The 42491-nt window shown below is 64.4% G+C and carries 40 protein-coding genes and 1 pseudogene (1 of these 41 cut by a window edge); 22 read left to right on the forward strand and 19 right to left on the reverse strand.

Features of this window, described 5'->3' with window-relative positions:
• A protein-coding gene (locus X730_RS144495; RefSeq protein ID WP_023670493.1) for a response regulator transcription factor crosses the window boundary here: on the reverse strand, positions 1-469 show its 5' portion. Its footprint begins 215 nt before the window's first position; only the first 469 of its 684 coding nucleotides appear in the window; the start codon lies at positions 467-469; its stop codon lies beyond the left edge, outside the window.
• 145 nt (positions 470-614) lie between these two features.
• Between X730_RS144495 and X730_RS144490 the strand changes: the two genes are divergently transcribed.
• Entirely contained in the window at positions 615-1151 is a 537-nt protein-coding gene (locus tag X730_RS144490) for a L,D-transpeptidase (RefSeq protein ID WP_196813612.1), read from the forward strand.
• A 71-nt stretch (positions 1152-1222) separates the two neighbouring features.
• Here X730_RS144490 and X730_RS144485 read toward each other — a convergent pair whose 3' ends face one another.
• Positions 1223-1462, reverse strand: coding sequence for a hypothetical protein (locus X730_RS144485; RefSeq protein ID WP_023670491.1), 240 nt, complete (start codon positions 1460-1462; stop codon positions 1223-1225).
• A 135-nt stretch (positions 1463-1597) separates the two neighbouring features.
• On the opposite strand from X730_RS144485, the gene gcvA reads away from it, so the two are divergent.
• Positions 1598-2518, forward strand: coding sequence for a transcriptional regulator GcvA (gene gcvA, locus X730_RS144480; RefSeq protein WP_023670490.1), 921 nt, complete (start codon positions 1598-1600; stop codon positions 2516-2518).
• 15 nt (positions 2519-2533) lie between these two features.
• On the opposite strand, the gene X730_RS144475 is transcribed toward gcvA, so the two are convergent.
• The 6 genes from X730_RS144475 to tsaD form a co-directional block, all read right to left on the reverse strand.
• A complete protein-coding gene (locus X730_RS144475; RefSeq protein ID WP_023698384.1) occupies positions 2534-2953 on the reverse strand; it encodes a DUF1761 domain-containing protein in 420 nt (139 codons plus the stop codon).
• Positions 2954-3058: 105 nt separating this feature from the next.
• On the reverse strand, positions 3059-3757 hold the full coding sequence (locus tag X730_RS144470; protein WP_023826896.1) for a methyltransferase: 699 nt from the start codon (positions 3755-3757) through the stop codon (positions 3059-3061).
• Positions 3712-4137 (reverse strand): EVE domain-containing protein, encoded by a 426-nt coding sequence (locus tag X730_RS144465; RefSeq protein WP_023826897.1) that lies wholly within the window; start codon positions 4135-4137, stop codon positions 3712-3714. The genes X730_RS144470 and X730_RS144465 overlap by 46 nt, the downstream gene beginning before the upstream one ends.
• An 87-nt stretch (positions 4138-4224) precedes the next feature.
• Positions 4225-4521, reverse strand: a complete 297-nt coding sequence (locus X730_RS144460; RefSeq protein ID WP_023687732.1) for a YciI-like protein — start codon at positions 4519-4521, stop codon at positions 4225-4227.
• 24 nt (positions 4522-4545) lie between these two features.
• Complete coding sequence (locus X730_RS144455) at positions 4546-5562, reverse strand: NAD(P)H-dependent glycerol-3-phosphate dehydrogenase (RefSeq protein ID WP_023826898.1); 1017 nt, start codon at positions 5560-5562, stop codon at positions 4546-4548.
• Positions 5559-6644, reverse strand: coding sequence for a tRNA (adenosine(37)-N6)-threonylcarbamoyltransferase complex transferase subunit TsaD (tsaD, locus tag X730_RS144450; RefSeq protein ID WP_196814835.1), 1086 nt, complete (start codon positions 6642-6644; stop codon positions 5559-5561). The genes X730_RS144455 and tsaD overlap by 4 nt, the downstream gene beginning before the upstream one ends.
• A gap of 120 nt (positions 6645-6764) precedes the next feature.
• On the opposite strand from tsaD, the gene hemC reads away from it, so the two are divergent.
• The 8 genes and pseudogenes from hemC (at position 6765) to X730_RS144425 (ending at position 14045) form a co-directional block, all read left to right on the forward strand.
• Positions 6765-7688, forward strand: a complete 924-nt coding sequence (gene hemC / locus X730_RS144445; protein ID WP_023747363.1) for a hydroxymethylbilane synthase — start codon at positions 6765-6767, stop codon at positions 7686-7688.
• A gap of 1 nt (position 7689) precedes the next feature.
• Positions 7690-8403, forward strand: coding sequence for a uroporphyrinogen-III synthase (locus X730_RS144440; protein WP_023826899.1), 714 nt, complete (start codon positions 7690-7692; stop codon positions 8401-8403).
• A 112-nt stretch (positions 8404-8515) separates the two neighbouring features.
• Positions 8516-9997, forward strand: a complete 1482-nt coding sequence (locus X730_RS09250) for a COG4223 family protein (RefSeq protein ID WP_023826900.1) — start codon at positions 8516-8518, stop codon at positions 9995-9997.
• A gap of 18 nt (positions 9998-10015) precedes the next feature.
• Entirely contained in the window at positions 10016-11617 is a 1602-nt protein-coding gene (locus X730_RS144435; protein ID WP_023826901.1) for a heme biosynthesis protein HemY, read from the forward strand.
• A 76-nt stretch (positions 11618-11693) separates the two neighbouring features.
• Complete coding sequence (locus X730_RS144430; protein WP_023687738.1) at positions 11694-12173, forward strand: TerB family tellurite resistance protein; 480 nt, start codon at positions 11694-11696, stop codon at positions 12171-12173.
• Positions 12174-12187: 14 nt separating this feature from the next.
• Positions 12188-12902: pseudogene (locus X730_RS01000000164645) on the forward strand (glutamine amidotransferase).
• 187 nt (positions 12903-13089) lie between these two features.
• On the forward strand, positions 13090-13353 hold the full coding sequence (locus X730_RS1000000166460; protein ID WP_023670477.1) for a YMGG-like glycine zipper-containing protein: 264 nt from the start codon (positions 13090-13092) through the stop codon (positions 13351-13353).
• 56 nt (positions 13354-13409) lie between these two features.
• The gene (locus X730_RS144425; protein ID WP_023698393.1) at positions 13410-14045 is read left to right on the forward strand and encodes an outer membrane lipoprotein carrier protein LolA; all 636 of its coding nucleotides are present in this window, start codon (positions 13410-13412) and stop codon (positions 14043-14045) included.
• A gap of 30 nt (positions 14046-14075) precedes the next feature.
• Here X730_RS144425 and X730_RS144420 read toward each other — a convergent pair whose 3' ends face one another.
• The 9 genes from X730_RS144420 to X730_RS144380 all read right to left on the reverse strand — a co-directional run bounded on the left by X730_RS144420 (position 14076) and on the right by X730_RS144380 (position 27751).
• The gene (locus X730_RS144420; RefSeq protein ID WP_023806418.1) at positions 14076-17279 is read right to left on the reverse strand and encodes a multidrug efflux RND transporter permease subunit; all 3204 of its coding nucleotides are present in this window, start codon (positions 17277-17279) and stop codon (positions 14076-14078) included.
• The gene (locus X730_RS144415) at positions 17276-18382 is read right to left on the reverse strand and encodes an efflux RND transporter periplasmic adaptor subunit (RefSeq protein WP_050588141.1); all 1107 of its coding nucleotides are present in this window, start codon (positions 18380-18382) and stop codon (positions 17276-17278) included. The genes X730_RS144420 and X730_RS144415 overlap by 4 nt, the downstream gene beginning before the upstream one ends.
• 361 nt (positions 18383-18743) lie before the next feature.
• A complete protein-coding gene (locus X730_RS144410) occupies positions 18744-19985 on the reverse strand; it encodes an MFS transporter (protein ID WP_023730214.1) in 1242 nt (413 codons plus the stop codon).
• A gap of 158 nt (positions 19986-20143) precedes the next feature.
• Positions 20144-21244, reverse strand: a complete 1101-nt coding sequence (locus tag X730_RS144405; protein ID WP_023828721.1) for a pyridoxal phosphate-dependent aminotransferase — start codon at positions 21242-21244, stop codon at positions 20144-20146.
• Positions 21245-21377: 133 nt separating this feature from the next.
• A complete protein-coding gene (locus tag X730_RS144400; RefSeq protein WP_023687743.1) occupies positions 21378-21842 on the reverse strand; it encodes a MucR family transcriptional regulator in 465 nt (154 codons plus the stop codon).
• A gap of 214 nt (positions 21843-22056) precedes the next feature.
• Positions 22057-22761, reverse strand: coding sequence for an ROK family protein (locus tag X730_RS144395; protein ID WP_023715876.1), 705 nt, complete (start codon positions 22759-22761; stop codon positions 22057-22059).
• Between the two features lie 117 nt (positions 22762-22878).
• A complete protein-coding gene (gene zwf, locus X730_RS144390) occupies positions 22879-24252 on the reverse strand; it encodes a glucose-6-phosphate dehydrogenase (protein WP_023687745.1) in 1374 nt (457 codons plus the stop codon).
• Between the two features lie 23 nt (positions 24253-24275).
• Positions 24276-25289: a phosphogluconate dehydrogenase (NAD(+)-dependent, decarboxylating) gene (gnd, locus tag X730_RS144385; RefSeq protein ID WP_023683928.1), complete on the reverse strand. Its 1014-nt coding sequence runs from the start codon at positions 25287-25289 to the stop codon at positions 24276-24278.
• Positions 25290-25330: 41 nt separating this feature from the next.
• Positions 25331-27751, reverse strand: a complete 2421-nt coding sequence (locus X730_RS144380; protein WP_031197137.1) for a glucan 1,4-alpha-glucosidase — start codon at positions 27749-27751, stop codon at positions 25331-25333.
• A gap of 204 nt (positions 27752-27955) precedes the next feature.
• On the opposite strand from X730_RS144380, the gene X730_RS144375 reads away from it, so the two are divergent.
• From X730_RS144375 to X730_RS144340, 8 genes are all read left to right on the forward strand, one after another.
• Positions 27956-28969 (forward strand): ABC transporter substrate-binding protein, encoded by a 1014-nt coding sequence (locus X730_RS144375; protein WP_023826907.1) that lies wholly within the window; start codon positions 27956-27958, stop codon positions 28967-28969.
• A 48-nt stretch (positions 28970-29017) separates the two neighbouring features.
• On the forward strand, positions 29018-30535 hold the full coding sequence (locus X730_RS144370; RefSeq protein WP_023732918.1) for a sugar ABC transporter ATP-binding protein: 1518 nt from the start codon (positions 29018-29020) through the stop codon (positions 30533-30535).
• 1 nt (position 30536) lies between these two features.
• Positions 30537-31508: an ABC transporter permease gene (locus X730_RS144365; protein ID WP_023826908.1), complete on the forward strand. Its 972-nt coding sequence runs from the start codon at positions 30537-30539 to the stop codon at positions 31506-31508.
• 2 nt (positions 31509-31510) lie between these two features.
• Positions 31511-32458: an ABC transporter permease gene (locus X730_RS144360; protein WP_023698400.1), complete on the forward strand. Its 948-nt coding sequence runs from the start codon at positions 31511-31513 to the stop codon at positions 32456-32458.
• Between the two features lie 126 nt (positions 32459-32584).
• A complete protein-coding gene (locus X730_RS144355) occupies positions 32585-33610 on the forward strand; it encodes a BMP family protein (protein ID WP_023670460.1) in 1026 nt (341 codons plus the stop codon).
• 175 nt (positions 33611-33785) lie between these two features.
• Positions 33786-35297, forward strand: a complete 1512-nt coding sequence (locus tag X730_RS144350) for an ABC transporter ATP-binding protein (RefSeq protein WP_032910180.1) — start codon at positions 33786-33788, stop codon at positions 35295-35297.
• Positions 35298-35578: 281 nt separating this feature from the next.
• Positions 35579-36634: an ABC transporter permease gene (locus tag X730_RS144345; protein ID WP_023683937.1), complete on the forward strand. Its 1056-nt coding sequence runs from the start codon at positions 35579-35581 to the stop codon at positions 36632-36634.
• Complete coding sequence (locus X730_RS144340) at positions 36631-37575, forward strand: ABC transporter permease (RefSeq protein ID WP_023826910.1); 945 nt, start codon at positions 36631-36633, stop codon at positions 37573-37575. Before X730_RS144345 ends, X730_RS144340 begins: the two co-directional genes overlap by 4 nt.
• A 72-nt stretch (positions 37576-37647) precedes the next feature.
• Here the strand turns inward: X730_RS144340 and X730_RS144335 are convergent, their stop codons facing one another.
• The gene (locus X730_RS144335; RefSeq protein WP_023686096.1) at positions 37648-38415 is read right to left on the reverse strand and encodes an SDR family oxidoreductase; all 768 of its coding nucleotides are present in this window, start codon (positions 38413-38415) and stop codon (positions 37648-37650) included.
• 233 nt (positions 38416-38648) lie between these two features.
• Here X730_RS144335 and X730_RS1000000166470 point away from each other — a divergent pair, with 233 nt between their 5' ends.
• Positions 38649-38804 (forward strand): hypothetical protein, encoded by a 156-nt coding sequence (locus X730_RS1000000166470; protein ID WP_023670454.1) that lies wholly within the window; start codon positions 38649-38651, stop codon positions 38802-38804.
• Positions 38805-38962: 158 nt separating this feature from the next.
• Complete coding sequence (locus X730_RS144330) at positions 38963-39919, forward strand: LLM class flavin-dependent oxidoreductase (protein WP_023726079.1); 957 nt, start codon at positions 38963-38965, stop codon at positions 39917-39919.
• 88 nt (positions 39920-40007) lie between these two features.
• Here X730_RS144330 and X730_RS144325 read toward each other — a convergent pair whose 3' ends face one another.
• Positions 40008-40676, reverse strand: coding sequence for an isochorismatase family cysteine hydrolase (locus X730_RS144325; RefSeq protein ID WP_023726080.1), 669 nt, complete (start codon positions 40674-40676; stop codon positions 40008-40010).
• Between the two features lie 343 nt (positions 40677-41019).
• Between X730_RS144325 and exbB the strand changes: the two genes are divergently transcribed.
• Together exbB and exbD are read left to right on the forward strand one after the other, a co-directional pair.
• Positions 41020-41997, forward strand: a complete 978-nt coding sequence (exbB, locus tag X730_RS0134135; RefSeq protein ID WP_032910181.1) for a tonB-system energizer ExbB — start codon at positions 41020-41022, stop codon at positions 41995-41997.
• Positions 41998-42003: 6 nt separating this feature from the next.
• A complete protein-coding gene (exbD, locus tag X730_RS144320) occupies positions 42004-42462 on the forward strand; it encodes a TonB system transport protein ExbD (protein ID WP_023752670.1) in 459 nt (152 codons plus the stop codon).
• The last annotated feature ends 29 nt before the right edge of the window (positions 42463-42491 follow it).

A 42491-nucleotide genomic window follows, 5' to 3' on the forward strand; every position in this document is an offset into this window, starting at 1 on the left:
CGGTCAGCCGCACCTTGCCGCCGCGCTGGTCGATCAGAAGCTTCTGGCTGGGCTTGAACGTGTAGGGCCCGACCGAAAAGGTGGCGTCTTCGCTCTGCTCGTGCTGGCGCAGTTGTGCGCGTATGCGGGCGAGCAGCACGGCGAAGCGGAACGGCTTGGTGACATAGTCGTTGGCGCCGGCCTCGAGGCCCAGAATTGTGTCGGAATCGGTATCGTGGCCGGTCAGCATGATGATCGGCGCCTTGTAGCCGCCCTTGCGCAGGATCTTCACCGCCTCGCGGCCATCCATGTCGGGCAGCCCGACGTCCATGATGAGCAGGTCGATGAGCCCGCCGCGCGCCGCGGCGACGCCTTTGGCGGCGGTCGCTTCCTGCAAGACGTCGAATTCTTCGTAAAGGGCCAGTTGCTCGACGAGGGTTCCGCGCAGGTCGTCATCGTCGTCAACGATCAGAATGGTACGTGATGTCATGGATCAATCCATTGTTTTGAAAAGAATTTTCAGTTGACCGCCCCCCATTTATGCGGAAGCTGACCGGCGCAACAGTCCGATCACAGTGATTTGTTCCGTGACACGATCATACAAGAAAAAACGCGATCGCAATGCAGCCGGCGCAATTTTGCCGAAAGGGCTGCGTGTGCTGGTGGTTCGGGCGAGGCCGGGCAACCCCAGCCAGGGGATATTGCAGGCCGGCAGCAAGGTGTTTGCCTGCGCGCTCGGACGCGGCGGCATCTCAGCCAACAAGCGCGAAGGCGACGGTGCGACGCCGCTTGGCGAGATGCGGATTTTGTCAGGATATTTTCGGGGCGATCATTTCGCGGCCGGCCGCAAAACCCGGCTGGCGATGGCGCCGATCGGCGCCGATCTCGGCTGGTGCGAGGTGCCGGACGACCGCAACTACAACCGGCCGGTGAAAATCCCCTATGGCGCCAGCCATGAGCGAATGCGGCGCGACGACCGCCTCTATGACGCCTGCCTGGTGCTCGACTGGAACATGGCGCCGCGCCGGCGCGGCCGCGGCAGCGCCATCTTCTTCCATCTGGCGCGCCCAGGCTTCACACCGACGCAAGGCTGCGTGGCGGTGACAGCGCGGACAATGGCGCGGCTGTTGCCGCTGGTGTCGGACCGGACGGTGGTGAGGGTGGTGAGGTAGGGAGTAGGGAGTAGGGAGTAGGCTGGTGTCGGCGCCGTTTCAATCCTTCACTACTCACTACTCACCATTGCCTAACGCCTTCTCGGCTTCTGCCACCCAGTGTCCAGCAATCCAAGCCGGCCGAGTTCCCGGTCCACGGCCCGCGTCACGTCCTTGCGCTGCGCGCCGACGTCGCGCAACTGGCGATCCGACAGATCCTCCACGTCCTGGCGCGGCAGGTTGATGGCGACTTTCGCCTGGCGAAGCCAGTCCGTTACGGCATGCAACCAGTTCGAGCGAGCTGCTGGCGAGTTCAAAACGAAGATGGACATGATGCGCTCCCGTGTTCCGCCGGATATCAAATCCGGCTTGATGGTGTTTCGATGGATGCATCATGCCGCATTGAAATCCATGAGAGAAACGAGTAGTTCTTTTCGGATCGTGAAGTTTTATTTGAGGATACGTTGATGTCCCGTCTGTTGCCCGGAACGCGCGCGCTGAGGACTCTGGAAGCCGCCGCCCGCCACCTCAATTTCACCCGCGCTGCCGACGAGCTCGGGCTGACGCCGGCGGCGGTCAGCCACCAGATCAAGGAAATCGAGGATCAGCTCGGGCTGGTGCTGTTCACGCGAACCAGTCGTACCATCCGGTTGACCGAGGCAGGTACGGTGCTGTTCGAGGCCTCGATCGATGCGCTCGACCTGCTCAACCGGGCGGTGTCGCGGGCGCGCAAGCTGACGCGCGGCACGGCATTGCTGAAGGTAACGCTCGACGCGCAGTTCGCGTCAAAATGGCTGATGCGGCGCGTCGATGATTTTCGCAAACTTCAGCCCAATATCGAACTGAGGTTCGACATCGGCTACGAAGTGCGCGATTTCGAACTCGACGATGTCGATGTCGGCATCCGGTTCGGGGTTGGCAAGTATCCGGGGCTTCGCGCCCATCGCCTGTTCGACAACATCCTCATTCCGGTGTGCAGCCCGAGCCTGCTGACCTCCGGCCCGCCGCTGCGCGAACCGCGCGACCTCTTCAACCACACGCTTGCCCATATCGAATGGTCGCGCCAAGGCGTGACATGGCCGAACTGGCGCATGTGGATGGCCGCGGCCGGCATCAACGATTTCGACGACAGCCGGACTATCGTGTTTGGAACCTCTACCGATGCCGTGCAGGCGGCGCTCGACGGCAATGCCGTGGCGCTCGCCGAGTTCGCCATGGTGGCAAACGACCTTTCCCAGGGAAGGCTGGTGCAGCCCTTTGAACTCGGTCTGCGCGTGGGGCCGGAGTTCGGCTACTTCCTGGTCTATCCCGAGAGCACTGCCAACGATCCGCGCATCATCGCTTTCCGTGAATGGATCCTCGACGAAGTCGCCAGGACGCAGACCTGACGACTTCTGCAGGCCTCAGCCGGCGACCGGCGTCCCGAACCAGCCGATCACCGCGCCGATGATCAACAGCACGCCGAGCCAGTGGCCGCCGTCGATCAGGGTCAGGTCCCAGCCGAAATTCTCATAGCGATGGTTGGCCGTCAGCGTCGTGGCGACGAAACCCAGCCAGAGGACGAAGCCGAAGACCAGCCCTGCGACAAGGACCGGCTCGCCGCCGGTCATCGCGCCGACGACCAAGGCTAAGACCAGCGCCATGATCAGCTCGGCGATGAAGGAGATGATGAAGGGCAATATCGATTTCTTTGACGTTGACGGATCGATCCTGGCCGCCCTCATCCAAGGCTTGCTGAGGGCCGTGTACCAGACGGCGCCAAACAGCCACGCCGCGACGGCCGCGACAACCACCGCCAGCCAGTTCACCACTGAAAAATCCATAAAGTCCTCCCCTCAAGCATGCAGCCCAAAGCCTGACGGTTCTGGGATAACGACATCCGTATTCTTCAAATCAATGCGCGATGGAACGCCTGTTCGGCAATGCCGTCAAGCGAAGCGCCACACCGTGGTGCGCTTGACCAGGGCGTCCTCCAGCGCCCGCGTCACCGCCACTTCGTAGACTGCGAGCGGCTCCAGTCCCGCCTTCGGCATGTAGGAGCGGCCCGGATCGCCGACGAGGATGTCAGCGCCGCGCGCCTTCAGTGTCGAAAACCACGGCATCAGCGTGTCGGCGAAGGATTTGTCGTAGAAGACGTCGCCGGCCAGCACCACGTCCCAGCCGGCGTCGGTGCCGATGCAGTCCGTGCCGCAAAAGTCGATGGCAACGCCATTGGCCTTTGCGTTGAGGCGGATCGCCGTTTCGCAGAACGGGTCGATGTCGGCGGCGATCACGTGCGCCGCACCCGCCTTGGCGGCGGCGACGGCGACAAGGCCGGAGCCGGAGGCGAAGTCGAGCACGCGTTTGCCCCGCACATCCGACGAATTGTCCAGCACGTAACGGGCAAGGCCCTGACCGCCGGCCCAGGCAAAGGCCCAGAACGGCGGCGGCAGGCCGATTTCGATCAGCTCGTTCTCCGTGCGCTGCCAGAGGTCATGCGCTTCGTCGGCAAGATTGAGGACAATCTCCGGCACATGCGGCGGCGACATAAGCGCCGTGTTGTCGAGAATGAACTTTTTCGCGCTGTTCGGCGTGAGGGCCGTCACGGAGCCGGCGTCAGGCCGCCCATGCGGCAGACTTCCTTCCATTCGGCCGGCGTCACCGGCTGTACGGAAAGCCGTCCAAGCCGCACCAGAGCCATCTCGGCGAGTTTCGGATTGGCCTTGACCTGTTCCAGCGTCGGCGGGTTCGGCACATCCTTGAAGGCTCGGATGTCGACGCATTCCCAGCGCGGATCGTCGGTGCTGGTATCCTGATGGGCAAGCGCGCAGACCTCGGCAATGCCGACGACGTTCAGCCCCTCATTGGAGTGATAGAAGAAGCCGAGATCGCCGATCTGCATCGCCTTCATGTTGTTGCGCGCTGCATAGTTGCGCACGCCGTCCCACTGCGTGCCGGCCTTGCCCTTGGCCTTCAGCGCCTCGAAGGAGAAGACCGAAGGTTCGGATTTGAACAGCCAGTAGTTCATGTCTTTGCTCCAACTACTATTTTTGCGCAATTCCGGACGGAAAACCGTTACACACTTTTCCTGGGATCGCTCTAGGCGCCGCCGGAACTAACTAGCCGCCGGCTTGTTGAAGGTCCAGTTCCACTGGCGGATTTCGACACTTTCGAACAGCCCGGCCTTGGCGTAGGGGTCGGCAGCCGACAGCGCCTGCGCACCGGCGAGGTCGGGCGCTTCCACGACGACGAGGCTGCCATTGGGCTTGCCCTCGGCGTCGAGGAACGGGCCGGCAAAGGCCAGTTTGTTGTCGGCGTTCAGGCGTTCGAGAAAGGCGACGTGGACCGGCCGCGTATCGACCCGCACCTGCAGGCTGCCCGGCTTGTCCTTGCAAATCAACGCAAACAGCATGTTAAACTCCGGTTTGTTTGGGGATCAGAGGTCGGTTTCGGTTTTCAGGGGTCGCGTCATCAGCGCGGACACAGCCTGCCGAATGGTGATCGTGCCGTCCAGTATCGCCGACACCGCAGCGATGATCGGCGCGTCGATGTCGCGCTCGGTGGCGATGCGGGCGGCGATCGCCGCCGTCGGCACGCCTTCGGCGAGTGGCAGTCCCGACAAGGGCTTACCTTGCCCCAGCGCCAGCCCATAGGCGAAATTGCGCGACTGGGCGGAAGAGCAGGTGAGCAAAAGGTCGCCGAGGCCGGAAAGCCCCATCAGCGTCTCCGGCTTGGCGCCGAAGGACGCGCCGATGCGGCGCAGTTCGACGAAGCCGCGCGTCACCATGGCGGCCTGCGCGCTGGCGCCGAGCCCGGCGCCGGTGACGGCGCCAGCGGCAATGGCGAAGACATTCTTCAAAGCGCCGCCGATCTCGACGCCGATCAAATCGTCGCTGGAATAGCAGCGCAGATTCTGCGCCGAAAAGCGCGCGGCAAGCTCGGCCGCCAAGGCGTCGTCGCGTGCAGCAACCACGACAGCGGTCGGCAGACCCCTGGCGACGTCGGCGGCAAAGCTCGGACCGGACAAGGCCGAAACCGGAGTTTCGGGCAGAATGTCACCAACGATCGCCGACAGCAGCGCGCCGGTGTCGCGCTCGATGCCCTTGGCGCAGAGAACGAGCGGGATGCCTTTCGGCATATGGGGCTTCGCCGTCGTCAGCATGGCGCGCAGCGCCTGCGCCGGCGCCACGGCCAGCGCGCAATCGGCATCGGTCAGGGCCGTGCCGATATCGCTCGTCGCCGCAATGCCTGTTTCAATGGCGATGCCGGGGAGATAACGCGGGTTCTCGCCGCGGCGGATCGCGGAAACCGTCTCTTCGTCGCGGGCGTAGAGCCGGACATCGTGACCGGCGCGCAGCATCGCCAGCGCCAGCGCCGTGCCCCAGGCGCCGCCGCCAAGCACGGCGACGCGCCAGCCGGTTCTGTCCCTGCCGCTTGTCTTGCTGGCGCTCATGCTTTCGCTCCGCGCCGGCCAGAGCCGACCATCGGGGCCGAAATGCTGTCCAGCGGCCAGCGCGAACGCGGCACGAAATCGAAGCCGTTCTCTTGCGACAGGCCTGCCCGCAACCGCTCGATGCCGGCCCAGGCGATCATCGCCGCATTGTCGGTGCACAGTTTGAGCGGCGGCGCGACAAAGGCGAAGCCGGCCTCGGCGCACTGCTTCTGCAGCGTCGCCTTGATCGCTCTGTTGGCGGCGACTCCACCGGCAACGACCAGCGCCGGCTCGGCCTTGTCCGGAAATTCGTCGCGGAAGCGGGCCAGCGCGCGGGCCACGCGGTCGCCAAGTGAGTCGGCTACCGCCGCCTGGAACGAGGCGCAGATGTCGGCGACATCCTGCTCGCTTAGCGGCTGGATGGCGGTCGCCGCCTGGCGCACCGCGGTCTTGAGGCCGGAGAAGGAGAAATCGGGCTGCGCAGATCCTTTCATCGGCCGTGGAAAGGCAAATCGCGTCGCATCGCCCGAGATTGCCGCCTTTTCGACATTCGGGCCGCCGGGATAGGGCAGGCCGAGCATTTTGGCCGTCTTGTCGAAAGCTTCGCCGAGCGCGTCGTCGATGGTCGTCGCCCAGCGTTGGTAGTCGCCGACGTCGCGCACGGCGACGATCTGGGTGTGGCCACCGGAGACCAGCAGCAGCAGATAGGGAAAATCGAGCCCGTCGGTCAGCCTTGCGGTCAGTGCGTGGCCTTCGAGATGGTTGATGGCGATCAGCGGCTTGCCGGCGGCCGCTGCAATCGCCTTGGCTGTCATCAGGCCGACGATCAGCCCGCCGACTAGGCCGGGGCCGGCAGTGGCGGCAATGGCGTCGATGTCGGCCAGGGCTACGCCCGAATCCGCAAGAGCGGCCTCGACAATGCCGTCCAGCGCCTCGACATGGGCACGCGCGGCGATCTCCGGCACGACGCCGCCGAAGGCGGCGTGCTCCTCGATCTGGCTGAGCACGATGTTGGACGCAATCACCGGCACGGAATCGCCGTCCAGCGTCACCACGCTGGCGGCGGTCTCGTCGCAACTCGTCTCAATGCCCAGAACGCGGATCAATTCGTCGCTGTCTCCAGAGATTGTGTCGCCGGACTTTCCTAGTTAGTAGAGGCGGGCCTCGCTAGGGAGAGCGCCGGAAACGCAAAGCCAGCCGGGGGTTATCACGGACCGCGCGCCATGCAAACTTTGAAAATAGGAACACGCGGCAGCCCGCTGGCGCTCGCCCAGGCGCATGAGACGCAGGCGCGGCTGATGGAAGCGCATGGCATGCCGGCAGAAGCCTTCGAGGTCGTCGTCATTTCGACCAGCGGCGACCGCATCCAGGACCGGCCGCTGTCGGAAGCCGGCGGCAAGGGGCTGTTCACCAAGGAAATCGAAGACGCGCTGCTGGCCGGCACGATCGATATCGCCGTGCATTCCTCCAAGGACATGCCGACAGTGCTGCCGGTCGGGCTGGAGCTGTCCGCCTTCCTGCCGCGCGAGGATGCGCGGGACGCCTTCATCGGCAAGGCGGTGAAGCGCATTGTTGATTTGCCGCAAGGCGCCAAGGTCGGGTCGTCTTCGCTCAGGCGCCAGGCGCTGATCCGGCGCATGCGGCCGGACCTAGACGTGGTCATGTTCCGCGGCAATGTGCAGACCAGGCTGCGCAAGCTGGAGGAAGGCGTCGCCGAAGGCACGATCCTCGCCTATGCCGGGCTGAAGCGGCTCGGGCTCGGCCATGTCGTCACCGATCTGATGCCGCTCGATGCCTTTCCGCCGGCGCCGGGACAAGGCGCAATCGGCATCGAAACCCGCATCGGCGACAGCGAGGTCGAAAAGATGCTGGTGGCCATCCATGATGTGCCGACAGGCCAGGCGCTGGCCTGTGAGCGCGCCTTCCTGGCGGCGCTCGACGGCTCCTGCCGCACGCCGATCGCCGGCTATGCGACGATCTCGGGCGGCAGGCTGGTTTTCGCCGGGCTGATCATTTCGCCCGATGGCACGCAATCGCATGAGGTCAAAGCCGAAGGCTTGGCGCTGGATGCCGCTGACATCGGCACGGACGCAGCTAGGATGGTGCGGGTCAAAGCGGGCGAAACCTTCTTCGACGGCTGGGTCTGATATGCGTGTCCTGGTGACGCGGCCGCAACCCGGGGCGTCGCGAACCATGCGGCGGCTGCAGGAATTGGGATTTGAGCCGCTCCTTCTGCCGCTGACCGAAACGGTGACACTGCCGGTTGGCGCCGATGCTGCGAGCGACGATGCCGTGGCCGTCGCTGTGACTAGCGCCAATGCCGTGCGGCATGCGCCGAAAGAACTCATTCGTGCGCTCGCCGCCTTGCCTTGCCATGCCGTCGGACGCAGGACGGCTGAAGCGGCACGTTCGGCAGGGTTCTTGTCGGTCAGCGAAGGGGCGGGCGACGCCGAGCGGCTGGCCGAGGCGATTGCTGCCGGCCTTTCCGGCAAGGCGGTCGTCTATCTCACAGGGCGCGTGCGGTTTCCGGCATTCGAGGCGCGGCTGCGAAATGCCGGCGTCGAGGTCCGCACCGTCGAAACCTACGACACGATTTCGCTCGATTATTCCGATGCTGAAATCCGTACACGCCTGTCCGATCAGGCGGTCGACGCGGTGCTGCTCTATTCAGCCAAGGCGGCGGCAGCGTTGCAGGCCTTGGCCAGCCGGGCGGAACTGCGCGATCTCTTTGAAAACATGCAGGCTTTTGCGCTCTCCGAGCGCGTGGCAGCGGCGTTTGACAATGCCGCCGGCAAAAAAATACGCATTGCGCGGGAACCGCAGGAGGAGGCGCTGCTTGAGCTGTTGCACCGCGGCGACTGAGCGCCGTGTCATCACGCCGCCCCTTTTCACCTGATGATGATGTGCTAGACCATTTTTCAAACCATCACGCGCCGTCGGGCGCCCAGACGAAGCAGGATTGCGGAGCCCAGGCATGGTCAAGACGCCGAAGATGCGACATTCGAAAAGCCACCGCGAGCCGGTGACCATCGAACTCGAACCCGGCGCTGTCTCGCGCATTGCCGATGCGGATGCCGCCAAGACGGATGTCGCCAACTCGGACGACGTCGAGGCCCCGGCAGGGTCGGTTGCGGCCGAGGATGCCGCTGCCATGGCCAATGCGCAGCCGGAGACGCCTGACGAGCCCGTTCATGCCGATCAAGCCGATCTCGAGCCGTGGGAGCACTCCGACGCCGCGGCGCAGGCCGCTCCCGAAAGCGCCGATGCCAAGGCGTCCACCCAGGCGGAGCAGCCTTACCCCACCGCTTCGGATGCGCCACCGCGCGCCAGAACCTCCGACTACAGTTTCGAGGATGCCTCGCCCAAGCCGGGTGCACCCAAGGAAACCCCAAGGACAGCCGGGAACCAGCCCATGGCCGCGCAACCGAAGCGCACGAGCGGCATTGCCGCCGGCATCATCGGCGGTGTCATCGCGCTGGCTGCCGCCAGCGGGCTGCAGTTTGCCGGCGTGCTTGGCGCTCCGGGCTCAGGGGCGGGCACGGTCTCGCTCGACGGCGTCAATGGCGAGATCGCTTCGCTGAAGCGCGAAATCGCCGACCTCAGGGAAGCCAGCGGCAATGGCGCCGCAACGGCCAAGGTCGACGGGCTGTCTTCGGCGCTGGATCAGGTCAAGGCCGATGTCGCATCGCTGAAATCGGCGGTCGAAAGGGGCGGCGCCGGCGACAATGCCGGGCTTGCCTCGCTTGGCGACAAGGTCAAGCAGATCGAGACCGCGGTCGCCGCCCTTGGCCAGGCCGGTGGTGCAGCGCCCGTCGATCTCGCGCCGCTCAATGAAAGACTGGCGGGCCTCGACGCACTGGTGAAATCGGCCGGTGAGGCAGCCAAGACGCAGGAAGGCAAGATCGCCGCGCTGGAGCAGTCGGTGACGCAGCTCGCCGGCAAGGTCGATGCGCAGGCCTCGCAGCCAAAGATCGCGATGGCCATCGCCGCTTCGGCCTTGAAGGCGGCGCTTGACCGCGGCGCGCCGTTCGCCGCCGAGTTGGAGACCTTCGCGGCGATCTCGCCCGATGCACCGCAGATTGCAGCGCTGCGCCCCTACGCTGAAAAGGGCGTCCCGACCCGCACCGAGATCGCCGGCGAGGCCGACGCCGCGGCCAATGCGATGGTCGCGGCGGCGACGCCGGTCGATGAAAATGCCGGCTTCTTCCAGAACCTTTTGTCGAGCGCCGAATCGCTGGTCAAGGTCCGGCCGATCGGCGGCGTCGAAGGCGCCGGCGCGCCGGAAACCGTGGCGCGCATCGAAGTGGCGGTCAATCAGGGCGACTACGCCAAGGCGCTCAGCGAATACGCGACGCTGCCGGATGCGGTCAAGGCTGCTGGCGCCGACTTTGCCGGCAAACTGAAGGCGCGCATCGACGTCGAGACGCAGGTCGACGCGCTGATGCAGGTGCGATGAAGGCATGAGGACGACACGATGATCCGCATTCTCATCTTTCTCGCCGCCGTCTTCGCGCTCGGCCTCGGCTTTGCCTGGCTGGCCGATCGTCCCGGCGAGATGGTCGTCACCTTCAACGGTTACCAATACCAGGTCAGCCTGATGGTGGCGGCGGTGGCGATCGTTGCCGTCGTCGCAGCGGTGATGATCGTCTGGTGGCTGATCAAGTCGCTGTGGAACAGCCCGTACACGATCTCGCGCTATTTCCGCGTGCGCCGCCGCGACCGTGGCTATCAGGCGCTGTCGACCGGCATGATCGCAGCCGGCGCCGGCGACGGCGCGCTGGCCCGCAAGATGTCCAAGGAAGCCGCCAAACTGATCCGCTCCGACCAGGAGCCGCTGATCCAGCTGCTCGAAGCGCAAGCCTCGCTGCTCGAAGGCGACCATGAGGGCGCGCGCGAAAAATTCGAGGCCATGCTCGACGACCCCGAAATGCGGCTGCTTGGCCTGCGCGGGCTCTATCTCGAAGCCGAACGGCTCGGCGACCGCAACGCGGCGCGTCACTATGCCGGCCGCGCCGCTTCCGTCGCACCGCAACTGGCTTGGGCCGCCGAATCGACGCTGGAAGATCTGACCGGGCGCGGCGACTGGGACGGCGCGCTGAAGCTGGTGGAGGCGCAGAAGTCGACCAGGCAGATCGAACGCGACGCCGCCAATCGCCGCCGCGCTGTGCTGTTGACCGCCAAGGCGCAGGCGCTGACCGACAGCGACCCCAATGCAGCCAAGGCAGCGGCACTCGAGGCAAACAAGCTCGCGCCCGATTTCGCGCCGGCCGCGGTTGCAGCCGCCAATCTTCTGTTCAAACAGAACGATGTGCGCAAAGGCTCGAAGATCCTTGAGGCAGCCTGGAAGGCGGAGCCGCATCCCGAGATCGCCGAGCTCTACACCCATGCAAGGCCGGGAGATGCCGTGGTCGATCGTCTCAACCGGGCGAAGAAGCTGCAGGAGCTGAAGCGCAACAATGCCGAATCGTCGATGACGGTGGCGCGCGCCGCGCTCGATGCGCAGGATTTTTCCACCGCCCGCCGCGAGGCGGAAGCCGCGATCCGCATGGATCGCCGGGAAGGCGCTTACCTGCTGCTGGCCGATATCGAGGAGGCAGAGACCGGCGACCAGGGCAAGATCAGGCAATTGCTGTCCAAGGCGGTCAGGGCGCCGCGCGATCCGGCCTGGGTCGCCGACGGCGTCGTCTCCGAACGCTGGGCGCCGGTATCGCCGGTCAGCGGCAAGCTCGATGCTTTCGCCTGGCGCGCGCCGATGGAGCGGCTGGGCCAGCTCATCGACAGCCATGAAGACGAAGCCGATGTGCCGGTGCTTGCGGCACCTGCCAAACCGGCAAAGGAAGCCGAAGTGATCGATCATCCGGCCATCGCCAGGACGAGCAGCGAGGCGCCGATCGAGCCGAAGCCCGCTGTGGGCGATGACCAGGTCACGCCGGTCACCGCCGCCGCTTTCGCCGCAATACCAAACGACGCCGAACCCGTCGAACCTGCCGAGGAACTGGCGCGGCTGCCCGACGACCCCGGCGTCGACCCCGATGACGAAGCGGAGAAGTCACCGCGCCGCTTCCGCCTGTTTTGATCCCTGAAGCATGATCCCAAAAAGTGGATACCGGTTTTTGGAAAAGATCATGCTCCAATAATGTGAAGTGAGCACCATGTTCGAACGCGTCCTGGCCTTTCTGAAAGACCTGCCCTCCGGGGCTGGGGCTCGCGCCAATGCGGACGATCCGCGCGTTGCGGCGTCGGCTTTGCTCTATCATGTGATGAATGCCGACGGCGTGCGCCAGGATGTCGAGTGGGAGCGGTTCAAGCAGGTGCTGGCGCAGAGCTATTCGATCAGCGGCGACGAGCTCGATGCACTGGCTGCCGCCGGCGAGCGCGCCGACAATGAGGCGATCGACCTCTATGCCTTCACCAGCGTCTTGAAGCGCCATCTCGACGCCGAGGCGCGCAAGGCTTTCATCGGCCTGATGTGGGAAATCGTCTATGCCGACGGCGAACTGCATGAACTGGAGGACAACACCGTCTGGCGCGTTGCCGAACTGATCGGCGTCGAGCGCCAGGATCGCGTCGAGGCGCGCCGCAAGGCGGCGGCCGCCGCGCCCGACGCCAGCGGAACGTCGAGCGACGAATAGGATTCCGCCTTTCCATGCCGCCCAGACCGAGCTCGAAACCAAAAGTCCTGATCGTGCTGCATCAGGAGACTTCGAGCCCCGGCCGGGTTGGCCACATGCTGCTCGAGGAAGGTTTCGACCTCGACATCCGCCGGCCGCCTCTCGGCGACAGCCTGCCGGAGACGCTGGAGGGACACGCCGGCGCCGTGGTGTTCGGCGGGCCGATGAGCGCCAATGACGAAGATGAGTTCGTCCGCCGCGAGACCAACTGGCTCAATGTTCCGCTAAAGGAGAACCGGCCCTTCCTCGGCATCTGCCTTGGCGCGCAGATGCTGGCCAATCATCTCGGCGGCAAGGTCGAGGGGCATGGCGAGGGGCTGGNAGATCGGCTGGTATCCGCTGAAGCCGACCGAAGCCGGCAAGAAGCTGCTGCCTTGGCCCGACATGGTCTACCAGTTTCACCGCGAAGGCTTTTCGCTGCCCAGGGATGCGACGCTGCTGGCGACGGCGGAAACCTACCCCAACCAGGCTTTTCGCTATGGCGACAATGCCTGGGGCATCCAGTTCCATGGCGAACTGACCCGGTTGATGATGCAGCGCTGGGTGGTGCGCGGCGCGCACCGTTTCGAATTGCCCGGCGCGCAGCCCGGCCGCGACCATCTCGGCGGCCGGCTGATCTGGGATATGCACCTCAAGCGCTGGCTGAGCGAATTTTTGAGCCTGATCTTCGGCAAGCCTACTGAGGGATAGAGCAAATCCAACTACTCTGAACGGCCGAGCTTGCCCAAAGACGACTTACCTATGGGAGGCGTGTACGATGGATCCGGGACCTTAGCCCGTTCCCGCAGATTTGGATTGCGCCCCAAACACTCCGATGGATCGAAAAACTCCGTGGCGCATTTAAGCTTCGGCTAATAACGGCCCCAGGAGAGAACCAATGAAGAAGACGCTGCTCATTTTAAGCCTACTCATTCCGCTCGCGGCATGCTCCCGCACCGAACAAGGCGCTGCCGTCGGTGGTTTGGGTGGTGCAGCTGTAGGCGCAGCAGTGGCCGGCGACCCGGTAAAAGGGGCGGTTGTTGGCGGTGCGGTCGGAGCGCTGGCCGGGGCGGTCATCGGGCACGCCAGCGAAGCCGGCCAGTGCAGATATCGCGGTCGGAACGGTCGAGTTTACGTTGCTCAGTGCCCGGACGGCTACTGATCTCAAAGGCGCGTGATCTCTTTCGATCACGCGCCTGCTCGGGGTAGGATAACTGAATGGCATATAACAGCAAAAGACTGCTGGCTTTCTGGTTAGCCGTTGTCAGCGCTGTCGCGATAAACGCCGAACTTTCGACCGCGGCCTTGGCCGCACCTGTAGAAGCGAAGACGATTGCCGATCACTTCTCATCGGTAAAGTCCATGTCCGGGGACTTTGTCCAGTCGGGCCCAAGAGCGGAAAGGACCAAAGGGAAATTTTTCCTCCAGCGGCCGGGCAAGATCCGGTTCAACTATGCAGGCCAATCAGGGGTCAGCGTAATTGCAGATGGAAAATCCTTGGTGGTCTATAACAAGAAGCTCAAGACATCGCGGCTTTATGCTCTCTCGAAGACGCCGCTCAAGCTGCTCCTCGACAATCAGGTCAACTTTTCCGGCAATCGCCTCAAAAGTATCAGGGACGATGGCGCCCAGGTGATCATCAGGCTGGCCGACAAGTCGGCCTTCGGCAATTCGAATATCACTATGGTGTTTGACAGGGAATCGCTCGATCTACGCAGATGGACCCTGACTGACGAGAGGGGCCTTACCTCGACAGTCACCATATCCAACGTGAAGCAGGGCGTTCGCGCTCCTGCGGGCACCTTCACTATCGACTATGCCGCAAACCGTGAATTCAACACCAAAACGAAATAGTCGGCAGCGCCACGAACTGCCCGTGTAACACTACTCGGCGGCCGTCTCCGACGGCACCTCTGCCGGTGCCGAAGGCTCGGCCTCGGCATGCGGCTTGCGCCGTGAAAACAGCGACCTTAGCGTGACGTAGAACACCGGCGTCAGGAACAGGCCGACGAAGGTGACGCCGAGCATGCCGGAGAACACCGCGGTGCCGAGCGACTGGCGCATTTCCGCGCCCGGGCCTGTCGCGATCATCAGCGGCACGACGCCGAGGATGAACGAGAAGGCGGTCATCAGGATCGGCCGCAGCCTGAGCCGGCAGGCTTCGACGGCAGCCTCGGCGGCCGACAGGCCGCGTTCCTGCGCCTGCCGCGCGAATTCGACGATGAGGATCGCGTTCTTGGCGGCAAGTCCGATCAGCACGATGAGGCCGATTTGCACGAGGATGTTGTTGTCCAGCCCTCGGAACGACACGCCGAGCAACGCCGCGAGCACGCCGAGCGGCACCACCAGCACGATGGCGAACGGCAGCACCCAGCTTTCATATTGCGCCGCCAGCGCCAGGAACACGAACAGCACCGACAGTCCGAAGATATAGACAGCGGCATTGCCGGTGTTGCGCTCCTGATAGGCGAGTTCGGTCCATTCGTAGGAGGTACCGGCCGGCAACGTCTGTGCCGTGATCGCTTCCATCTTGGCAAGCGCATCGCCGGTGGAAACACCGGGCGCGGCGTTGCCCTGCAGCGGCACGGAGACGTACATGTTGTAGCGCTGGACCAGCGCCGGGCCGGTGACGTCGCGGATCTCGATCAACGTGCCCAGCGGAACCAGCGCGCCGGTCGCCGAGCGCACCTTCAGTTTCAAGATGTCGGCGCGATCGAGGCGGAACGCCTGGTCGGCCTGCGCGCGCACCTGGTAGACGCGCCCGAAAGCGTTGAAGTCGTTGACGTAGGCGGTGCCCAGATTGATCGACAGCGTCTCGAAGATGTTGGGGATCGGCACGTTCAGGATGCGCGCCTTGTCTCGATCGATCGCCAGGAAGAATTGCGGGCTGGACGCGGAGAAGGTGGTGAACACGCCGGTCAGCCCCGCCGTCTTGTTGGCCTTGCCGGCAATTTCATAGGCAAGCGCCAGGATCTGCCGCATGTCGGCGCTGTTGCGCTCCTGGATCTGCAGCTTGAAGCCGCCGGCATTGCCGACGCCGCGGATCGGCGGCGGCGGCAGTGCGATAATGAAGGCTTCCTTGATGCTTTGCAGGCTGCCGAACAAATTGCCGATGACCTGGGTCGCGGACTGGCCGGCTTCCAGTCGCTCGTCAAACGGCTTGAACCTGGCGAAGATCACGCCCGCGTTGCTGGCATTGGTAAAGGTGGCACCGGAGAAGCCGGCGAAGGCGACCGCGTAGTCGACGCCCGGCGTTTTCTGGATGATCTGCGACGCCTGCTGGATGACGGCATCGGTCCGCGATAGCGAGGCGCCGTCCGGCAACTGGACGACGACGATCGCATAGCCCTGGTCGAGCGACGGAATGAAACCGCGCGGCACCGTCTGAACCATACAGACCGTGGCGTAGATGAGGGCCGCGAAAACGGCCAGCGTGGCGGCGATCGCTATTCGCGAGCCGACCAGCACGCGCACGATGCTCGAATACCAATGGGCGACCTTGTCGAAGCCGCGATTGAAGCCGTCGGCGAGCGCCCGTCCGAACCGCGCCAGGAAAAAGCGCGGCGGCGCCGCAGCAGTGTGGTGCGGCTTGAACAGCAGCGCGGCCAAGGCCGGCGAGAGCGTCAGCGAATTGAATGCCGAGATCGCCGTCGACACCGCGATGGTGATCGCAAACTGCAGGTAGAACTGCCCGGAAATGCCGGGAATGAAGGCTGTCGGCACGAACACCGCTATCAGCACCAGCGAGATCGCGATGACCGCCGTTCCGACTTCGTCCATGGTCAGGTGCGACGCCGGATTGGGCGCCAGCCCGCTGGCGATATTGCGCTCGACGTTCTCGACCACGACGATCGCATCGTCGACGACGATGCCGATGGCCAGCACGAGGCCGAACAGCGTCAGCATGTTGAGGGAGAAGCCGGCGGCGTAAAGCACCGCCAGCGTGCCGATCAGCGACACCGGGATCGCCACGATCGGCACGATCGCCATGCGCCACGATTGCAGGAAGACGATGATGACGATGATGACCAGCACCATCGCCTCGAGGATCGTCTTGTAGACCTCCTGGATCGACTCGGCGACGAACTCGGTCGGATTGTAGACGATGTCGTAGCTCAACCCCTTCGGGAAGTCCTGGGAAAGCTCCTTCATCTTGTCCTGGATCTCCGCGGCTGCGGCGAGCGCATTGGTGCCTGGCCGCTGGAAGATGGCGAGCGCCACCGCCGGTTTGCCGTTGAGATAAGAGTTGGTGACGTAATCCTTGGCGCCGAGCTCGATGCGCGCCACGTCCTGCAGCTGGATCAGGCGGCCGTCTTCGGCCGATTTGACGATCACGTATCGGAAGTCGCGTGCGTCGTTGAAGCGGCCTTGCGTGGTGACCGTGTACTGGAACGCCGTGCCGGTATTGGTCGGCGGCGCGCCGATGGAGCCGCCCGACACCTGGACGTTCTGGTCGCGCAGCGCCTGCACCACATCGCCCGAGGTCATCCCCAGGGCGGACAGTTTTTCCGGATCGAGCCAGATGCGCAGCGAATATTCGCGTTCGCCAAAGATGATGAGGTCGCCGACGCCGTCCAACCTGAGCAGTATGTCGCGCACCCGCGAGCGGGCGTAGTTCGAGACGTAGAGCTGGTCGTAGGTATTGTCGGGCGACAGCATGTGCACGACCATCATCAGGTCGGGCGAGCTCTTGATGGTGGTGATGCCGAGGCGGCGGACTTCTTCGGGCAGGCGCGGCTCGGCGACCGAGACGCGGTTCTGTACCAGCACCTGCGCCTGGTCGAGATCGGTGCCTAGCTTGAAGGTGATGGTCAGCGCCATCGCTCCGTCGCCGGACGAATAGGACGACATGTAAAGCATGCCCTCGACGCCGTTGATCTCCTGCTCGATCGGCGTTGCCACCGTCGCTGCGACCGTCTCGGCGTCGGCGCCCGGGTACTGGGCGCGAACGACGATGGTCGGCGGCGCGATCTCGGGATATTGCGCGATCGGCAGCTGGGTATAAGCAATCCCGCCGAGGATCAGGAGGACGATCGAAACCACCGATGCGAAGATCGGACGGTCGACGAAGAAATGGGCGAACCTCATTGCTGCAACCCGGCGGTCTCGACCTTGGGCGGCAACGTCACCATCTCGACCTTCACCTTGGTGCCGGGCCTGGCGTGCATCAGCCCGTTGACGATGATCGTCTCGTCGCCGGTCAGGCCCGCGCGGATCACCCGGTAGCCGTCGAGAAGCGGGCCGGTGCGCACGGGCTTCGCCGACACCATCCCAGCCTCATCCACCAGGTACACGATGCGGCGATCCTGATCGGCGCCGACCGCCTCGTCGGGCACCAGGACGCCGCTATGCGGCAGCGACCCCGGCACGTTGATGCGCCCGAACATGCCTGGCTGGAGAACGCCGTCGGCGTTGGCAAACCTTGCACGCACCCGCATGGTGCCGGTCGCGTTGTCGATCCGGTTCTCGGCAAAATCGAGCTTGCCCTTGAATACCGCCTCCGCGCGGTCGGCGACGCGAACCACCACCTCGAGCCCGCCGGCGCCTTCCTGCATGCTGCCGCCGCGCTCCTTCGCGTCGCGGGCGTAGCTGAAATACAGGCGCTCATCGACGTCGAAATAGAAGTCGATCGGATCGCGCGTGACGATGGTCGTCAGCAAGGTGGAATCCGGCTGCACGAGGTTGCCGACCGACACCAGCCGGCGGTCGATGCGGCCGGACAAGGGCGCCTTGATCTCGGTGAACTCCAGGTTCAGGTTGGCCGTCGTCAGCGCCGCCGTCGCGCCCTGCATCTGCGCCTGCGCCGAAAGGTATTCCCGCCGGCGGTCGTCGACCGTCGCGGCCGAGATATTGCCGGTCTTGGCGAGCTCATCGGCGCGATCCAGCTGCATCTTGGAGAATTCGAGCAGAGACTTGGCGACGTCCACTTGCGATTTGGCGGCATCGTAGGCCGCCTGGTACGGACGCTGGTCGATGGTGAAGAGCAGGTCGCCCTTGTTGACCAGTGCGCCGTCCTGGAAGCTGATCTTGTCCAGATAGCCGCTGACGCGCGAACGGATGGCGACCTCGTCGACGGCTTCGAAGCGCCCGACGAACTCGTCGTCTTCGACGATTTCACGCACCACCGGCTTGGCCGCCGTCACCACCGGCAGTTGCTGGTCCTGCGAAAACGCGTTGCTGCTGAAAGCCATGCCGAGCAGGAATGCCACTGGGACGGCGGAGCGGGCCAGCCAGCCGACCGATCGGCTGGGTCGCCCGCTTGCGTCGCGATGCGATTGCCGATTCCCTGAAGTGTCCATTTGCGTCCCCGCTAGCTGGACCCGGAGGTCGGGTGGTTCTCTTCTATATTTAAGGTTTCTCGTCGAGACCAGAGCACTGCAGTATTGTGCATGGCAACATGATCATTTTCCATACGGACTGAAATGTCCACCCTGTGGCTGCCCCGCCATCTGGCTAGTTCGCCCAGAACCGGCCCATCCGCTTCCGGCCCATCTCAGCCGTCATCGGCGCAAGCTGATGTGGACCGAGCGCCGGATCCTGCGGCTTACTCGATCAGTTGCGGCTGTTGAGATGCCGCACCCTTCGCAGTTGCGGAAACAGCACCGCCCACAGTCCGGCGACGGCAATCGCACCGACGCCGCCGATCACCACCGCCGGCACGGTGCCGATCAGCGCCGCCATGGTGCCGGCGCGGAACTCGCCGACTTCGTTGGAGGCGCCGACGAAGACCTGGTTGACGGCGTTGACGCGGCCGCGAACCTCGTCGGGTGTCCACAGCTGGATCAGCGTCTCCCGGATATAGACGCTGAACATGTCGGTGGCGCCGAGGCCGGCAAGGGCCAGGATCGACAGCCAGGTGATGGTCGAGACGCCGAACAGCACGGTGAAGGCGCCGAACCCGGCGACGAAGCCGAGCATGATCTTGCCGGCATTGTCGCGCAGCGGATGCCCGGCAAGCCAGACCGCGACACAGATGGCGCCGATGCCGGGCGCCGAGCGCAGCAGGCCGAGGCCCCACGGGCCGAGTTCCAGAATATCGCGGGCATAGACCGGCAGCAGCGCCGAGGCACCGGACAGAAGCACGGCGAAGAGGTCGAGCGAGATGGCGCCCAGGACGATCTTCTCGCTCCAGATGTATCGGAAGCCGGCAAACAGCGTCTCCATCGTCGGCTTGTCGGTGGCGCTCTGCTGGGCCGGTTTCGGAATGGTGAAGATCAGCAGACCGGCCACCAGCATCAGCACGGACGCAACGGCGTAAGCGGCTTCGGCCGAGACGCCATAGAGCAGGCCGCCGGCGACCGGGCCGACAATGGTCGCCGTTTGCCAGGCGGACGAGTTCCAGGCGATCGCATTGCCGAAATCTTCCGGCGGAACAAGGTTGGCGAACAGCGACGACGAGGCCGGCCCATAAAAAGCGCGCGCCAGGCCGAACATAGCCAGCACGATGAAGATCGGCAGCGGGCTGACGAGACCGCGCAGCGTGAAGTACAACAGGACAAGCGCACAACCTGCCTCGACTACCGTCGCCAGCGCCATGATCAGGCGGCGGCCGAAACGGTCGGCGACAACGCCGGTGACCAGCACCAGCAGCAGCGACGGCAGGAACTGGACGATGCCGACAATGCCGAGATCGAAGGGATCGCGCGTCAGATCATAGATCTGCCAGCCGACGGCGACGGACACGATCATGGTGGCGAAGGTGGTCAGGAAACGCGCCGCCCAATAGCTCAGGAAGGAGCGATGGCGGAAGGCGGCGTAACGCCGGTCAGGCGGTGTATGGGAATGGGATGTCATGGATACAGGCCCCGTTGCTTGCATTGGCCGGCGGGGCACTTCCCGGAAATGGGCGCTGTTCCGGCCAATGAAACTTATCAAAGTTCGGGGCGCGTATGCGTGAAAATCGGGCCCGGATCAAGCGGTTTTCAAGCCGCTCGCCCGATTGCACGCGGACGTTACTGCCTCAGCGCGGCGGAAATGGCGTCGAGGCCGCCCTGTAATTCCGCCTCTTTCGGCCAGCCGAAACCGACGCGGAAGAAGCGCTTGGGCATATCAAACCAGTGGCCGGGACCGACATAGGTGCCGTGGTTTTCCAAGAGATTGACGTAGAAACGGTCGAGGTCGAAGTCTGGACTGACAACGAGCCTTGGAAATCCGACGACGCCGCCTTGTGGCCGCACCCAGTCGACCAGCGGCTCGCGGTCGATCCAGGCTTGCACGATGTCGCGGCGTTTCGCCATCTCGGGCAGCAGCGCGGCCAGGAAAGCGTCGCGGCGCTCCAGCATGCCGCGCGCAATGCCTTCGTCGATGACGCTGCCGCAAATGCCGATCTGCTCCTTGGCGGCGAGGAAGCGCTCCTGCAGTTCGGCATCGCTGGTGATCAGCCAGCCAATGCGGATGCCGGGAATGCCGAAGGCTTTCGACAGCGACGAGACGCTGATCGCCTTGGGGCTGAGAGAAGCCGCCGCCGGCAGGCGCTGTCCATAGGAGAGGTCGCGATAGGTCTCGTCGACCAGCAGATGGCAGCCGCTCGCTTCGGCCAGCGCAATCAGCGCGTCGAGATCGGCCCGGCCCATCATCGTGCCGGTCGGGTTGTGCGGGCAGGTGACGCTGATCAGCTTGGTGTTCGGTTGCATGCTGGCGGCGACGCGGCCGAAATCGATGGCAAAGCCTGCGTCGAAATCGAGATCGACATAGGAGATGGCGCAGCCGATCGCCTTGGGGGTCTCGATGTTGGTGGCGTAGTTCGGCCGGACCACGACAAGGTGGTCGCGCTCCGACAGAAGCGAGGTCGAAATGATGAAGAGCGCGCCCGCCGCACCGGCGGTCACAAGAACATCGTCAGGCGAAATGCCGGAATCCTGCGCCGCGATCAGCGCCCGCAACTCCTTGTCGCCGCGATGCTCGCCGTAGAACAGCGTGAGATCCGGCAGCGACAGGCCGACGTCGGAGAGTTTCTGATCGGCGATCGAGCTTTCGGAGAGATTGAACCGAATGCGATCGTAGCCGTATTCCTCCGGCGCCTCTTTCTCGATCACCATTCTGGCGTAGTTCATGGCTGCTCCCCCAAAGTCCTGACACTCAGAGGTACAAGCCATAAAAGCACGAAGCCTGCCAAGGCTCATTCGCCGGCAGGCTTCTGTTCCAGTCGTCCAAACGATTGGCTCAGGGCCGAGGCGCTGATCCCACTCAGGCCGGAACTTTGGCCTTCCGACCCTTGGCTTTCGCCGGCGCGGCCACTGCAGCCTTGCGGCCGAGGCCGATCGACTTGGCCAGCTCGGAGCGCGACGCCGCGTAGTTGGGGGCAACCATCGGATAGTCGGCCGGCAGGCCCCATTTGGTACGATAGGCTTCCGGCGTCAGGTTGAAATGGACGCCGAGATGGCGCTTCAGCGATTTGAATTTTTTGCCGTCCTCGAGGCAGATGATGTAATCCGGCGTCACCGACCGCTTGGGATTGACGGCCGGGATCTGCGGCGCCGCCACTGGGGCCGGCGGCTGGCTGAGCCCGCCGATCGACGCCGCAACGCTGGCGATGAGATCGCTCAGGCCGGCAACGGGCAAGCGGTTCTTCTCGACGTAAGCGGACACGATATGGGCGGTAAGCTCGAGCAGGTCGATGTCCTTGTCAGAGTCGTTGCTGTCGTCGGCCAATTTATCTCTCCGTCGCTAGGGGGGTGGCGGAAACTCCCAGAGCGGTCCCAGCGGAGCCGGAAATCCGCTCTAGTCATTTGTCTTGCCGCATATGTGCGGTTGCGCCAGATGATTCCATCCGGTGCCACCGATCTAATCGCCAAATCTGCGTAACGCAATGACTTCGTATCGCGCCGCACGTCATTTTGAACAACTATACTGAATTTTAATACTATCAGACGATCAGCGCCTTGTCGCGCCATAGTCGAAAACCGCCCTCGAAGGCGCGCGTATTGTCGCCACGCCTGGATGTGGCGGGCAATTCATCCAGTCTGTCGACATTGCCGCCGCCGATGACGACATAATCCGGCTGCAGCGCCGCACGCAGCCGCCCGACGACGTCGAAAACGTATTTGCGCCATTTCTTCTTGCCGTATTTCTCCAGGCCGCGCTCGCCGACATAATCTTCGAAACTGCCGCCCTTGCGGTACGGCAGATGCGCCAGCTCCATCGGCTGGCCGACATTGTTGAGGATCATCGCCGCGCCCAGGCCGGTGCCGAGGCCGAGGAACAGCATGCGCCCGCCATCGTAGCTGCCGATCGCCTGCAGCAGCGCGTCGTTGACGACCTTGACCGGCTTGCCGAAGGCGGCGGCAAAATCGTAGCCGTCCCAGCCCTTGCCGAGATTGGCGGGATCGAGCGAAGGCCTGTTGTGCCTGACCGGGCCGGGATAGCCCATCGAGATCACGTCATAGGGCAGCCCTTCGGCCAGCGTCTTCACCGTGGCGACCATCTGCTGCGGCGTCAGATCCGGTCCGGAATCGGCCCGGCGCATCTCGCCGCCTGCGCTGGTGAGGATTTTTACGTGCGAGCCGCCGACATCGATCGTCAGCACGATCGGTTCCGCCTTGGCCTTCGCGGGCCTGGCTGCCTTGGCCATGTCGTTTCCTCCGCTCACTTGGCGCGTTCCCCGTTTCAGGGAAACGGGGGAATGCTCCAAGTCTTTGTTTTTACGCAATTCCGGACGGAAAAACCGCTCGCACTTTCCTGGAATTGCTCAACTCGGATTGATCCAGCCGTTGGGCGGCCCGAAGCTGGCCATGGCGTCGGCCGGCCCCCAGGTCTTCGGCTCATACATATGCGGCGGCGTGGTGTCGCCGAGCACCGGGCCGACAATGCGCCAGGCAAGCTCGCTGGCATCCTGGCGGGTGAACAATTGGCCATTGCCGTTCATGGCATCGCCGATCAGCCGCTCATAGGGCGGCATGTCGCCCTTCGAATCGTCGAGCGCGGTGAGCTCGACCTGCTCGCCGACCATGTCGTCGCCGGGCGCCTTGCGCTGCGCGCCGATCGAGATCGCCACCTGCGGGTCGATGCGGAAGCGCACGTAATTGGCGTCGCTGGGCTTGATCGGATCGAAGACGTCGAGCGGCGGCCGCTTCAGCCGCACGATCACTTCGGTCACATGCACCGGCATGTTCTTGCCGGTGCGGATGAAGAAGGGCACGTCCTGCCAGCGCCAGGTGTCGACCATGAAGCGCACCGCGGCAAAGGTTTCGACCGGCGAGTTCGGCTTCACGCCGGGTTCAGCGAGGTAGCCGGTGAACTGGCCGCGCACGACGTCGTCCTTGGTCAGCGTGCGGATGGCGCGCAGCACCTGCACCTTCTCGTCGATCAGATCGTCGGCCGAGCGGCCGACCGGCGGTTCCATGGCGAGCAGCAAAAGGATGTTGAGCAGATGGTTCTCGATCACGTCGCGGATAGCGCCGACATCGTCATAGAATTTGCCACGGCCTTCAACGCCGAAGTCCTCGGCCATGGTGATCTGTACGCTTTCGACGAAGTTGCGGTTCCAGATCGGCTCGAGAAAGGAATTGGCAAAGCGGAAATAGAGCAGGTTCTGGATCGCCTCCTTGCCGAGATAGTGGTCGATGCGGAAGATCGACTGCTCTTCGAACACCAGATGCAGCACGCGGTTCAGCCAGCGCGCCGATTGGAGATCGTGGCCGAACGGCTTTTCCACCATCAGCCGCGCGCCATGCGCGGTACCGGATTGCTCCAGCCCCTGGACGACGGTCTCGAACATGGTCGGCGGCACCGCCATATAGTGAAGCGGCCGCTGCGCCGAGCCGAGCGCCGTCTTCAGCTTCTCGAAGGTCGCGCCGTCGCGGTAGTCGCCGCTGACATAGCGCAGCAGACTGGCGAATTTGGCGAAGATCTTTTCGTCGATCTTGCCGAGAGCGTTGACGATGCCGTCGCGGGCCCTCGCCTGCAATTGGTTGATGTCCCAGGCATCGAAGGCGACGCCGATCACCGGCTCGGTCAGCGTCCCCTTGGCTACCATCTGGTAGAGGGCCGGAAATATCTTCTTGTGGGCAAGGTCGCCGGTTGCTCCGAAGAGCACCAGCGTGTCGGACCGTTCCGGGCTCATCTTGCGAGTCTCCCCTGCGGCCTTCACTTGCCGGCCTTCGGCTTTTCGACATGGCCGCCAAAGGCATAGCGCATGGCCGACAGCAGCTTGTCGGCGAATTCGGATTCGCCCTGCGAGGAGAAGCGGTCGAACAAAGCCGAGGACAGAACCGGCGCCGGCACGCCGGTGTCGATCGCCGCCTTCAGCGTCCAGCGGCCTTCACCGGAATCGGAGACGCGGCCGCCGAACTGGGCCAATGCCGGGTCGCTCTTCAGAGCGCCGGCGGTGAGGTCGAGCAGCCAGGAGCCGATCACACTGCCATGGCGCCAGACCTCGGCCACCTGCGGCAGGTCGATGTCGAACTGATAGTATTGCGGGTTTTCCAAAGGGCTGGTCTCGGCGTCGGCAGTGCGCTGTCTTTTGCCGGCATTGGCCGATTTCAGGATGTTCATGCCTTCGGCGTAGGCGGCCATGACGCCATATTCGATGCCGTTGTGGATCATCTTGACGAAATGGCCGGCGCCGCTCGGTCCGCAATGCAGGTAGCCAAAGGGTGCGGTCCCGCCCGCCTTGTCGGGCGTGGCGCCGGCATCGGCGCCGGGCGCCAGCGTGGCGAAGATCGGATCGAGGTGTTTGACCGCCGTATCGGGGCCGCCGATCATCAGGCAGTAGCCGCGCTCCAAGCCCCAAACGCCGCCGCTGGTGCCGACATCGACATAGTGCAGGCCCTTGGCCGCAAGCTCGGCCGCCTGGTCGACAGCGTCGTGATAATAGGAATTGCCGCCGTCGATAATGATGTCGCCGGGCTCCATCAATGCTGCCACCTGGTCGGCGATCTTGCCGGTGATCGCCGCCGGCAGCATCAGCCAGGCGCTGCGCGGCTTGGAAAGCTTGCCGACGAACTCCTCCATCGATGCGGCGCCGATGGCGCCATCGGCAACCAGGGCGGCAACGCTTGCCGGGTTGATGTCGTAGACGACGCATTGATGGCCGTCGCGCATCAGGCGGCGCACCATGTTGGCGCCCATCCTGCCCAGTCCCATCATTCCGATCTGCATGGTGTTGTCCTAGTCGCTTGAGGAAAGAAATTGCTGGCGAGTTAGTTCTCAATGCCGACGGTGAAGTCGACATTCTCCCAACGGTCGCCGTCGGGCCAGAAAAAAGTGAAGACGATCGTATTACCTCGCGGAATATCGGTCACCGGCAGATCCGCCATATGGACGCCAAAGACATTCACGGACGTGTTGATTTCATGGCTGGTCTGCCACTGGTCGCCGCTCCAGCGGATCAGTGCCGGCTGCAGCAGTTCAACCCGCAGCGTCTTGCCGGCTTCCATGGTGCGCAGCCTGTTGTTGAAGCGCCATATCCTCAGCGGCGAGCCGGTCTTGTCCCTGACATAGCGCTTGACGCCTTGCGGCGGCATGTCGAAGACGGCGCCGTCGCGGAGCGAGCGCAACAGCTTGATGTGTTCCGAATGCGCCCAGACCAGCGGCATGGCGCTGCCCGACGGCTTGCCCAGCCACAATTCGCGCTCCGGTATGTCGGCGCCGTCCCAGACCTGTTCCGGCAGCAGACCGCCCACACCAGCCGAAGCCTCGAATGTCCTGAGCAGGCTTGCCGCCTTGTCCTTGTTACCGGCGGCCAGCTCGTAGTGGGCGCGTTCGCCGGCCAGCAACGGCCAGGGCCGGCCCTGGCCGTTGCCGTCGAAGGGCGCGCCGTCGGCGTGTTCGCCATAACCGTCGCTGGTGTAGCGATACCAGAGAGGCCCTTGCGGCAGGTCGCAGCGCAGTTGCGCGTCTATGATCTTGACCGTGCCGACGATGCGCGGATCGTCCGCGGCCCTGAGGCCGAAGCGGACCAGCGCCAGCGCGTCCGGGCTGACAATCGCTTCGGCCGGCTTGTCGGTATCGCCCGGCGGACGGTTCTTGATCGGTACGAAGCCGTCCTTCGGCGATGCGGCGCCTGAAGCGTCGGCCGGCGCGATGCGGATGTAGTAGCCGTCGACGCCAGCCTCGTGGCACTCCGGTGTGCCGCTGACATAGGTCCAGCGCTCGATCTGGTCGTTCCAGCAATCCGCGACCTCGCGCAAATAGTTAGCCGGCTCGGGTTTGCCGTTGACGTCGAACAGATCGGCGGCGCCAAGCAGTGCCGATATTTCGACGGCGAGCGTGAATGGGCTGTAGCCGGCATCCTCTTCCCAGCGGTCCTGCCCGGTGACGGGACCATTGCGCACGACATAGGACATGGCCTTCTCGATCATCGGCATGAAGGCGGCGAGCTTGGCGCGCGGCAGATGGCCGGCGCGGTGCAGCGCATCGGCAAGCAGCAGCGGGAAGGCGCATTCGTCCATCTGGATGCCCGGCCAATAGAGCGAGCCGTCGAGCCACACATTTTGTGGCCAGTGGCCGTCCGGCTGCTGGATGGAACGGAGATAGGCGAGGATCTCAAGCGCCTGCGCCGGATCGCCGGCGGCGACGAAGCCGCCCGCGGTTTCGACGAGGTCGCGCGGCCAGACCAGATGATATCCGCCAAGGTCGTCGTCGCCCTTGCTGAACCCCCAGGGGATCGACAGGCTGGCAACGGCCGCACCGGGCCTCGCCAGCGACAGGTGTGTCGCCAGCACCGCTGTGCTGACGCGGTAGGTGTTGAGGCCGGATGCATCATGGTGGTCGAGCGCCGTCAGGCCTGCCTGCCATTTCCGCCATTTCGCGACATAGGCCTTTGCCGCCGGCTCAAAACCGCGTTTCAGGCTGGCGGCGGCGTTTTCGGCCGCTTCATCCGGCGTTGCCCCAAACCCAAGCGCAAGCAAGGCTTTGCTGTTGCGTAAGGAAAAGCCGATCTCGCCGGTCAGCGCGACATTGCCGTCCTCCGCCCTTTGGCAGGCCGGATCGAGCCGGCCGGCGCGGCTGAGTTGCTGCCAGCCGTCGGAAAAGCCTGCATAGCCGGCCGAGCAGTCGCCCCAGGGCAGCGAGGAGGCAAGCGCCAGGCAGGTGCCGCGCCCGGACGCAAACAGCATCGGCTTGCCCTTGTGCTCGCCGATCCAGGCGGTGTTGCCCATGCCGGCATTGACCAGATGCGGCGCCAGCAGGGCGTAGACGCGGTAGTCCGTGGCCACGCCCTCGAGTGCCGTGAAGCTGGTTTCCTGCAGCAAGGCCGGGCGCGCCGGATCCGCCAGGATGCGCTTTTCGACCCGGTAACAGGCCGTCGCGTTGACCAGCCGGTAGGCGGGCACGCCGTCCTCGAACGGCTCGATGGCATGTGTGGCGTCACGCTTCTCCTCGGAAAACCAGCCGCCGGGACCGGTGACCAGCAGTCCCATGTCGCGCGTGCAGGCGCTGTCGAGGCCGGGATAGTAGATTTCATCGACGATGCCATGGCCGAGCGTGAACCAGACGCGACTCGCCGTTGAAAGCGCGGCACCTACGCCGCTCTTGGCGCTTGACGTCCAGCGCGCCGGAATTCCGGGCGCGCCCATTCTTTTGGGTGCACTGGGGGGAAGGGTCGGCGGCGTCGCTGCCATGCATGGTCTCCTGGGCCCTTCCCTAGACCAGCAGGCGAAGGCTTTTCAATCATCGCACCTGAAGTTGATCGCCAAAGCGTAACCGATCGCAGTTGACAAGCGGGCGTATCTGAATTTGTCTGACAATAGATAAAAAACAGGCAGACAACGCCAAAACCATCTGCAACAGTCGGCGGGGCCGACAATCTATGGGAGGATTATGACATGAAGACACTGCTCGTCCTGAGCGCTCTGACGGCGATGCTCGCCTCGGGCACGGCGCTTGCCGACACCAGCGGCAAGAAGATCGCCTTCTCCAACAATTACGCCGGCAACTCGTGGCGTCAGGCGATGCTCGACAGCTACGGCATCGTCACCAAGAAGGCGGTTGAGGATAAGATCGTCGGCGCCGCCGACATCTTCACCACCGCCGACAAGGAAGTGCCGACCCAGGCTGCCCAGGTGCAGAACCTGATCCTACAGGGTTATGACGCCATCGTCATCAATGCCGCATCGCCGGATGCGCTGAACGGCGCCATCAAGCAGGCCTGCGATGCCGGCATCGTCGTCGTCTCCTTCGACGGGACCGTCACCGAACCTTGCGCCTACCGCGTCGTCGTCGACTTCAAGGACATGGGCAAGCAGGAAGTCGAGCAGATGGCCAAATTCCAGCCCACGGGCGGCAATTTGCTGGAAATCCGCGGCCTTGCCGGCACCTCGATCGACGATGCCATCCATGCCGGCATCCTCGAAGGCGTCGCCGCCCATCCCGAGTTCAAGATCGTCGGTTCGGTGACCGGCGACTGGGACCAGACGACGGCGCAGAAGGCGGTCGCGACGATCCTGCCTTCGTTGCCCGACATCGTCGGCATCGTCGACCAGGGCGGTGACGGTTATGGCGCGGCACAAGCCTTTGCCGCCGCAGGCAAGCCGCGTCCGACCATCATCATGGGCAACCGCCAGGACGAGCTGAAATGGTGGAAGGAGCAGAAGGACAAGGATGGCTACCAGACCTGGTCGGCCTCGATCGCGCCCGGCGTGTCGTCGCTGGCCTTCTGGGTGGCGCAGCAGGTGCTCGACGGCCGCACCGACATTCCGCATGACCTTTTGGTGCCGTATCTCGCCTTTACCCAGGACAATTTCGAGACCGAGCTGCCGAAAATCAAGGAGGGCGGCGTCGCCACCCACGAATACAGCCAGGAAGACGCAATCGCGGCGATCAAAGCCAATATCAAGTGATGCATTGCATTCATTGCCAGCGGCATGACCGACCGGATATCGTTGAGCATGCCTGAGGCCAATACGGACATCATCAGACTGGGCGGCGCCGAAAAACATTTCGGCGCCGCCCATTTGGACATCATCAGGCTGAACGGCGCCGAAAAACATTTCGGCGCCGTTCGGGCGCTTAACGGCGTCGACTTCCATGTTGTATCAGGCGAATGCGTCGGGCTGGTCGGCCACAACGGAGCCGGCAAATCGACGCTGATGCATATGGTGGCCGGTACGCTGCAGCCCGATGGCGGTGAGATCGCGGTGCGTGGCAATGCCGAAACCGACTACTCGGTGGCGCGCGCGCTGAAACTCGGCATACGCTGCGTGTTCCAGGAACTGTCGCTCTGCCCTAACCTCAGTATCGCGGAGAATACGCGCATCAACCATCCGGCGCTCACCGGCTTCGGCTGGCGACGCAAGGCGGCTGCTCTCATTGCCGCCAAGCTGGACGAAATCTTTCCGGATCACGGCATCTCGGCAGACGACATTGCCGGCGATCTCTCCATCGGCCGGCGGCAGATGGTCGAGGTGGCGCGCGCCTTCACGGTGACGCGCGATCCGCTCGACTTGGTCATTCTCGACGAGCCGACCTCTTCGCTGGACGCGCATACTGCGGGCCAGCTGCTTGCCTTCGTGCGCCGTTTCGTAGCCACCGGGGGCAGCTGCATCCTGATCTCGCATGTGCTGGGCGAGGTGCTGCAGAATGCCGACCGCATCGTGGTCATGCGCGACGGCAAGGTGGTCGCCACGGACGTTGCAAAAGCGTTCGACCGCGACCGGCTGGTGGCCACCATGGGCGGCGCGGAAGCGCGCGAGAAGATCGCGGCGGAGATCGCCGCCAGGCCGGCGGCGGGCCCGCTCAGGGTGCGGGCGCGGCCCGAGCGGCAGCAGGACGGCAAGGAGCTTGTCGCTCGCGCCGGCGAGATCATCGGGCTTGCCGGGCTTGCCGGCCATGGCCAGACCGACCTGTTGCTGGCGATCTTTGCCGCCGCGACGCGTAGAAGGCTTGATATCGAGGTGACCGCCCCGGTGGCGCTGGTGGCCGGAGACCGCCAATCGGACGGCATTTTCCCGCAATGGTCTATTGCCGAAAACATCGGCATCCGCTCGCTGGCGCGGCTGCGCAAAGGGTTGCTGATCTCGCCGCAGCGCGAGGCCGAGCTTGCTGAGTTTTGGAAGCAGAAGATCGGCATCCGCACGCCTGACATGACCAACAACATCTTCTCGCTGTCCGGCGGCAACCAGCAGAAGGCGCTGTTTGCCCGCGCACTGGGTTCCGATGCGCAGATCGTGCTGATGGACGATCCGATGCGCGGCGTGGACATCGGCACCAAGCTCGAGGTCTACGATCTCGTGCGCGAGGAGGCGGCCAAGGGCCGGACCTTCCTCTGGTACACCACCGAGACCGAAGAGCTCGACAATTGCGACCACATCCATGTCTTCAAGAACGGCCGCATCGTCGCCAATCTCACGCGCGACGAGCTGACCGAGGAAAAGATCATCCAGTCCTCATTCGGCGACGCGGCCTGAGATGACGGCAGTCGCTCCCGGCCCTACGTCCTCGCCGCGCAGCAGCGCGGCCCGCGCGCGCCTGCTGCGCAGCCTGTTGCCGGCGCTGTCGCTGGCGCTGGTGGTTATCGCCATCGCCTGGCTCAACCCACGCGCCATCAGCTATTTCGGCTTCAGCCTGATGTTGAACCTCGCTATTCCGATCGCGCTGGCGACGATCGCCCAGATGTTCGTCATCGCCGGCAATGAGCTCGATCTGTCGATCGGCACCTTTGTCGGCTTTGTCGGCTGCGTCACCGCGACCTGGCTGAAGGACGCGCCGCTGCTCGGCGTGATCATCCTGCTCGGCTCCATAGGCGTTTATGCGCTGCTCGGCGCACTGATCTATCTGCGCAATCTGCCGTCGATCGTGGTGACGCTGGGCATGAGCTTCGTCTGGCAGGGACTTGCCATTCTGGTGCTGCCCAAGCCCGGTGGCAAGGCGCCGGACTGGCTCTTGTCGCTGATGGCCTTCAAGCCGCCCTTCATTCCGTTCCCTATCATCGCCGCGCTGGCGATCGCAGCGGTGGTGCATTTTGGGCTGATGCGCACCTCCTATGGCGTCATCCTGCGGGGATCCGGCGGCAATCCGGCGGCGCTCAGGCGCGCTGGCTGGTCGCTGCTTCGAACCAAGATCGTGCTGTTTGCGCTGACCGGCCTATTCGGCGTTCTGTCCGGCATGGCGCTGATCGGCATCACCACCTCGGCCGACGCCAATATCGGCAATGGCTACACGCTGCTGGCGATCGCCGGCGTCATTCTCGGCGGCGGCGAGTTCGTCGGCGGCCGGGTGTCGCCGATCGGCGCCGTGCTCGGCGCGCTGACACTGGCGCTGGCGGCATCGCCTCTGCTCACCTTCATGCACATTCCGCCGGACTGGCAGGTCGCGGCCAACGGCGCCATCCTGATCATCGTGCTGGCAGCCCGCGTCCTGATCAGCCGCAGGGAGAGGTAGCGATGACGCTGGTTAAATCGCTTGTCGCCAAACCCTGGATCTGGTCGTTCATCGGCGCGATGTTCGTCTGGCTGGCGACCATCGCTTTCACCGGCGGCTATGGCGGCGGCGGCATGATCACGGCGGCACTTTCGCTTGCCGTGTTCACCGTGATCGTCGGCGTCGGCCAAATGTTCGTCATCACGCTCGGGCCAGGCAATGTCGACCTGTCGCTGCCGGCCAATATCGGGCTCGCCAGTGCCGTCGCCATGAAGGTCATGGGCGGCAGCGATTCCATGATCGTGGTCGGGCTGCTCGCCGCGCTCGCCTGCGGCGCTGCCATCGGTGCCGTCAACTATCTCCTGATCTGGGCGCTGAGGATCCCGCCGATCATCGCCACTCTGTCGGCCAGCTTCATCATCCAGTCGATCGACATCAGCTATGGGCGTGGCCTGCAGATCAAGCCGCCGCCCGGCTTTGCCGATTTTGCCAACTGGCAAATCCTGGGCATTCCAGTGCTGGCGATCCTTACCGTATTGTTCACCATCGGTGCGGCCATCGCCTTGCAGCGCATGATCTATGGCCGCTCGGTGCTGGCGATCGGCCAGAACATCCGCGCCGCGTGGCTTGCCGGCGTCAATGTCGGCCGCACCCGCTTCCTCACTTACACGCTGTCGGGCGCGCTCGGCGGCATGGACGGGGCGCTGCTCGCCGGCTATTTCCGCGGCGCCAATGTCGATATCGGCAACGAGTACCTGCTGGCCTCGATCGCCGTCGTCGTCATCGGCGGCACCTCGGTCGCCGGCGGCAAGGCCAATGTTCCCGGTGTCTGGGGCGCGGCGCTGTTCCTGGTGCTGCTTCTGACCATGCTCAACACGTTCGGCGTCAGCGCCGGCGTTCGGCTGTTGCTGACCGGGCTGATCATCGTCGGCGTCATCACCGTAGCCGGTGGCGAGAAGGCGGTACGCTAGCGCCGGCTCCTGCCAGCGACACGCCCAAATTTGACCATGTGGACAAAAGTCCGCACCCGTTCCATAGTTCCGCGTCTGATTTCGGAACAGCCGGCTCGACACGGCTGTCAAACAGAGGGGCACTAGATGGAAAACCGGAAAAACAAATCGCAATCGACCGGCCTGTCGCGGCGCGACGTGCTGGAACTCGGCGCACTTGGCCTGGCCGCAGCCATGCTGCCGGGTGCAGCCTTCGCCAAGGACAAGAAGCTGAAGGTGGCGGCGATCTTCGCCACGCCGATCGAGGAGCCGTGGGACAACCAGATCCACGTCGCCCTTCAGAAGGCCGAGAAGGAACTCGGCATTGAATACAAATGGTCGGAAAAGGTGCAGACCGCCGATTTCAGCCGCGTCATGCGCGAATATGCGCAAGGCGGGTATCAGCTGGTGCTGGGCGACGCCTTCGCCGCCGAGCGTGAATCGCGCCGCACGGCAAAGCAGTTCCCGAAGACGGCATGGCTGTTCGGCTCGGGCGCCGGGCCGGCCGAGCCCAATTTCGGCGTCTTCGACAACTGGATCCACGAGCCGGCCTACCTCTCCGGCATGATCGCCGGCAAGATGTCGAAGTCGGGCACGATCGGCGCGGTGGCGGCCATGGGCATTCCGGAAGTGAACCGGCTGGTCAACGCCTTCTTTGCCGGCGCCAAGGAGGTCAATCCCAACATCAAGAAGAAGGTCGCCTTCATTGGCTCGTTCTTCGATCCGCCCAAGGCCAAGGAAGCGGCGGTCGCCCAGATCGATGCCGGCGTCGATGTCATCTATGCGGAGCGCTTCGGCGTCATCGAGGCGGCGGTGGACAAGAAGATCCTCGCCATCTCCAACATGTCCGACCAGTCGAGCCTCGGCCCCGACACGGTCATAACCGGGCCGGTCTGGGACATGTATCCGACAGTCGAGCAGGCGATCAAGCTGGTCAAGGCCGGTGTCTTCACCGCGCAGGACTATGGCGATTTCTCGCGCATGGCCAAGGGCGGGTCGTTCCTGGCGCCCTACCATAAATTCGACAAGACGCTGCCGGCGGATGTGAAGGATCTGGTCGAGAAGAAGAAGGCCGAGATCCTGGAAGGCAATTTCCGGGTGGATGTGGATGAGAACACGCCGGTTTCGGATTAGCTCGGCGCACCCCCTCCCCCTTGAGGGGAGGGTGGCCCGCAGGGCCGGGTGGGGTCCTCCGCGAAGTGCTCCATCCTGCTAAGTCATGGGTTGAGGCAGTTGACGTGACCCCACCCGCCTCGCTTCGCTAGGCACCCTCCCCTCGAGGGGGAGGGGTATCTCCGCAGGAGCATCCTTGTCCGCCCCTCTCATCGAAATGCGCGGCATCACCAAGAGCTTCGGCGCCGTCAAGGCGAATGAGGCTGTCGATCTAAGCGTCGCCCCAGGTGAGATCCTCGGCCTGCTGGGCGAAAACGGCGCCGGCAAGACGACGCTGATGAATGTGCTGTTCGGCGCCTATGCGCCGGATGCCGGCGAAATTCTTATCCAGGGCAAGACCGTGCGGATCACCAGTTCGGCCGATGCGCTGGCCGCCGGCATCGGCATGGTGCACCAGCATTTTCATTTGGCGCCAAGGCTGACGGTCCTGGAAAACCTTCTGATTGGCATTCCCGGCAAATCCGGCCGCATCGACCGCGCCGGCGGACTTGCCCGGTTGTCCGACATCAGCCGTCAGCATGGGCTGACGCTGGACCCCAACCTGCCTGTCTCCGCGCTGTCGGTCGGCGAGCAGCAGCGGCTCGAAATCGTCAAGGCGCTGTTTCGCGGCGCCAGGCTGTTAATCCTCGACGAGCCGACGGCGGTGTTGGCGCCGGGCGAGGTCGACGGGCTGTTTTCGGCGCTGCGCTCGATGGCGGCGCAGGGGCTCGGCATCATCTTCATCTCGCATAAATTGAACGAGGTGCGGGCGCTCACCCATCGCTGCACCGTATTGCGGCACGGCCGCGTCGCCGGCCGTGTCGACGATCCGGCGAACACGACATCGGCAGAAATGGCGCAGCTGATGTGCGGCCATGAGATCGTGCCGCCGGCAAGAGGACCTTCGATCCCAGGCGCGGCGGTGCTGACGCTCGACGGTATTTCCACCTCACGGCATTCGGGGACGCCGCTGCGCGATGTATCGCTTGCCGTTCGCGCGGGCGAAATCCTCGGCATTGCCGGGGTCTCCGGCAATGGCCAGCGGGCGCTGGCCGAGGTGATTTCCGGCACGCGCGCGCCCGACGCCGGCGCGATGACGATAGCCGGCAAACCTGTTACGCGGTTCTCGCCGCGCGAGGTGCAGGCGCTCGGCCTTGGCCGCATCCCGGAAGACCGTATGACGACCGGGCTGGTCACCAATCTGCCGCTCGCCGATTCCATGGTGTTGCCGCGCATTGGTACTGCGGCTTTCAGCAGCCGGGGCCTGCTCAAGCCAGATGCGATCCGCGCCTTCGCCGAAGAACAGATCAAGGCCTATGACATCAGGTGCCCCGGGCCGATGACCCGCGCCGGCGCGCTGTCGGGCGGCAATCTGCAGAAGGCGCTGCTGGCGCGCGAACTGGCTTTCGACCCGAAGGTGCTGATCGTCTCGCAGCCGACGCGCGGCCTCGACATCGGTGCCGCCCGCTTCATCCACGAAAAATTCCTCGACATGCGCGCCAAGGGCTGTGGGATCATCGTCATCGGCGAGGATCTCGAAGAGCTGCTGGTGCTCTGCGACCGCATCGCGGTGATGTATGAGGGCCGCATCGCCGGCACGCTGGACAGCGCCGATGCGACCATCGCGCGGCTTGGGCTGCTGATGACCGGGGCGGAGGGCAGAGCCTAGATGGACTTTCTCACTCGGTTCCTCGCAGAAACCTCAAATAATACTGCCCGCTTTTGGCTGACTTTAAGCGTCAGCGCTGCCCCTCACCTGCCTGCCGGCATCCTCTCCCCGTATAGAGACGGGGAGAGGGGCTCTCACCCATGGTTTCGCCAATCACCACAGCTGCAAGAGGGGAGTTGCATAGGGCCCAGATCCCTTCTCCCCGTGTCTATACGGGGAGAAGGTGCCGGCAGGCGGATGAAGGGCGGCGCGACCGTCTGGGCGGCGGAGGGGCATAGCTGATGTTCCGCCTCGAAGCCCGCAGTTCCACCCCCGCCTGGTTCAATCTCGCTTTGCCGCTGCTGGCCATCGGCGCAGCGCTGGTCCTGTGCAGCGGCCTCATCGCGCTGGCCGGCGCCGGCGTGCTTGAGGCCTATGGCGTGATGCTGTCGGCCTCGTTCGGCGACAGCTATGCCATCACCGAAACGCTGGTGCGCGCCGCCCCGATGATCTTCACCGGGCTGGCTGTGGCCGTCGCCTTCCGGGCCAAATTCTGGAACATCGGCGCCGAGGGCCAATTGCTGGCCGGCGCCGTGGCCAGCTGCTTCGTCGGCGCCATCCCGATGCCGGGCGCGCTGGCGATCTTGTCGATGGCGCTGGCGGGCGCTGCTGCCGGTGCCGCGGTAGCGCTGGTGCCCGCGACGCTCAGGGTCAAATTCAAGGTGGACGACGTCGTCAGTTCGCTGCTGCTCAATTCGGTCATCTACTATGCGCTGATGGCGCTGATCGAGGGGCCGTGGAAGGACTCGTTCAGCGGCTATCCGATCTCGCCGCCGATCGAGGATTCGGCGAATTTCCCGGTGCTGCTCGAAGGCACAAGGCTGCATCTGGGTGTCATCGCCGCGTTGATCGCGGCCCCGTTGATCTGGTTCCTGATCGTGCGCACCACGCTCGGCTTCCGGATCAGGGTCACCGGCGAAAGCCCGGAAGCCGCCCGCTATGGCGGCATACATGTCGAGCGGGTGCTGATCTCGACGGCGCTGCTGTCGGGCGCGCTGGCCGGGCTTGCCGGCGTCGGCGAGGTCGGCGGCGTGCATTTCCAGGTGATGAGCGACATTTCGCCGGGCTATGGCTATTCCGGCATCGTCGTTGCCATGCTGGCCAGGCTCAATCCGCTCGGCGTCGTACCGGCGGCGATCTTCCTGGCCGCCGTGATGACCGGCGCCGAAGCGATGTCGCGCGCCACCGGCGTGCCGGCGTTCCTCAGCGATGTCATCCAGGGCACGGCGCTGCTCGCCATGCTGGTGGCGCTGCTGTTCACGGCCTATCGCATCCGCCGCGTCGGTGCCGCCTTATGAGCGCGGTGTTCGAACAGATCTTTCAGGTCGGCTTCCTCGCCGCCATTATCCGCATCGCCACGCCGCTGGCATTTGCCACGCTGGGCGAGATGTTCTCCGAGCGGGCCGGCGTGCTCAATCTCGGTATCGAAGGCATCATGCTGCTCTGCGCGATGACCGGCTTCACCGCCGCCAGCCTCAGCGGCAGCCTTTGGCTCGGCGTGCTGGCCGCGGTGTTGACCGGCATGGCGATGAGTGCGCTGCATGCGCTGTTCACCGTGGCGTTCGGCCTCAGCCAGCATGTCTGCGGCATCGGCGTTACTTTGTTCTCGTCCGGCCTTGCCTATTTCCTCTACCGTCTGACCTTCGGCCAGCAATCGGTGCCGCCCAGCATCAAGGGTTTTCAGACGGTGCCGATCCCGCTGCTGTCGGATATTCCGGTTCTGGGGTCAGCGGTTTTCAACCAGTTTGCGCTGGTCTACTTGGCAATCATTGCCATCCCGCTCGCTGCTTTCGTGCTCTACCGCACGCCTTGGGGGCTGTCGGTGCGGATGGTCGGCGAGAACCCGCGCGCCGCTGATTCCGCTGGGGTCAGCGTCATCGCCACGCGCTTCCAGGCGGTCATCCTCGGCGGTGCGCTGATGGGGCTTGCGGGCACCTTCCTCACCATGGCACAGTTCAACGCCTTCACCTTTGGTGTCGTGTCGGGCCGTGGCTGGGTGGCGATCGCGCTGGTCGTGTTCGGCCGCTGGGACCCGTGGCGCTCTGCGGGCGCGGCGCTGCTGTTCGCCTTCGTCGATGCGCTACAATTGCGCATGCAGGCGAGCGGCCTCGGGCATATTCCCTATGAGGCGTTCTTGATGCTGCCCTTTATTTTCACCATCGTCGCGATGGCCGTGATGTCACGCAACGCGGTTGCGCCGTCGGCGCTGCTGAAGCCGTTTCGACGAGAAGAGCGGTAAGGCGAGTAGGACTTGGCGCCCTTCCTCTCCCCCGATCGACGGGGGAGAGGAAGGGCGCCAAGCCTGGGATACTCACATCGCCGTAAAACCATTATCGACAAACAGATGCGTGCCATTGACGAAGCTGGACTCATCGCTGGCGAGGTACAGCGCTGCCTTGGCCACTTCCTCCGGCTCACCGATGCGGCCCTGCTGTGCGGCCAATGCGGCGTCCGACACGTCGACGCCGAGCTTGCCGAGATCGGCGACCTCGCGCAGGCCGTGCGGCGTGCGGATGAAGCCGGGACAGACGGCGTTGCAGCGTATGTTGCGGTCGCGGAATTCGACTGCGATGGCGCGCGCGAACATGTGGCAGGCGCCCTTGGTGGTGTCGTAGAGCACCTCCATGGGTGTGGCCGCCACAGCCGAGATCGACGAGGTGCAGACGATCGAACCGCCACCGGCAGCGATCATGCCCGGCAACACGGCGCGCGTCATCAGGAACATCGAGCGGACATTGACCGCATGCAGCCAGTCCCATTCCTGCACTGTCGTCTCCAGGAACGGCTTTATCACGATGGTGCCGGCATGGTTGAACAACACCGTGGCCGGGCCGAGCCTGGCAGTCGCCGCCTTCACTGCGGCCTCGACCTGCGCCTCGTCCGAGACGTCGGCCACCCAGTGTTCGGCGATATGTCCCCGCGCGCGTATCGCCGCCGCAGTGGCTGCCGCCGCCTCGCCATTGCGGTCAATGATCGCCACCTTGGCGCCTTCGGCGGCGAACAATTCCGAGGCCGCTCCGCCCATTCCGGTCGCGCCGCCCGAGATGATTGCAATCTTGCCGGCTAGTCTTGTACCCATGTTCTGTTCCCCGTTCCCGATCGAAATAATCCGCATTTACGCCGGAATGGCGATGCTATCGCCTATGCAGACGTCGGCCAAGCTTGTCGCTCGCTTGTCTCCAACAGGGGTCTCCCAGCAATGCCAAACCAAATAACAAGGACTACTGAGAAAATCATTCTACATATCTCCAAAAAATAGCACTCGACAAAGTCTACTGATTTTATAGATTAATCCGCAAGACGGAGGTCGATATGTCCTATATCCAGAACGCCGAGACGGACCGCACCAGCCAGAGGCTGGCCAATAGCCAGGCTTTCCGCCCGGCCTATGCCGGCGCTTTCGCCTATCTCGTCTTTGCCCTTGCGTTCGTGTTCACCGGGGCAGTCGTGCTCGGCTTGATTCCCTGACCGATCAGGCCGAAAGGGTGGCGACCTAGCGCTTTCAGTGAGTGACCGGAGTTGATGAACCGAACGCGGACGCGCTTTGGCGCTGATGCTTGTTTTTACGCATGTCGTCGTCTCAAAACCGGGGGCGACATACATCCAACGTGATGGAGGAGATGGCAATGCCGATCGAGTTCACGCATGTTCCCGGTAAAACGCACGCCGCCGATGCCGGTTCGGCCGTACCGTTCTTCTATGATTTCGTCGAGACGGCGACCAAGCTGTCGCTGATCGAGGATTCCGGCTTCCAGAACATCGTCGTCGACGACCCGGCCGGGCTGTTGACCAATATGGACATCGCCGCCCAGGCGCTGGACCGCACCTCGTCGCTGGAAGTGGTGCTGACGCACTGGGCCGGCGTGATCGCGCCAGCCGTTGCGGCGCGGCAACTGGCGGCGCTCGACGCCAGGAGCGGCGGCCGGCTGGCGCTGAGGATGCTGAGCGAGCCGCTGGATGACGACGATGCCGAGACGCGTCCGGTCGGCCACACCGTGGTCTGGCAGCGCATCGACGAATATCTGGTGCTGCTGAAGCGGCTGTGGTCGAACGACCGGCCCTTCGACCATGAAGGTGCATTCTACAGCATCAAGGGTGGCTATGTGCCGCGCAAGGGGCCGCATGGCGTCGACGTGATCATCCGCATGGGTGGCCAGTCCGGCACCGCGCTCAAGGTCGCCGGCCGCCATGCCGACGTGTTTGAACTCACGGCTGGTTCGCTCGACGAGATCCGCCAGCTGATGGAACGGGCGCGCAGCGCCGCCGCCGAGCATGGCCGCGCCGGCAAGCTGCGTTTTGCGCTTCCGGTCCGGGTCCGCTCGGAGGGTGGCGCCTCTACCGTCGGCCACAAGGCGGTCGAACTTTCCGGACCACCGGCGCAGATCGCCCTGTCGCTGCTGCCCTATGCGGCGCTGGGCATCAGCGAGTTCATGATCGTCGGTGTCGACCGGCCGCGCGAGATCGCCAGCGTCGGCCGCGAGACGATCGCGCTATTGCGCAACTCGCTGGCACGCCGGGAGGCGGAGGTGCCGCAGCCCGGCGCGTTTGCCTCGCGGGGCGGGTCGGATATTCACGCAGGGTGAATTTGCGGGTGGAATGAAAGCTATTTCGTAGCGTTCCGTCACACACCCCTCTGCCCGGCAGGGCAGAGGGGTGCTGTCCCGCCAGCGTCTAATCACCACTCAGCACTGCCAGCGCCTCCAGCACCGCGCCAGATTCCGTCAGCGCACCAAACACCCCGTCCTCCACCGTCACCATATGCAGCGCCGCGTCATGCGCGTATTGGTCGCCGCTGGCGCAGGCGTCGGCGATGGTCAGGCACTGGAAATTGAGGTCGCAGGCCTCGCGCAGCGTCGTGTGCACGCAGACATCGGTCGTGCAGCCGGAAAAGATCAGATGGGTGACGCCGCGTGCGCGCAGCACAAGCTCCAGATCCGTATAGGTGAAGGCGCTGTTGCAGGTCTTGTCGACGATGATGTCGTGCGGCGCGACGTCGATGTCGGCGACGATCTGGAAGCCAGGGCCGGAGCGCAGCAGCACGTCGGTGCCTTCGAGACCCGCCCGCTTGCGGCGCCATCTCTCGTACGGCGTCATGTCGGCCATGTCGCCGCGATATCCCTGCCTGGTGTAAATGATGGTGAGGCCGGCCGCGCGTGCCGCTGATATCAGTCGGTTGACTGTCGGCAGGATGGCGCGCAGCGGCGCGGGGTCATAACCCTTCCTGGCGAAATAGCCGGTCGGCGACAGGAAATCCTCTTGCAGGTCTATGACCAGCAGCGCGGTGTTTACCGGCACCAGCCGGCCGTCATAGGGGAAGTCGAACGGTGTCGCCTTGATCATCGCAGCCTGCCTCAATTGCTGCCCGGCATCGTGGCCCCGCAACCCTGCGGCCGTCCATCCCTCAGTGCAACGACGCCAGGCGAACCGACGCCAAGACGATGTGCCGTTGAGACATCGCGCCCATAATCGTTGGCCAAAAAAGTCATCTTGTTTGTTGACTAGTAAATTCATGTTTTATAGTCAAGCAGGGGCACTCGGCGGCCTGAATTATTTTCCAGCGGCCGTCCCGTGTTTGAGAGAAGCCAGAATCCGTGGCTGGAGTTTTCGGGGTCGAGATCGGGGGGTTCCCGCATCCCGTCACCGGCCAGCCGATCGGTTTGCAATGACGAAGCGAGGACGAAGCGTGTCCAGAAATGGTTTGTTGGCGGCGCTGGCCGCGGTCATGCTGTCGGCCGGCAGCGCTGCTGCGCAAGAGCGGCCAAACACGCAGCCCAGGGTGACGACGGTGCCCGCTGCAGCTCCCCAGTCGGCGCCAACTGTAGTCGAACAGCCCGCACCGGCTGCGCCTGTCCCGCCGGCTCCGCCAACTGCCGGGCAGGCGGCGCCGACCGCGCCACAGCCGGCAACCCAGCCCGGTGCATCCGCGCAGGCCGAGGCTTCGGCAATATCGCTGACGCTGCCGCACGATCTGTCGCCCTGGGGCATGTTCATGGCCGCCGACATCATCGTCAAGGCGGTGATGATCGGGTTGGCCTTCGCCTCGCTCGTCACCTGGACGGTCTGGCTGGCCAAATCGCTGGAGATTCTCTTCGGCAAGCTCGGCGCCCGGCGCGCTGCGCGCGCCATCGGCAATGCCGCCACACTGCGCCAGGCCGGGCGCTCGCTTGGCAACAGTGGCGGCCCCGGTGCGCTTTTGGTGCGGGCAGCCGAGGAAGAGACTGCCCTTTCGGCCGGTGCGCTCGGCCATGTTACCGGCGACGGGCTGAAGGAAAGAGTGACGTCGCGCCTGTCGCGCATCGAGGCGGCGGCGGCGCGGCGCGTGTCGCGCGGCACCGGCGTGCTGGCGACGATCGGCTCGACGGCGCCCTTCGTGGGCTTGTTCGGCACCGTCTGGGGCATCATGAACGCCTTCATCGGCGTCTCGCAGGCGCAGACCACCAACCTCGCGGTCGTCGCGCCCGGCATCGCCGAGGCGCTGCTCGCCACGGCGATGGGCCTGGTCGCGGCCATTCCCGCGGTGGTCATCTACAACGTCTTTGCGCGGTCGATAGCCGGCTACCGGCAGCTTCTTGCCGATGCCTCGGCCGGGGTCGAACGGCTGGTCAGCCGCGATCTCGATTTCCGCACGGTGCCGCAGGCGCCCGCGCTGGCGGCGGAGTGATGGGCCATGGCGGCTAGAATTCGCGAGGCTATCGATGGCGATCTCGAAGAAAACCACGAGATCAATGTCACCCCGTTCATCGACGTCATCCTGGTGCTGCTGATCATCTTCATGGTCGCTGCCCCCTTGGCGACAGTCGACGTCAATGTCGATCTGCCGGGTTCGACGGCGACGCCAGCACCCCGGCCGGAAACGCCGCTGTTCCTGACGCTGAAGGACGATCTGACGCTGGCGATCGGCAATGACAGCGTGTCGCGCCAGGCTTTCGCCGCGGTGCTCGACGGCAGAACCAAGGGCGACAAGCAGACCCGCATCTTCCTGCGTGCCGACAAGGCGGTCGGTTATGGCGAGCTGATGGAGGTGATGAACCTGCTGCGCGGCGCCGGTTATCTGAAGATCGCGCTGGTGGGGCTGGAGACGGTGCCGGCGGACGCATCCGCGGCGCACCCGGGCGCCGCCCCGTGACGCAACTGGCCGCCGCCGCCCCCGCGGCC

The organism is Mesorhizobium sp. L103C131B0, assembly GCF_000502275.1.
GTDB lineage: Bacteria > Pseudomonadota > Alphaproteobacteria > Rhizobiales > Rhizobiaceae > Mesorhizobium.

Coding starts and splice junctions, on each gene's coding strand:
- X730_RS144485 (WP_023670491.1), bottom strand. CDS start 1,462: ATGTCCATCTTCGTTTTGAACTCGCCAGCAGCTCGCTCGAACTGGTTG.
- gcvA (WP_023670490.1), top strand. CDS start 1,598: ATGTCCCGTCTGTTGCCCGGAACGCGCGCGCTGAGGACTCTGGAAGCC.
- X730_RS144475 (WP_023698384.1), bottom strand. CDS start 2,953: ATGGATTTTTCAGTGGTGAACTGGCTGGCGGTGGTTGTCGCGGCCGTC.
- X730_RS144470 (WP_023826896.1), bottom strand. CDS start 3,757: ATGGAAGGAAGTCTGCCGCATGGGCGGCCTGACGCCGGCTCCGTGACG.
- X730_RS144465 (WP_023826897.1), bottom strand. CDS start 4,137: ATGAACTACTGGCTGTTCAAATCCGAACCTTCGGTCTTCTCCTTCGAG.
- X730_RS144460 (WP_023687732.1), bottom strand. CDS start 4,521: ATGCTGTTTGCGTTGATTTGCAAGGACAAGCCGGGCAGCCTGCAGGTG.
- X730_RS144455 (WP_023826898.1), bottom strand. CDS start 5,562: ATGAGCGCCAGCAAGACAAGCGGCAGGGACAGAACCGGCTGGCGCGTC.
- hemC (WP_023747363.1), top strand. CDS start 6,765: ATGCAAACTTTGAAAATAGGAACACGCGGCAGCCCGCTGGCGCTCGCC.
- X730_RS144440 (WP_023826899.1), top strand. CDS start 7,690: ATGCGTGTCCTGGTGACGCGGCCGCAACCCGGGGCGTCGCGAACCATG.
- X730_RS09250 (WP_023826900.1), top strand. CDS start 8,516: ATGGTCAAGACGCCGAAGATGCGACATTCGAAAAGCCACCGCGAGCCG.
- X730_RS144435 (WP_023826901.1), top strand. CDS start 10,016: ATGATCCGCATTCTCATCTTTCTCGCCGCCGTCTTCGCGCTCGGCCTC.
- X730_RS144430 (WP_023687738.1), top strand. CDS start 11,694: ATGTTCGAACGCGTCCTGGCCTTTCTGAAAGACCTGCCCTCCGGGGCT.
- X730_RS1000000166460 (WP_023670477.1), top strand. CDS start 13,090: ATGAAGAAGACGCTGCTCATTTTAAGCCTACTCATTCCGCTCGCGGCA.
- X730_RS144425 (WP_023698393.1), top strand. CDS start 13,410: ATGGCATATAACAGCAAAAGACTGCTGGCTTTCTGGTTAGCCGTTGTC.
- X730_RS144420 (WP_023806418.1), bottom strand. CDS start 17,279: ATGAGGTTCGCCCATTTCTTCGTCGACCGTCCGATCTTCGCATCGGTG.
- X730_RS144415 (WP_050588141.1), bottom strand. CDS start 18,382: ATGGCTTTCAGCAGCAACGCGTTTTCGCAGGACCAGCAACTGCCGGTG.
- X730_RS144410 (WP_023730214.1), bottom strand. CDS start 19,985: ATGACATCCCATTCCCATACACCGCCTGACCGGCGTTACGCCGCCTTC.
- X730_RS144405 (WP_023828721.1), bottom strand. CDS start 21,244: ATGAACTACGCCAGAATGGTGATCGAGAAAGAGGCGCCGGAGGAATAC.
- X730_RS144395 (WP_023715876.1), bottom strand. CDS start 22,761: ATGGCCAAGGCAGCCAGGCCCGCGAAGGCCAAGGCGGAACCGATCGTG.
- zwf (WP_023687745.1), bottom strand. CDS start 24,252: ATGAGCCCGGAACGGTCCGACACGCTGGTGCTCTTCGGAGCAACCGGC.
- gnd (WP_023683928.1), bottom strand. CDS start 25,289: ATGCAGATCGGAATGATGGGACTGGGCAGGATGGGCGCCAACATGGTG.
- X730_RS144380 (WP_031197137.1), bottom strand. CDS start 27,751: ATGGCAGCGACGCCGCCGACCCTTCCCCCCAGTGCACCCAAAAGAATG.
- X730_RS144375 (WP_023826907.1), top strand. CDS start 27,956: ATGAAGACACTGCTCGTCCTGAGCGCTCTGACGGCGATGCTCGCCTCG.
- X730_RS144370 (WP_023732918.1), top strand. CDS start 29,018: ATGCCTGAGGCCAATACGGACATCATCAGACTGGGCGGCGCCGAAAAA.
- X730_RS144365 (WP_023826908.1), top strand. CDS start 30,537: ATGACGGCAGTCGCTCCCGGCCCTACGTCCTCGCCGCGCAGCAGCGCG.
- X730_RS144360 (WP_023698400.1), top strand. CDS start 31,511: ATGACGCTGGTTAAATCGCTTGTCGCCAAACCCTGGATCTGGTCGTTC.
- X730_RS144355 (WP_023670460.1), top strand. CDS start 32,585: ATGGAAAACCGGAAAAACAAATCGCAATCGACCGGCCTGTCGCGGCGC.
- X730_RS144345 (WP_023683937.1), top strand. CDS start 35,579: ATGTTCCGCCTCGAAGCCCGCAGTTCCACCCCCGCCTGGTTCAATCTC.
- X730_RS144340 (WP_023826910.1), top strand. CDS start 36,631: ATGAGCGCGGTGTTCGAACAGATCTTTCAGGTCGGCTTCCTCGCCGCC.
- X730_RS144335 (WP_023686096.1), bottom strand. CDS start 38,415: ATGGGTACAAGACTAGCCGGCAAGATTGCAATCATCTCGGGCGGCGCG.
- X730_RS1000000166470 (WP_023670454.1), top strand. CDS start 38,649: ATGTCCTATATCCAGAACGCCGAGACGGACCGCACCAGCCAGAGGCTG.
- X730_RS144330 (WP_023726079.1), top strand. CDS start 38,963: ATGCCGATCGAGTTCACGCATGTTCCCGGTAAAACGCACGCCGCCGAT.
- X730_RS144325 (WP_023726080.1), bottom strand. CDS start 40,676: ATGATCAAGGCGACACCGTTCGACTTCCCCTATGACGGCCGGCTGGTG.
- exbD (WP_023752670.1), top strand. CDS start 42,004: ATGGCGGCTAGAATTCGCGAGGCTATCGATGGCGATCTCGAAGAAAAC.